The sequence below is a fragment of the Microbacterium sp. NPDC008134 genome, assembly GCF_042957055.1.
GTDB lineage: Bacteria > Actinomycetota > Actinomycetes > Actinomycetales > Microbacteriaceae > Microbacterium.
Window position 1 is genome coordinate 1,753,629 of sequence record NZ_JBIBHO010000001.1, and the last position, 57,671, is coordinate 1,811,299.

Consider the following 57,671-nt stretch of genomic DNA (forward strand, 5'->3'; position numbering starts at 1 on the left):
TCGTTCTCGGCGTCGATCACGTGCAGGGTCTTGGGGTCGCGGCGGCCGGCGTATCCGGCCTCCGCGAGCATCTCGGCGGCGGTCTCGGAGAGAGAGCCCTTGTTGGGAACGGCGATGCGCAGCATGTCTGACTTTCAGATCGAATCGGGATGGGCGGAGCGCATCACAGATGTCGATAGACGTCCTGCAGCGAGAGCCCCTTCGCGAGCATCATCACCTGCACGTGGTACAGCAACTGCGAGATCTCCTCGGCGGCTGCCTCGTCGGACTCGTACTCGGAGGCCATCCACACCTCGGCGGCCTCTTCGACGATCTTCTTGCCGATGGTGTGCACGCCGCCGTCGAGTTCGGCGACCGTCCCCGAGCCCTCGGGTCGGGTCTCGGCCTTGACGCTGAGCTCGGCGAACAGCTCGTCGAAAGTCTTCACGCTTCCAGGCTACCGGCTTCGGCGAGGCCCCTGAGCCGCGTGACGGCCGCCTCGACGTCGTCGGCCCCGTACACCGCGGAGCCTGCGACGAAGGTGTCGGCTCCCGCGGCTGCGGCGATCTCGATCGTGCGATCGGAGATCCCGCCGTCGACCTGCAGCCAGACGTCGGAGCCGCGGCGCTTCGCCTCGTCGGCGAGCCCGCGCAGCTTCGGCATCGTCTCGGGCATGAATCCCTGTCCCCCGAAACCGGGCTCCACCGTCATCACCAGGATCTGATCGAACTCGTCGAGGATCTCGTACAGGCTCTCCCCCGCCGTGCCCGGCTTGATCGCGACGCCGGCGCGCGTACCGATGTCGCGCAGACGGCGAGCGAGCGCCACCGGATCGGCGGCGGCCTCGAGGTGGAAGGTCACGCTCGCGGCCCCGAGCTCGGCGTACCCGGGAGCCCAGCGGTCGGGATCCGAGATCATCAGATGCACGTCGAGCGGGATGGGACTCGTCGCCTGGATCCGCTCCACCATCTGCGGCCCGAACGTGAGGTTCGGGACGAAGTGGTTGTCCATGACGTCGACGTGCGCGAAGTCGGCGGAGGCGATCTTCGCGAGATCCCTCTGCATGTTGACGAAATCGGCGGCGAGGATGCTCGGATTGATGCGCGGCGCGCGGGGAAGCTCCACGGTCACTCTCCCTTCGGTGCGCGCTGCAGGAGCGCGAGGAACATGGCATCGGTGCCGTGGCGGTGAGGCCAGAGCTGGACCGAACCGGATTCGGAGCGGCCGTCGGCTGCGAGATCGATCGGCGAGCGGACGATCTCGGAGACGACGGCGCGCGCATCGAGCTCGACGATGTCGTCGCGGCCGCGGAGGACCTCCTGGACGACACCCGTCGTCTCGGCGAGGTGGGGCGAGCACGTGACGTACGCGACGATTCCCCCCGGTGCGAGCGCGTCGATCGCAGCGGAGAGCAACTCCTCCTGGAGCGGCACCAGTTCGGCGACATCCGCCGGGGACTTGCGCCAGCGGGCCTCGGGCCGTCGCCGCAGCGCGCCGAGACCCGTGCAGGGCGCATCGACGAGCACACGGTCGAACTGCCCGGGGTGCGACCTGGCGAGCACACGGCCGTCTTCCTCGTGCACGGGAACGTCACCGGGAACAGGGCGGAGCGCGTTGCGCACCAGACCCGCGCGTGTCGGCACGACCTCGTTCGCTTCGAGCGTCGCACCGGTCTCGTGTGCGATCGCGCCGAGCAGGGCGGTCTTGCCGCCGGGGCCCGCGCACAGATCGAGCCATCTCTCGCCCGAGACGACCGGCTTCGCCGCCGCGAGGGCGAGCGCAACGAGCTGGGATCCCTCGTCCTGGACCCGGACCGTTCCGTGCGCATCGGTGATGATCGTGTGCGGATCGCCGCCGGGCGACCCGAAGGCGGTCGGCGCGTAGGGCCTGTGGGGTTCTGCCGGCTCGGCGAGTCCCGGAAGCGCCACCAGCGTCACATCCGGGGAGACGTTGTCGGCCTCGAGGAGATCCTCCAGCTCCGCGCCCCGGCCCTCGGCGTCGAGAGCGCGACGGAGCGCGCGGATGACCCAGACCGGATGCGCGCTGCGCAGAGACAGGCGTTCGTCGTCGGAGCGCGCGGATGCCTCGATCCTGTCCTGCCACTCGCCCGGCGTCTCACGGGAGACGCGGCGCAACACCGCGTTGGCGAAGCTCGACGCGCCCCGGCTCACCTCGGTGGCGACGATGTTCACCGACTCGTTGACGGCCGCGTGCGAGGCCACGCGCGTCGATAGCAACTGGTGCACCGCGAGACGAAGCGCGTCGAGCACCGCGGGATCGATGGTGTCGACCGGCCGGTCGGCGGCGGACGAGATGATCGCGTCGTAGGTGCCGCGTCGGCGGAGCGTGCCGTACGTCAGCTCCGTCGCCAGTGCCGCATCCTGTGGAGTGAGGCGGGCCTCGCCGATCGCGTGCGGCAGCGCGAGGTTGGCGTAGGCGTCGTCCTCCGACACGGCCCGCAGGATGCCGTACGCCACCCGTCGCGCGGGCTGTACAGACCGCGTCTGCACGCGTGCGCCGCCACCGCGTGCCGACCGCTGGGTGGCATCGGTGCGCCGGCGGGAGGGCCCTGGCTTACCCTGACGACGTCGTTTCTCGTCGCTCATGATCCTGCACGCATCCCTTCGGCATCGCGCTGTCCGCGCCACCAATCGGCGGCGTTCATGGCTCCCTTTCCCGCCGGCTGCACGCGAGTGACGGCGAGCGGGGTCGAGGCGGTGCCGATCAGCACGCTGGTCTTCGTGGCACCGATCTCTCCCGGCGCGAGAGGCGCGGCGTCGGCTGCCGGAGCCGCTTCGAGGATCTTCAGCCGCATGCCGCCGACGGTCGTATGCGCACCTGGCTCGGGCGTGACGCCGCGGAACCGGGCGAAGACGGGCTCCAGCGGGAGCGACCAGTCGAGGGCTCCGTCCTCGAGAGCGAGTTTGGGTGCAAAAGTCGGCTCACCGGTTTGGGGAATCGCGCGGGCGCTGCCGTCGGCGATCCCGGCGACCACCTGCGCCGTGAGCTCCGCGCCGTCCTCGGCGAGAGCAGCGAGTGCTTCATCCGCGGTCGCTGCTGCGGGGAGCGTGACCGCACGGCTCGCGAACACGTCGCCGGCATCGAGTTCAGCGACCAGCTGGAACACGCTGGAGCCCAGGACCGGATCGCCGGCGATCAGCGCGCGCTGCACCGGTGCCGCTCCGCGCCAAGCCGGCAGGATGGAGAAGTGCAGGTTGATCCAGCCCTCCCGCGGACCGGAGAGCAGCGGCTCGCGCACCAGACCGCCGTAGGCGACGATCACGCCGAGTTCCGGCTCGAGGGCCAGAATCCGCTCGGTCGCCTCGGCATCGAGACGTGCGGCGGCGATCACGGGGATGCCGAGCTCGACGGCGGCCTGGGCGACCGGCGACGGGGTGAGCACCCGCTTGCGCCCCAGCGGCGCATCCGGTCGCGTGACGGCACCGACGACGTCGTGCTCGGCCGCGAGACGGCGGAGCGTGGGGACTGCGGCAGCCGGTGTACCGGCGAAGACGAGGCGCATGAAAGGTTCTCCGGAAGGATCAGAGTTCTGGATCGAGGATATCGAGGCGGACGGTGAGAGTGCTCCGAGGATTCTTACCCCGACCCCGGCGGCTGGCGACGGCCTCGGCGACGACGGCGGCGCGGAGCGCTGTCACGACGCGCGTTCCTGCGCCGTAGTCGAATCGGACCAGTGCCCGCACGCGTGCGGGCACGTCGTCGGACTCCACGGGCACCGGCCCCAGCACGGCATCCGAGGGAAGCCCCAACTCACCGACGGCGGTCAGCGCACGGGAGACGGCGGCGGCCGATCCCTCGACGAGCGCGACCCGCGTGGTCGGGGGCATGTGCAGCGGTGCGCGGCTCTCGAGCTCCGAACGGGCGTACCCGCTCTGGTTCCACGTCGCCAGAGCGCGCGCGGTGGCACCGTTGACACCGACCAGGTGGATCGGCGCGCCGGGGGCAGCGAGTGCCGCGGCGTTCGACCACCACCGCAGGCACGACTCGCCGATCCGGAGGTCGGGCGATTGCAGCATCCGCGGGCCGTCGAGCAGGACGATCGCCCGATACCCGCCTTCCGCCGCAGGTTCGGCGCCGCGCGTCGCCACGACGAGAGCAGGCTTCGCATCGACCTTCTCCACGGGGTGGGCGCCGTCCGCCACGATCACGCGGACGCCGGGGAAGGCGCGACCGAGCTCATCGGCAGTGCGCTCGCTCCCTGAGGAGGCGAGACGCAGCTTCGTCGACGAGCACGTCGGGCAGGTCCACGCCCGTGCGCTCCGCCCGCACCAGCCGCACACCGGCACGGCTCCCCGGTGGCGTGCGCCCAGCGGACCGCCGCAGTGCGCGCAACGCGCCGGTGCGCGGCACTCGGCGCACACGAGCGACGGCGCGAAACCCGGTCGGGACACCTGCACGAGCACCGGTCCGTCGGCCGTCGCCTCGCGCGCGGCGAGGAAGGCCGACGACGGCATCCGTTGGGCGGTGGGCTGCTCCATCTCCTGGGGTGTACTCAGGATGACGCGGGGCAGCACGCGGCGTGTCGCGCGGATGTCTCGGAGCCATCCGAGAGCGACGAGGCGTTCGACATCGGTCGTACGGGTGTGCCCGGCGAGCAGGAGCGCAGAGCCCTCCTCACCCTGGCGGAGGAGGGCCGCATCCCGGGCGTTGACGTAGGGGGCGAGAGGCTCGCCGAGCAGCGGGTCGCCGTCGTCCCAGATCGCGACGAGGCCGGCCCTCACCGGCGCGTACACGGCCGAGCGGTTGCCGACGACGATGCAGGGCGCGTCCTCGAGTGATCGCAGGAAGGCGCGATAGCGATCCGGATTTGTCTGGCGCGAGTCATACCGCACGACCTGTTCGGGCGGGACGAGGTCGGCCAGGGCGACGAGCACTCGATCGAGGTCGCGATGATCCGGAACCACGAGGATCGACGACCGCCCGCCCGCGAGCGTTCGCACCGCGGTGGCGGCGAGCATCACGGCCCACGCGGGACGACCGTCATCAAGGCCGGGGATCGCCTCGACCGCCGCACGACCGCTGCCGTCCACGGTCTCCCCCAGCCCGTCGTACAGCGCGACGACCGTATCCGCGGATTCGACGCTCTCGCGCGAGGGGTCGTACGGTGCTGTGTCGGCGGTCCACGCCTTCTCGACGCGCACCTGCCGCTTCGGGACGACGAGACGGAGGATGTCGGATGCCGAACCCGCCGCACGATCGGCGACCGCTCGGGCGAGTCGGTGCAACCGCTCCGGCAGCACCTGCACCGGGGAGACGATGCTGTCGATCTCGGAGAGCGGCCGGTCGGCGTCGTCTTCGGTACCGACCTCGACGACGTACCCGTCGATCACCCGGCCCGCCGTTCGCAGCGGCACCTTCACGCGCACGCCGGGCAGGATCTCGGCGAGCTCGGTGGGCACCGCGTAGTCGAAGAGACGGTCGAGCTGCGGCAGCGGCGAGTCGAGCAGCACGCGCGCGATGCGCCGGCTCTCGGCGCTCATGGGAGGGGGCGTTCCGTCACAGGCCGGCAGCGCGGCGCAGTTCGGCGACCCGATCGGTGCGCTCCCACGTGAAATCGGGGAGCTCGCGCCCGAAGTGTCCGTAGGCGGCGGTCTGCGCGTAGATCGGGCGCAGCAGGTCGAGCTGCTCGATGATCGCCTGCGGACGCAGATCGAAGACTTCGTTGATCGCGCGGGTGATCACCTCGTCAGATACCTTGCCGGTGCCGAAGGTCTCGACGTACAGGCCCACCGGACGCGCGACACCGATCGCGTAGGCGACCTGCACTTCGAGCCGATCGGCCAGGCCGGCGGCGACGGCGTTCTTCGCGACCCAGCGGGTCGCGTAGGCGCCGGAGCGATCGACCTTCGACGGGTCCTTGCCGCTGAACGCGCCGCCACCGTGACGGGCGGCGCCGCCGTAGGTGTCGATGATGATCTTGCGTCCGGTCAGACCGGCGTCTCCCTTGGGGCCGCCCGTGACGAACGGGCCCGCGGGGTTGATGTAGTGCGTGACGTCGTCGAGATCGAGTCCCGTCGTCTCGAGCACCGGCGCGATCACGCGCTCGCGCACCAGCGACTGGAGCTCGTCCTGCGAGATGTCGGGGTGGTGCTGGGTCGAGACGACGACCGCGTCGACAGTCTTCGGTGTGAATCCGTCGTACCCGAGCGTGACCTGGGTCTTGCCGTCGGGACGGAGGAACGGCAGCTCGCCGCTGCGGCGGACTTCGGTGAGGCGCTCCGCGATGCGATGCGCCGTCCAGGCCGCCATGGGCATGAGCTGCGGCGTCTCGTTCGTCGCGAAGCCGAACATGATGCCCTGGTCGCCGGCGCCGAGACCGTCGAGCGGGTCGACGGAGGAACCGTCGCGGTGCTCCTGAGCGTTGTCGACGCCGTGCGCGATGTCGGTGGATTGCTCGCCGACCGAGACGCTCACGCCGCAGGAGTCGCCATCGAAACCCGTCTCACTGGACGTGTAGCCGATGCCGTTGACGACCTGGCGGACGATGGTGGGGATGTCAACGTACGCCTCGGTGCGGATCTCACCCGCGACATGGACGAGTCCCGTCGTGACGAGCGTCTCAACCGCGACACGGGAACCCTGATCCTTCGAGAGCAGGCCGTCGAGGATGCTGTCCGAGATCTGATCGCAGATCTTGTCCGGGTGCCCTTCGGTGACGGACTCGGACGTGAACAGACGCAGGGCGCTCATCGGTGGCTCCAGAAACAAGATCGCGAAGGGGAAGGGCTGATGAACCCATTGTGGCCCGCACCACCGACAGAGCGGGTGTACGGGCCACGAATATCACTCTGCGTGACGCAGGCGGAGCTTGTCCTCGTTGATCTCGTGCAGCGCGATCGTGAGCGGCTTGTCCTCGACCGAGGAGTCGACCAGCGGGCCGACGTTGTCGAAGAGGTTTCCCTCGTGCAGGTCGGAGTAGTAGTCGTTGATCTGACGCGCGCGCTTCGACGCATAGATCACAAGCTCGTACTTCGAATCGACGCGGTCGAGCAGGTTGTCGATGGGGGGATCGATGATGCCCTTGGTGTGGTGTCCGGCCATGATGAGACCTCCTGATCAGGCGACGGGATCGTCGCGAAGACGGTGCGATGGGCGCGCGAGAGCACTCAGCGCGCAGAGCTTGAAGACAATTCTACGACCTCGTCGGCCGCGGCGGCGACCGTCTCGTTCACGATGAGGTGGTCGAACTCGTTCTGGGCGGCCAACTCGACCTTCGCGGTGCGGAGTCTGCGGGCGCGTTCCTCGGGGCCCTCGGTGCCGCGTCCGACGAGCCGCTGCACGAGTTCGTCCCAGCTCGGCGGCAGCAGGAAGATGAGCGTCGCCGAGGGTTCGGCCGTCCGCACCTGGCGTGCACCCTGGAGGTCGATCTCGAGCAGAACCGTCTTCCCCTCGGCCAGTGCGGCGTCGATGGGCGCCCGCGGGGTGCCGTACCGCGAACGATTGTGCACGACCGCGTACTCCAGCAGCTCGCCCTCGGCGATGAGCCGATCGAACTCGGCGTCGTCGACGAAGTAGTAGTGAACCCCGTCGACCTCCCCCGGGCGTGGCGCGCGTGTGGTCGCCGACACCGAGAGGTGGATCTCCGGGTGGTTCTCGCGGATGTGCGCCGCGACGGTGCCCTTGCCGACCGCCGTCGGACCCGCGAGAACGAGCAGACGGCTTCGAGCCCCGCGGGGCTCCGGCACCGGGAAACGTCCGTCGAGCCACTCCGACAGCACCGCGCGCTGACGGACGCCGAGGCCGCCGAGACGCTTCACCGGCGAGATCCGGAGCTCGTCTAGGATCCGATCGCGCTTGCCCGCCCCGATCGCCGGGAGAGCCAGGAGGAAGTCGGTGATGCGCAGAGACCCCTCGACCGAATCCGCGTCCTCCGTCGCGCGGCGCAGCACCGCCTGCGGGGTCGCCACACGCGTCGTCAGGTCGCGCTTGAGCGACGCCCGTGCGCGACGGCGCTCGACCGCCTTGCGCGCTGCGGCGGCACGATCGACCTCCGGAACCACCCGGGCATCAGACATTCAGGGACTCCTCGTACTCGGCGACGCGCGCGGTCACGGCATCGGCCACTCCGTTCGGGCCGGCCTCGAGCACGCTCCGACTCTCGCTCGCGATCACGCACGACGCCATCGCACCGAATCGTGCCCGCAGATCCGCGGGGGTTGCGCCCTGCACCCCGAACCCGGGGGCGAGGATCGGAGCGGGTGGGGTGAACGCCGCGATCGCGGCATCCGTCCAGTCCACGGTCGCGCCGATCACGAAGCCGGCACTCCCCCACTCGCCGTCGGAGACGGCCACGGCGTTGCGTGCGGACACCTCGGCGATCACCTGAGCAGAAACGGTCGAGCCGTCCAGTCCCGCGGATGCCTGCAGGGACCGCGCCTGGGGGTTGCTGGTCGCCGCAAGGACGAACAGTCCCTTGTCGTGCGAGTTCGCCAGGGCGAGAGCACCGTCGAGGGCTCCGACACCGAGATACGGGTTCACCGTCAGCGCGTCGGCCTCGAGCGGCGACCCCGGAGTGAGCCAGGCGGCCGCGTACGCATCCATGGTGCTTCCGATGTCTCCGCGCTTCGCATCGGCGATCACGAGAAGACCCGCGCGCCGAGCTGCGGACAGGACGTCCTCGAGCGCCGCGAAACCGGCGGACCCGAAGCGCTCGAAGAACGAGACCTGCGGCTTCACGAAGGCGACGCGGTCGGCCACGGCATCCACGGTCCGCAGACCGAACTCGCGCACACCACGGGCGTCGTCGGTCAGACCCCATGAAGCCAGGAGCGCCGCATGGGGATCGATCCCGACGCAGAGCGGGCCGCGCGCGAGGATCCCCGCGCGCGCCCGCTCACCGAAACCTGCGCTCACACCGCGGCCTGACGGTCCAGCGCGTACTCCTGCAGGCTCTTCACATCGAAGCCCTCGTCGGCCGCGTCCATGCCGCTCACGGCAGCGCCGAGCACGGCGATGGTCGTGAACAGGGCCTTGTCGGCCGCGACGGCCGCCGCACGAATCTCGTAACCGTCGGCACGCGCCGTGCCGCCCGACGGGGTGTTCACGACGATGTCGATCGCTCCGTCGTTGATCAGGTCGACGATGTTCTGCGCACCCGACTCCTGGGTCTCGCTGAACTTCTCCACGACCTGCACCGCGATGCCGTTGCGGGAGAGGATCTCCGCCGTGCCCTCGGTCGCGACGATCGTGAAACCGAGCTGCTGCAACCGGTGCGCGGGCAGGATGACGGCCCGCTTGTCGGAATCGGCGACCGAGATGAACACGGTGCCCGAGGTGGGCATGCCGCCGTAGGCCGCGGCCTGGCTCTTCGCGAACGCCGTCGGGAAGTCCTTGTCGATGCCCATGACCTCACCGGTCGAGCGCATCTCGGGTCCGAGCACGGAATCGACGATCTTGCCGTCCTTGGTGCGGAAGCGCTTAAACGGCAGGACCGCTTCCTTCACCGCGACGGGTGAGCCGAGCGGCACGCGCGAGCCGTCGTTCTCGGGCAGCATGCCCTCGGACTTCAGGTCGGCGATCGTGGCACCGGCCATGACCCGGCTGGCGGCCTTCGCGAGCGGGATGCCGAGAGCCTTCGAGACGAACGGCACCGTGCGGCTGGCGCGCGGGTTCGCCTCGATCACGTAGAGCACGCCGGCGCTGATCGCGAACTGCACGTTCAGCAGGCCGCGCACGCCGACGCCCTGGGCGATCGCGAGGGTCGCGGTGCGTACCCGGTCGATGTCGCTGCGTCCGAGCGAGACCGGAGGCAGGGTGCAGCTCGAGTCGCCGGAGTGGATGCCGGCCTCCTCGAGGTGCTCCATCACGCCGCCGATGTACAGCTCGGTGCCGTCGAACAGGGCGTCGACGTCGATCTCGATCGCGTCATCGAGGAACCGGTCGACCAGGAGGGGCTTACCCTCCTCGATGACGACCTCGCCCGCCGTACGCACGAAGTAGTCGCGCAGGCTCTCGGTGTCGTAGACGATCTCCATGCCGCGGCCGCCGAGCACGAAGCTCGGGCGCACGAGCACCGGGTAGCCGATGTCCTCGGCGACGGCGACCGCTCCGTCGACGTCGATCGCGGTCCCGTGGCGGGGCGCCACGAGGCCGGCGTCGTCGAGGATGCCGCTGAACAGCGCGCGCTCCTCGGCGAGGTCGATCGCTGCGGGGCTGGTGCCGAGGATCGTGTATCCGGCGGCCTCGATGCCCTTCGCGAGCCCCAGCGGGGTCTGCCCGCCGAGCTGGCAGACGACACCCAGGATGGAGCCGCTCGCGGCTTCGGCGTCGAGCACCTCGAGCACGTCCTCGAGCGTGAGCGGCTCGAAGTACAGACGGTCGGAGGTGTCGTAGTCGGTCGACACGGTCTCGGGGTTGCAGTTGACCATGACGGTCTCGTACCCGGCATCCGACAGCGCGAACGACGCGTGCACGCAGGAGTAGTCGAACTCGACGCCCTGCCCGATGCGGTTCGGACCGGACCCGATGATGACGACCTTGGTGCGCTCGGACGGCTCGACCTCAGTCTCGAAGTCGTAGCTCGAGTAGTGGTACGGAGTGAGGGCGGGGAACTCCCCGGCGCACGTGTCGACCGTCTTGTAGACCGGGCGGATGCCGAGACCGTGCCGCACGCCGCGGATCTCGTTCTCGCTCTCGCCGCGGATCTCCGCGAGCTGCGCGTCGGAGAAGCCGTGCTCCTTGGCGTAGCGCAGGGTCGCGGCGTCGAGCTCGGGAGCGGTGCGCACGATCTCGGCGACCTCGTTGATGAGCACGATCTGATCGAGGAACCAGGGGTCGATCGCGGTGGCCGCGAAGGCCTGCTCGACCGTCGCGCCCTTGCGCAGCGCCTGCTGGAGCACCACGATGCGGCCGTCGGTCGGCGTCTTCGAGATCTCGAGGAGCTCGTCGACCGTGCGATCCTCCGGTCCCCAGTGGAAACTGGAGCCGCGCTTCTCGAGGGAGCGCAGCGCCTTCTGAAGGGCAGTGGCGTAGTTGCGGCCGATCGCCATCGCCTCGCCCACCGACTTCATGGTGGTCGTGAGCGTCACGTCGGCGGCCGGGAACTTCTCGAACGCGAAACGGGGCACCTTCACCACGACGTAGTCGAGTGTCGGCTCGAAGCTCGCCGGCGTCACACCGGTGATGTCGTTCGGGATCTCGTCGAGGCGGTAGCCGAGGGCGAGCTTCGCCGCGAGCTTGGCGATCGGGAAACCGGTCGCCTTCGAGGCCAGGGCGCTGGAGCGCGAGACGCGCGGGTTCATCTCGATGACGATGATGCGTCCGTTGTCGGGGTTCACCGCGAACTGGATGTTGCAGCCACCGGTGTCGACGCCGACGGCGCGGATGATGTCGATGCCGATGTCGCGCATCTTCTGGTACTCGCGGTCGGTGAGGGTGAGCGCCGGGGCGACGGTGATCGAGTCGCCCGTGTGCACGCCGACGGGATCGACGTTCTCGATGGAGCAGACGACGACCGTGTTGTCGGACGTGTCGCGCATGAGCTCGAGCTCGTACTCCTTCCAGCCGAGGATCGACTCCTCGAGGAGCACCTCGGTGGTCGGCGAGTCATGCAGGCCCGCGCCGCCGATGCGGCGGAGGTCTTCCTCGTCGAACGCGAAGCCCGATCCGAGGCCGCCCATGGTGAAGCTGGGCCGCACGACGAGCGGGTATCCGAGCTTCTCGGCGCCGGCCAGCAGTTCGTCCATCGAGTGCGCGATGACGGATGCCGCGACCTCGGCGCCCGCTTCGATCACGAGCTCCTTGAAGATCTGGCGGTCCTCGCCCTTCTTGATGGCGTCGACCTTCGCACCGATGAGCTCCACGCCGTACTTGGCGAGGATGCCTCGCTCGTCTAGCGCCATCGCGGCATTGAGGGCGGTCTGGCCGCCCAGGGTCGGGAGGATCGCGTCCGGCTTCTCCTTGGCGATGATGGTCTCGATGACCTCGGGGGTGATCGGCTCGACGTACGTGGCGTCGGCGAAGTCCGGGTCCGTCATGATCGTCGCGGGGTTGGAGTTGACGAGGATGACGCGGACGCCCTCCTCGCGGAGCACGCGGCACGCCTGGGTGCCGGAGTAGTCGAACTCGCAGGCCTGGCCGATGACGATCGGGCCGGAGCCGATGACGAGGACGGAGTTGATGTCGTCGCGCTTGGGCATTACTTGGCGTCCTTCTGGCTGGCGATGACCAGGTCGCGGAACCGGTCGAAGAGGTAGTTGGCGTCGTGCGGGCCTGCCGCGGCCTCCGGGTGGTACTGCACCGAGAAGGCGGGGATGTCGAGGGCGCGGAGTCCCTCGACCACGTTGTCGTTGAGGCCGATGTGGCTGACCTCGACCTTGCCGTAGCCGTTCGGGCTGTCGAAGAACCCGTCGAGCGGAGCATCGACAGCGAACCCGTGATTGTGCGCCGTGATCTCGACGCGACCCGTGGACTTGTCGAGCACCGGCTGATTGATGCCGCGGTGACCGAACGGGAGCTTGTACGTGCCGAGACCGAGCGCGCGGCCCAGCAGCTGGTTGCCGAAGCAGATGCCGAAGAACGGCAGCCCCTCGTCGAGCACGGAGCGCAGTAGCGCGACGTGGTCGCCGGATGCCGCGGGGTCGCCGGGGCCGTTCGAGTAGAAGACGGCGACGGGGTCGATCGCGCGGATGTCCTCGATGGTCGAGGTCTGCGGCATCACGTGCACCTCGAAGCCGCGGGCGGCGAGGTTGTCGATCGTGGCCTGCTTGACACCGAGGTCGAGGACGGCGAGGTTACCGACCCGCTCCCCCAGCGCGGTCGTGATCGTCACCGCGTCGACCGAGACCTCGGCGGACAGGTTCTGGCCGGCCATCTGCGGCGCCTCGCGCACGATGCGCAGTTGCTCCTCGGCGTCGAGCGCGGCATCCGCTCCCGAGAAGATGCCGCCGCGCATGGAGCCGGCGGAGCGGATGTGGCGAGTGATGGCTCGGGTGTCGATGCCGCTGATGCCCACGATGCCGTCCTGCACGAGGACATCGTCGAGCGAGGAGTTCGCGCGCCAGTTAGAGACGACGCGCGAGGGGTCGCGCACGATGTAGCCGGCGACCCAGATCCGGCGGGATTCAGGGTCCTCGTCGTTCATCCCGGTGTTGCCGATGTGGGGAGCGGTCTGCAGCACGATCTGGCCCGCGTACGACGGGTCGGTGATCGTCTCCTGGTAGCCGGACATGCCGGTCGAGAAGACGACCTCGCCGAGCGTGGTGCCGCGCGCGCCGTAGGCGCGGCCGGTGTGGCGGGTGCCGTCCTCCAGGACGAGGACGGCGGATTCGGGAAGAGCGGTCATTCGGTGGCTCCTGTGTCGTGAGCGGCGGGGATGAGCCGTCGCAGGTCGGAGATGAGGTTCTGGGGATCGCCGGTGGCGAGTCGCAGGTAGGAATCGACGACGGTGTCATCGTCGGCCCGCCAGTCGATCCGCACGAGTCCGCCCGGCTCGACCACCCGGTCGATCGTGACGGTCGCGCGGTCGATGTCGACCAGGCGGGAGGAAGCGAGGAACACGGTCGGTGCTCCGTCGAGGCAGAGCGCCACGCCGCGGTCCGTGATCGCGAGCTCACCGCGTGCGCGGTAGGCCAGCGGTGAGATCGCGAGGCGCTCGAGCGGCTGGTCGTGCTTGGTCGTCGAGACGTAGAGCACTTCGTGACGCGACGCGACCTCGGCGTGCTCGGGCACTCCCAGGGGAGCGACGATGTCGGAGTCGCGTCGCTGCCGTCGTCGCCAGGCCAGCAGCATCGTCAGCAGCACGAGCAGTGCCACGGCGATGGTGATGGCGATCGCGATGTCCCGTGCGCTCATGCGTTCAGGCCCTCGACGAGGGAGCCGGCGTCGACCGTCAGTCGGCCACCGTGCACCGTGTACTCCACCCGACCGGGCAGAGCGCGCCCGAGGTAGGGCGAGTTGGTGCTGCGCCCGTGCAGGTCGGTCTCGGTGAAGACTCCCTCGACCGACGCGTCGTACAGCGCGAGCTGCGCGGGCTGCCCGGCGGCGAGCGGTGTACCGTGGCCGGTGAGGCGACCGATCCGGGCGGGAGTCGCGCTCATGACGCGGGCGACGTCGTCCCACCCGAGCAGTCCGGTCTGCACCATCGACTGGTGCACGACGCGCAGAGCGCTCTCAAGCCCCACCATCCCGTTCGCCGCGGCCTGCCACTCGCAGGCCTTCGCCTCGCTCGGGTGAGGTGCGTGATCGGTGGCGACGATGTCGATCGTCCCGTCGGCAAGCCCCTCGCGCACGGCGAGCACGTCCTCCTCGCGGCGCAGCGGCGGGTTGACCTTGTAGCGGGCGTCGTATCCGCGCACCAGCTCGTCCGTGAGGAGCAGGTGGTGCGGGGTCACCTCGGCGGTGACCGCGATCCCGCGCTTCTTCGCCCACCGGATGATGTCGACGGATCCGGCCGTCGAGAGGTGGCAGACGTGCAGGCGCGAGCCGACGTGCTCGGCGAGCAGCACGTCGCGCGCGATGATCGACTCCTCCGCCACGGCCGGCCACCCGGTGAGCCCGAGCTCCGCCGAGACGGTGCCCTCGTTCATCTGGGCGCCCTCGGTCAGACGCGGATCCTGAGCGTGCTGGGCGATCACGCCGTCGAACGACTTCACGTACTCGAGGGCGCGACGCATGATGAGCGGGTCGAAGACGCAGAAGCCGTCGTCGCTGAAGACGCGCACCTGGGCACGGGAGGATGCCATTGCACCGAGTTCGGCGAGACGCTCACCCTTCTGACCGACGGTGACGGCGCCGATCGGCTGCACCGTGGCGTAGCCCGCGGCCTCGCCCAGCGCGAGCTCCTGCTCGACGACGCCGGCGGTGTCGGCGACCGGCGAGGTGTTCGGCATCGCGAACACGGCGGTGAATCCGCCGGATGCCGCGGCCCGCGTGCCGGTGAGGATGGTCTCGGATGCTTCGTAGCCCGGCTCGCGGAGGTGCGTGTGCAGGTCGACCAGACCCGGGAGCGCGACCAGACCGTCCGCGTCGATCACTCGGGCACCGGCGCGGTTGAGACCACTGCCGGTCTCGGCGATCAGGCCGTTCTCGATGATGATGTCGGCACTCTCCGTGCCGAGTAGCTTCGCGCCGGTGATGACGAGGGTCTCGCTCACAGGTCTCCCCCTCGTTCGTCGTCTCGTTCTCCTGCCAGCAGCAGGTACAGCACCGCCATGCGCACGGACACCCCGTTGGTGACCTGCTCCAGCACCGTGGAGCGTGGCGAATCGGCCGCTTCGGAGGAGATCTCCAGTCCGCGGTTCATCGGTCCGGGGTGCATCACAATGCTACCGTCCGGAAGACCCGCCACACGCCGTGCGTCGAGTCCCCACCGCCGCGAATACTCCCGCTCAGTCGGGAAATACGCGGCGTTCATGCGTTCGAGCTGGATGCGCAGCATCATGACGGCGTCCGGTTCGTCCGCAAGGGCCTCGTCGAGGTCGTAGACCACGCGGATCGGCCACAGCGACACGTTCTGCGGAACGAGCGTCGGCGGTGCCACGACGGTGACATCGGCGCCGAGCGTCGAGAGCAGCCAGACGTTCGAGCGCGCGACCCGCGAGTGCAGCACGTCACCGACGATCACCACGCGTACTCCGGAGAGATCGCGGCCACGGCTGTCGGCGCCGAACCGGCGCTTGCGGATGGTGAACGCGTCCAGCAGCGCCTGTGTGGGGTGCTCGTGCGTGCCGTCGCCGGCGTTGACGACACCGGCGGAGATCCATCCGCTCGTCGCCAGTGTCTGCGGCGCACCGGAGCCCGGGTGGCGGACGACGACGGCGTCGGCGCCGATCGCCTCGAGGGTCTGCGCCGTGTCCTTGAGGCTCTCGCCCTTCGAGACGCTGGAGCCCTTGGCTGCGAAGTTGATGACGTCGGCCGAGAGGCGTTTCGCGGCCGCCTCGAACGAGATGCGGGTGCGCGTCGAGTCCTCGAAGAAGAGGTTCACGACGGTCTTGCCGCGAAGGGTCGGGAGCTTCTTGACCTCGCGGGACTGCGTGTCGGACATGTCCTCGGCGACATCGAGGATGCGCAGAGCGGTGGCGCGGTCGAGGGTGCGGGTGTCCAGGAGGTGCCTCATTCGCCGATCGTCACCTCCTCGGCCCCGTCGTTCTCAACGAGGCGCACGTTCACCCGTTCGGTGCGCGCGGACGGGATGTTCTTGCCGACGAAATCGGGGCGGATCGGAAGCTCGCGGTGACCGCGGTCAACGAGGATCGCCAGCCGCACGACCGACGGGCGTCCGATCGACTGGATGGCGTCGAGCGCGGCGCGGATGCTGCGCCCCGAGAAGAGCACGTCGTCGACGAGCACGACGGTGCGCCCGTCGATACCGCCGGCGGGGATCTCGGTCGGATGCGGCGAACGCGTCGGATGCTTCGCGAGGTCATCGCGGAAGAGCGTGACGTCGAGCGCGCCCACGGGAACGGGGCGCTGGGCGATGTCGCTGATCAGGGCGCCGAGGCGGTGGGCGAGGGTGACGCCGCGGGTCGGGATGCCGAGCAGGACGAGGTCGTCGGCCCCTCGATTGGATTCGAGGATCTCATGCGCGATACGGGTCAGAGCCCGCGAGATATCGGCTTCGTGCAGGACGGTGCGTGCACTCATCAGCCGCTCCCTTCTCCGCCTCACAGGACGGTGTTAAAGGTTGCTTTCGTCACCAGTCTAGCGGGGTGTCAGCGCCATCCGAGCACGTCGCGCACCATCTGCTGCGAGGCTGGATTGCCGTCGTCGGGGATGCCGCGCATGGTCTCGTGCGAGAGCATCGCCCCTTCCGCCCCAGCGGCGGCGGAGATCCGCTCGATCGCTGCGGAGATGCGCGGAGCCGCCGCCGACGCGTAGGTCGGATCGCCGCGCCTGGACGTGTGCGGGAACACGACGAGTTCGGCGACGCTTCGCGATACCGGGCGCGCGGCCACGACCACGATCGTGGGCGGGATGCTCGGTTGGAGGAAGCGCGGGAGCGGGAACGGAAGGTCATCGGTCAGGAGACCCTGCCACCACCCGCGACGCGAACGCTCCTCGTTGCCGATCTCGAGGGCGATCGCGGTCCATTCCGATCCCTGCTCGTCGAGCAGCGCCGCATAGCCGTCGTCGCGCGGATCGAAACCCTCTGCCACGAGGAAGTCGCTGCCGATACGGAGAAGTCGTTCCGGGGTGGAGGTGACAACCCAGCGCGCCCCGCGGAGAAAGCCCTTCCACTGGAGTCGCGACGTGCGGGCGTCCCGCCCCCGTCCCTCGGGATGCTCCGGGAGCGTCACGCGGTCAGCTCGCCTCGGCGAGCATGTCGCCGGCGGGCTCCTCGAGCTTCGAGGAGCGGATCGGGTGACCGCTCGTCGAGAGGCAGCGCCCCGTCTTCAGGTCCCACTTCCAGTCGTGCATGCTGCAGGTGAGAATGCCGTCTCCGTCGACCGTTCCGGTGCGAGTGAGGTCCGCGCGCAGGTGCGGGCAGCGTCGCTGCACCAGCCAGTCGCCGATCTCGGCGTCCTCGGTCTGATCGGTCTGCTCCTGGTACCAGTTCTCGACGTACTCGATGCGATCGACCGAGAGGCACTTGAGGAACGTCGTCAGGAACTCGTTGAACTTGCCGCTGCGGCCCACCTGGAACTGCATCGACAGGAAGATCGAGTTCGACCAGTCGATCTCGTGATCGCGGATGTTCGTCGAGACGAGGTCGGCGGGGATCGTGTACCAGTAGACGCACTCCTCCCCCGCGTACTCCCGGACCTTGGCGCGCGGGAAGTCGACCACCATGTCGAGGTCGCCGATGCGGAAGCGGACGTTGCCGCCGACGCCGAGTCGGATGGTGCGCGACTTCTTCAGCAGCGGCTCCCACCACTCCTTGATCGCCGCGAGTATCTCCTCGGCGGGCAGCGCGGGCGCGCGTGAGGCCTCCTCGTCGCGGATCTCCTGCTGCCGACTCGCGCGCTGCTCCTCGAGGTAGTCCCACTTCTCATCGAAGATGTGGGAGATCTCGGCAGCCGTGTACAGGGTCTGCTCGGTCATGACCTCACCGGCGGCGACCGTGACGACCGTGCCGGGGACGAAGAGCTGGCCGTCGTACTGCGGCGCCAGTTCCTTCATGTGCGCGAGGAACTGCTTCTGGTCGGTGAAGATGGACTCTCCGTTGCGACCCGTTCCGTTGAAGTCGAAGAGATCGTCGCGGAGGAACATGGGCGGGCCCGCCATCGGGAAGACGTGCGGCGCGTCGACCTTCTCGATGTAGTACATCGCGCGCTTGTTCTGCGCCTCGCGCTTGAGCTGCGCGAAGCTCTGCTTCGCGTCCATCGGAAGGTCGTAGACCATCGGCCACCAGATCGCGCCGGAGACCTGGGTGAAGTACGCGTCCGGCTTGCCGAAGTGCAGCAGGCTCTCGAGGTCGAGGGGATGCGAGTCGTTCTGGTTCAGCACCGACCCGGTACCGTCGTCGACGCTCAGCGACGAGTCGCCGATCGGCCCGTCGCTGGGGGCGCGGAGCGGAGTGATCATGATCTTGAGATCGCCGCGCTCGATGATCTCGCCGGCGGGCGCATAGGTGATGTTCGTGTACCCGAGCGCCCGGATGTCCTGCTCGAGATCATCGATCGGATACTCCGGCAGCAGAACCTCGATGTCCTTGCGGATGTACCGCTCCAGCAGCTTCGGATCGAAGTGGTCGCGGTGCCGGTGCGAGATGTAGAGGAAGTCCGCCTCGCGCCCGAAGCGCTCCCAGTCGAGGGCGCGGTTGTCGGGGAACGGGAACCAGGAGCCGAAGAACGAGGGGCCGAGCACGGGGTCGCAGATGATATTCCCGCCGACCGTCTCGATGAACATCCCGGCATGGCCGAGTCCCGTGATCCGCATTGCGCTCCTCCTGGTGCATCCCGGACGCCCGTGTTCGAGCGCCCTCCTGGACGGCACCGATTCTACCCGCGCCGTGCTGTGCGTCTCCGGCGACCCGGCCGTGGATAACTCGCCGCGGGGCTACTCGTCGAAGAGGCCGCGGATGTCCTCGGCCGTGAGCGCCTGCGCGAAGAGGGCGTCGTCATCCATCACCGCGGAGAAGAGCCGGGCCTTGCGCCGCTGCAGATCGAGCACTTTCTCCTCGATCGTCCCGACCGAAATCATGCGGTAGACGAAGACCTGCGCGGACTGCCCGATCCGGTGGGTACGGTCGACGGCCTGCGCCTCGGCCGCCGGATTCCACCAGGGGTCGAGCAGAAACACGTAGTCGGCCTCGGTCAGCGTCAGGCCGAAGCCCCCGGCCTTGAGACTGATGAGGAACACCGGCTGCACACCGTCGCGGAACCCGTCGATGATCGCCTCTCTGCTCCGTGAGGAGCCGTCGAGGTGGGCGTACGGGACGCCGGCCGCGGAGAGCCGTTCGGCGGCGAGGTCGAGGAACGACGTGAACTGGCTGAACACGAGCGCCCGGTGTCCCTCCTCCTGCAATTCGGCGACGCGCTCGAGCAGGACATCGAGTTTGCGCGACCCGATCCGGCGATCGTTCGCGTCGATGAGAGCCGGAGACAGGCTCAGCATCCGCAGGAGAGTAAGGGAGCGGAACACGATGAATCGGTTGCGATCGAGATCCGGCAGCAGGCCGAGCACCTTCTGGCGCTCGCGCTGCAAGACCGCCTCGTACAGCGCTCGGTGCGCACTGCTGAGCTCGACCTCGAGTATCAGTTCCTGCTTCGGAGGGAGGTCGGAAGCCACCAATTCCTTGGTGCGCCGCAGCACCAGGGGACGGATCCGCCGACGCAGGTGCGCCAGGCGGCGCTGGCGGTACGGCCCGCCCTCCTCGTTCTCGGGGACCTTGCCCTGCTCGATCGGCTGGATGTAGCGCTCGCGGAACTTCCGCGCGGAGGGGAAGAGCCCCGGCGCGGTCAGTCGAAGGAGCGCCCAGAGCTCACTCAGGCTGTTCTCGAGCGGGGTTCCCGTCACCGCGATCGTGACGTCCGAGCGGAATCCGGAGATCGCGCGGTGCAGTTTGGTCGCGGGGTTCTTGACGAACTGCGCTTCGTCGAGAACGATCCCCGCCCACTCGACCGCGGCGAAGGCATCCGCGTCGAGACGGGCGATCGCGTAGGTCGTGACGACCACATCGGTGCCGAACGGCTCGGCGAGCCCGGACGAACGCGTCGCACCGCGCACCTGCACGGTCAGTCCGGGGGCGAATCGAGCAGCCTCGGACTTCCATGCACCGGCGACCGACGTCGGTGCGATCACGAGGAAGGGGCGACGCTCCCCCGATTCGCGAGCGTGCGCGATGAGCGTGAGGACCTGCAGGGTCTTGCCCAGCCCCATGTCGTCGGCGAGGATCCCCCCGAGCCGGTGTTCCCAGAGGAAGGCGAGCCAGTCGAACCCCTCCTTCTGGTAGGCGCGCAGTTCTGCCGTAATCCCCTGCGGCATCCGCGCGGGAGGCACGCCGGTGGAGGCGCGCAGGCCTTCGGCCGTGGCACGCCAGCTGACGGCGGGCAGAGCCTGATCGGCGAGATCCTCGAACTCCTCCCACAGATCCGTCTGGTGGCGACTGATGCGCGGCCCGGTCTCCCATTCGTCGAGTTCGGCCGCCTCCTCGAGCAGCTCCCGCAGTCGATCCAGCGCCGGATGCTGCAGCGAGAAGTAGCTGCCGTCGACGAGCAGGAGCTTCTTGCGGCCCTTCGTGAGAGCGGTGAACAGCGGCTCGAAAGGGATCAGGCGGCCGTCGATGCGAACCAGCACGCCGAGATCGAACCAGTCGGGGTCGCTGGACTCGACCGTCGAGACCGTCACCTCGGGTTCCCCCGTCAGCTCCTGATAGGTCTTGCGCCGACCCGACACTTCGACGGCGACGCCCTCGATCTCGAGCCGCGGCACAAGATGCGTGACGAACTCCGCAGCCTCGACGTCGTGGAACGCACCCGCCTGGCTGAGCGCCTCCCCCGTCGTCTGCTGCCAGACCGCGGCGACCGGCCCGAGGAGCGCGATCTCTGCCGCCCGATCGCGCACGCCGTGCGCGGAATCCTCGAAGGGCACCCGACCGAACCCGAGGTAGCCCCACTCGAAGGCGAACCTCACCGTGTCGCCCCGATGGAAGGCGAGCCGGAGGACGAGCGTCGGCAGGGGCAGCGGCGGAAGCGCGACGCGTGTACTGCGCACGTCGATTCGCCGCGCGAGCAGCGGGTAGGCCTCGCGAACGAACGCCTCTTCGTCGGCGCGCGGCACCACCAGAGCACGGGGAGCGGCGAGCAACGCGTGTACGGAATCGGTGAGGGGGATCTCGGCCAGAGCCACCCGCACCCGGTGCCCGTGCGAGGTCACGGCATAGACGCCGCTGCGGCCGATCGGTCGGACGTCGGCCGCGGCGACCGTCTCATCGTCGAGCTCGACGACGCCGGAGACTTCGAGAGCGCCCTCGTCGGTCCGCGTGATCTCCGCGCGCACCGACACTCGGTCGGCGAGGACGACGTCGACGTTCTTCTGCGTCGGGACGAGGGCAATGCCGAGGAGAGCGCCCGCCCGGAGATGGGACCACAGCAAGCGGGACTCGAGGTGGTCTACCAGCAGCCAATCGCCCGCGGTGCCAGAGAGCAGAGAATCCCGAGCGATGCTCAACAGATCCGCGAACCAGCGGGATCGCTCGCGGCCGTATCGCGCCGACGACCGCCGAACGGCATCCCACGTCGCGCCGCCCTGCACCCAGGACCCGCTGGCAGCGCTGCGCTCCAGGGGGCGGATGCCGAGGAAGATCTCCCCCGACCGCCGAGCGACGTCGCGCGGTGTCGCCGCGCGCAGGGGGCGCGCGACCCAGGGATTTCCCCCACGAGCCTCGCGATAGCGGAGCTCGACGCCCAACGCGAGCGGGGCGAGGTCCTCGTCGGATTCGTCACTCGAGCCGAGCAACGCGCGCCAACCGTCGTCCGGTCGCGACGGTTCTCGTCGCGCGGGATCGATCGGGAGCGCCATGAGCCTCATCCTCCCCCGTGCCTCCGACACTCGCCGGAGACACGGTCAGAGCGTTCAGGCCGCGCGGGACACCCGACCGAGGACACCATGCACGAACGCGCCCGAGTCGTCGGTCGAGAACTCCTTCGCGAGCTCCACCGCTTCATCGATCGCGACGGCCGTCGGCACCTCGTCGTTGTGGAGGATCTCCCAGACGGCGATGCGCAGGAGTGCGCGGTCCACCGCCGGCATCCGCTCGATCTTCCACTCACGACTGTGAGTGGTGATCTGCTCATCGATCTCGTCGCGGTGGTCGATGATCCCGTCGACGATCTCGCGGGCGTAGAGCCAGGATGCCTCGCGAGCAGGCTCGTTGGCCGCCCGCTTGGCCTCGGCCGCGAGGGAGACGGCGACATCGTCGCCGCGCACGTCGGCGGAGAACAGGATGTCGAGTGCGCGCTTGCGCGCCTTCGTCCGAGCGCTCACGCCTTACTTCTCGCGACCCAGGTACTCACCCGTACGGGTGTCGACCTTGATCTTCGTGCCGGTCTCGAGGAACAGCGGAACCTGCATCTCGTAACCGGTCTCGAGCGTGGCGGGCTTGGTGCCGGCCGAGGACCGGTCGCCCTGCAGACCGGGCTCGGTGTAGGTCACCTCGAGGATGACCGACGCGGGGAGGTCGATGTACAGCGGGTTGCCGTTGTTCAGAGCGATCGTGACCTGCTGGTTCTCGAGCAGGAAGTTCTTCGCGTCGCCGACCGTGGCTGCGCCGACGGTGAGCTGGTCGAAGTCGGTGGCGTCCATGAAGACGAAGCCGTCGCCGTCGTTGTAGAGGTAGGTGAAGTCGCGGCGATCGACGTTCTCGATGTCGATCTTCGCGCCCGCGTTGTACGTGCGGTCGACGACCTTGCCGGACACGACGTTCTTGAGCTTGGTGCGCACGAACGCACCGCCCTTGCCGGGCTTCACGTGCTGGAACTCGATGACGCTCCAGAGCTGCCCGTCGATGCTGAGGACGACGCCGTTCTTGATGTCTGCGGTAGATGCCATGCGCTGAGAGTTCCGTTCCTGTGTGGTTTTCGCGGCCGCCCTCGCAAGGCGCGGACCCGGCCGACAGTAGATTCTACGGGATGAGGGCGGTGAGCCGTCGCACGGCCTCGACGTACCCCTCCACTCCGAGCCCGATGACCCGCACGGCGGCGACGTCCTCGAGGTAGGAGTGGTGGCGGAATTCCTCCCGGGCGTGCACGTCGGAGATGTGCACCTCGGCGAACGGAAGTGCGATCCCGGTCAGGGCATCGCGCAGCGCGACGGAGGTGTGCGTGAGTCCACCGGGGTTGATCACGATCGCGGTGCAGTCCTCGCGAGCGGCCTGGATCGCATCGATCAGGACACCCTCGTGGTTGCTCTGGATCGCCCGGACCTCGTACCCCGCAGCCGCGGCAGCCTCGATCGTCAGGCGCTCGACGTCATCGAGGGTCGCCGTGCCGTAGACCTCCGGTTCACGGGTGCCGAGCAGATTGAGGTTCGGGCCGTTGACCAGCAGGATCCGCGCGCTCACGCCCCGACCTCCTGGTACGCCGCGAAGAGCAGCGATTCGTCCGGCGCCTGCAGCACGGTCGGCTTGGCGATGTCGTCGAGCAGGATGAAACGGAGCATGCCGCCACGGCTCTTCTTGTCGCGCTGCATGGTGGCGAGCAGCTGCGCCCAGGCACCCGCGCGGTACGACGTCGGCAGACCGAGCGACTCGAGCACGGTGCGGTGACGCAGAGCGGCCTCGTCGGAGAGCCGGCCGGCCAGGCGCGACAACTCGGCCGCGAAGAGCATCCCCACCGAGATCGCGGCACCGTGACGCCAGCGGTATCGTTCGGCGTGCTCGATCGCGTGGCCGAGCGTGTGACCGTAGTTGAGGATCTCGCGCTGCCCGGCCTCGCGGAAGTCCTCCGAGACGACGGTCGCCTTCATGCCGATCGCGAGTTCCACCGCGCGGCGGAACTCGGCGGAGGCGGGGTCGACCGCCCGCCCGGGGTCGGCCTCGACGATGTCGAGGATCTCCGGCGCCCAGATGAAGCCGGCCTTCACGACCTCGGCGAACCCGGCGGTGGCCTCGTTCGCGCTGAGGCTGCGCAGTTCGTCGAGATCACCGATCACCGCGCGCGGAGCCCAGAACGCCCCGACGAGGTTCTTGCCCTCGGCGGTGTTGATCCCCGTCTTACCGCCGACGGACGCGTCGACGAGACCGAGGACCGTGGTCGGCACCTGCACCACCTGGATCCCGCGCAACCAGGTCGCGGCGACGAATCCGGCGAGATCGGTGACTGCGCCCCCGCCGTACCCGATCACGGCGTCCGTGCGGGTGAAGTCGGACTGTCCCATGACCTGCCAGCAGAAGGCCGCCACCTCGACGCGCTTGCCCTGTTCGGCATCCGGGATCTCGGCGAGAAGGACGTCGCGCGGCCCGTTCTCGGTGTCGGCGAGAAGCCGGTCGCGCAGCTCCGCCGCCCTCGCCGCGAGGGTCGGGGGGTGCACCACCAGGATCTTGCGCACGGTGGGGGCCAGCGCCTCCGAGACGCGGTCGAGGATGTCCCGCCCGATCACGATGTCGTAGGCATCGTCTCCGGTGACGCTGATGGTCGTGGTGGTCATCGCTGCTCTCTCCTCCAGGTGACGATCTCGTCTGCGATCTTCTGCATCGGCCGGCCCGACGTGTCGAACGTCGCGGTGGCCACTTCCTCGTACCAGTCCCGGCGCTCCTCGAAGATGGAGATCCAGCGCTCCAGGGGATCGACCGACTCGAGCAGCGGACGCCCGGTCCCGCGGATCCGATCCGCGACGGCCTCGGCGCTCACCGTGAGGAAGACCACGGGGTGCGCGCCCAACAGAGCCCGCGTCCCGGCATCCGTCACGGCCCCGCCCCCGAGCGAGACGACACCGCCCTCCGCGAGGGCCTCGGCGACCGCGATCCGCTCCAACTCGCGGAAGCGGGCTTCACCGTGCTCGGCGAAGATCTCCGGGATCTGTCCGTGTGCGGCGACGACTCGTTTGTCGGTGTCGATGAACGGAACGCCGAGTCGGCGTGCCACGCGACGCCCCACACTCGTCTTACCCGCGGCCATGGGGCCGACGAGCACCAGCGTGAGCGGGTCAGTGCTGTTCGTCATGCGCGAGCAGCGCGGCTTCGGATGCCGGCGCCGTGCGCAGCTCCTCCGGGATCGCCGCGAGGTATCCGTCGAGGTTGCGACGCGTCTCACCGACGCTGTCGCCGCCGAACTTCTCGAGCACCGCGCGGGCGAGTTCGATCGCGACCATCGCCTCCGCCACGACGCCCGCAGCGGGCACGGCGCACACGTCGGAACGCTGGTGGTGGGCCGTCGCGTCGTCGCCGGTCGCGATGTCGATCGTGCGCAACGCGTGGGGCACTGTGGCGATCGGCTTCATGCCGGCGCGGACCCGCAGGACGGTGCCGGTCGACATACCGCCCTCGGTTCCGCCCGCGCGGTCGGAACCGCGGGTGATGCCGCCATCGGTCGCGAAGAGCTCGTCATGAGCGGCCGAGCCGCGGCGACGCGTCGTCTCGAAGCCGTCTCCGACCTCGACGCCCTTGATGGCCTGGATGCTCATCAGCGCCTGGGCGAGGCGGGCGTCGAGCCGGCGATCCCAGTGCACGTGCGAGCCGAGTCCCGGCGGGAGACCGTAGGCGAGCACCTCCACGATGCCACCGAGCGTATCGCCGTCCTTCTTCGCGTCGTCGACCTCGGCCACCATCAGCGCGGAGGTCGCGGCGTCGAAGCACCGGAGCGGATCGGCGTCGAGCGCGTCGACGTCATCGGGCGTCGGCAGCGGCGCGCCCGCGGGCACGGCCACCGGGCCGATCGAGAGGGTGTGGCTGACCAGGCGGATGCCGAGTTCGCCGAGGAACGAGCGGGCCACGGCACCCAGGGCCACGCGGGCCGCGGTCTCGCGGGCACTCGCGCGCTCGAGGATGGGGCGCGCCTCGTCGAAGTCGTACTTCTGCATACCGACGAGATCGGCGTGACCCGGGCGGGGGCGGGTGAGCGGCGCGCCGCGCCCGCGCGACTTGTCGGTGAGTTCGGTGGGCTCGGGGTTCATGACCTCGGTCCACTTCGGCCACTCGGTGTTGCCGATGCGCAGGGCGATCGGGCTGCCGAGGGTCTTCCCGTGCCGGACGCCGCCCGAGATGCTCAGCTCGTCCTGCTCGAACTTCATGCGCGAACCGCGCCCATAACCGAGTTTGCGACGCTGGAGGTCGGCCTGGATCGCCTCGGAGGAGATCGGGACACCGGAGGGAAGGCCCTCCATGATGGCGATGAGTTCGGGGCCGTGCGATTCGCCGGCCGTCAGCACGCGGAGCATTCCTCTAGTCTCCCATGCGCGGCCGCGCCCGCCGTCCGCGTTTCAGCCTCGTGTCACAGAACAGCGTCGCGTCACAGCGTGGCGCGCATCGCGGCCAGGACCGATGCCTCATCGTCGAGTACGCGCGCCGGGTCGCCGTGCAGAAACACGCGGATCTGCCGGATCGCCTGGTGGAGCAGCATCCCGAGCCCCGAGACGACGGGGGCGTCCCCCCAGCCCGTTGCCAGCGCCGAGGGCCACGGCGCGTAGGCGGCATCGAACAGTACTCCCCCGTCCGCGGCGAGAGCGCCGACGATCTCGGCGGGAAGCGTGGTGCCCGACGGGAGGGTCGCGAGCGTCAGGTCCACCGGAGTGAGGGCCGCGTCGAACGAGCCGACCGAGACCGTCATGCCGAGCTCCGCTCCGAGGTCGACCAGCGCGGCCCCGCGTTCGGGACGGCGCGCACGGACGTCTGCCCGTTCGGCACCGAGCTCAGCCGCCGCGACGAGCGCGGAGGCCGCAGTCGCGCCGGAGCCGAGGATCCGCACACTCGTCGCGGCCGCCATGCCGTCGTCGGCCAGTGCGTCGACGATCCCGCCGACATCGGTGTTGAAACCCGCTGGCCGGCCGTCGAGCAGCAGCGTGTTCACGGCCCCGGTCAGCGTGGCGTGGCGATCGTGGACCGCTGCCGCTCGGAAAGCCTGCTCCTTGAGCGGCATCGTGAGTGAGAGCCCACGCCAGGACGCGTCGAGTCCCGCCAGCGACGTCGGCAGCTCATCCGCGTTCACCTGCCGACGGTCGTACTCCCAGTCGAGCCCGAGAACCCGATAGGCCGCGGCGTGGAGCGCCGGGGACTTCGAATGCGCGATCGGATCCCCCCAGACCGCGAGGCGGTGGGGTCCGGGGGCCTCAGCAGCCGGCATCCGGATTCGCCCGGCACCACTCGCGCCACTTCTCGATCCCGGCCTGGTGCTCCTCGTACGTCTCCGAGAACTGCGTCTCGCCCGTCGACAGGTCGATCGTGACGAAGTACAGCCACTTGCCGTCCTCCGGGTGCATGGCGGCGTCGATCGCAGCGAAGCTCGGGCTCGCGATCGGCGTGATCGGCAGCCCCGTTCGCACGTAGGTGTTCCAGTCGTTGTCGTCTTCCAGCGCCTCCGCCGAGCTCGACACGACACCCTCGTGGAGCGATCCATATCCGTACTGCGCGGTCGAGTCCATCTGCAGCTTCATGTCGATGTCGAGACGGTTCTCGATCACGCGGCTCACCTTGGCGAAGTCGGCGGTGCGACCCTCGCGCTGGATGATCGACGCGATCGTGAGGATGCGCTCGGCGTCTGCATCGGGAACACCGGCCTCGGTCAACGCCTCCCGCGTGCGATCGACCATGCGCTGGATCACCTGCGTCGCGGTGACCTCGGGGTCGAAGGTGTACACGGCCGGGAACAGCCAGCCCTCGAGGCTGGGAGCGTCGACCCCGTAGGCGGAGGGATCGGCGACTGCGGCCTCGAAGTCCTCCACCGGGAGACCGAGCGATTCGGCCATCGCCGGAAGAGACGACTCGATCGTGCCGCCCTCGGACACCGACGCTGTGTTCTCGAGCTTGTTGTCTTCGTTGCGCAGCGCCTCGAGGGCTGCCGCGGCGGTCATCTTCTCCTGCAGGCGGTACACGCCCGGGTAGAAGGTCACTGCGATGTTCTCATCGATCAGGTAGTCGTAGAAGACGTCCTCGGTCTTCGTCACGCCGGCCTCGAAGAGCGCGGTCGAGACCGGTCGCCCGGTGTCGCCGTCCTTGATGGTGACGAAGGCCTCGCCCGAGGCCATCCCGTCCTCGTAGTCCTTCGGCTCACCCCAGCCCATGATGTCGTTGATCTGCTCGCCGTAGGTGTTCATCGCCCAGGCGCCCGCGGCGGCGATGCCACCGATGATCACCAGGATGATGAGAAGTGCGATCAAGCAGCCGCGCCGACGCTTCTTCTTCGGCGCACGGGCGAGGGCACGATCGTCGTCGGGAGCGACGAACAGCGCATCGAGGCCACCCCCGATCGGTGCTTCCGGTCGAGCGGGGTTCGCGGACGGTGCGGCGACGGATGCCGGTTCCGCCACGGATGCCGGCGCCGCGACAGCTGCGGGCTCGATGCGGGTCGGCTCGATCCGGACGTCCTCGGCAGACGGACCCACGGGTTCCGGCACCGGCGCCGGTGCGGGCTCTGCGGCAGGGACCGGCGCGCCGATCGGATCCACGGCATCAGGAACGACGACGGGCGTCGTCTCCGGCGCAGCCTCACCGCGACGTGCGGCCTCGCGGGCGGCGCGGCGCGAACCGGGCGCCGGAGCGCTGTAGTCGGGTGTGGGATGCTGCTGCGTCGGCTCCGGGAGGTTCGCGAACAAATCGCCGAGGGGCTCGTTCGCATCGGGCGCGGAGGACGCGCCATCGCGTTCGGACATGTTCAAGGATGCTCCTCGTCGGACGGGACAGCGGCACCGGCCGGGTTTCCGGTGCTCTTCTCCATGTCGATCGCCTGCTGCAGCAACACCACCGCGGCGACCTGATCCACAATGCTACGAGAGTTCTTCTGATTTCGACCTGAAGATCGCAGTGCCGCGTGCGCGGAGACCGTGCTGAGACGCTCATCGACGAGCCGCACCGGAACCCCGGTGCGGGCGAGAAGAGCAGCGGCGAAGTCCCGCGCGTCCACAGTCGACGCGGTGTCCGATCCCCGCATGTTCACCGGGAGGCCGACGACGAACTCCATCGGCTCGTACTCGGACGCGAGCTCGACGAGTCGATCGATCGACGCGTCCGATCGCGGAACGGTCTCGACGGGCACGGCGAGCATCCCGTCGGGATCGCACCGCGCCACGCCGACCCGGGCGCGCCCGACATCGATGCCGAGGCGCACCCCGCGTCGGAAACCGGTCACGCTGCCTGCAGCTCCTGGGCGACGGCGTCGAGCGCGGCGGGCAGAGCCGCAGCATCCGTTCCGCCGCCCTGGGCGACATCGTCACGCCCGCCGCCGCCGCCACCGAGCACACCGGCAGCGCGCTTCGCGAGCGCCCCCGCCTTCGCGCCCGCGCTACGTGCCGCGTCGTTGGTGGCGATCACGACGACCGGGCGTCCGTTCACGACGGCGCCGAGAGCGACGACCGCGGCGTCGGAGCCGAGGCGGTCGCGGACACCGAGCACGAGCTCGCGCAGATCATCCGCCGAGGCCAGGTCGCCGAGCGAGTCCGTCGCGACGTGGAACGCGCCGATCCGGCGCGCGGCGTCGGCGATCGCGGGGACCTGTCCTGCGCGTTCCTTGGCCTCGAACTGCGCGATGCGCTTCTCTGCCGCCTTGAGATTCGCGGCGAGGTCGGCGATGCGTTCCGGGAGCTGATCGCGCGGCGTCTTGAGGGAGCTGGTGAGCTGCGAGACGATCGCGCGCTCGGCCGCGAGCTCGCGGAACGCGTCGACACCGACGAGGGCTTCGATACGACGGTTGGATGCTCCCACCGACGACTCGCCGACGAGATTCACGAGACCGATCTCGGCACTGGAGCTCACGTGGGTTCCGGCGCACAGCTCGCGCGACCACGGACCGCCGATGTCGACCATGCGCACGACGTCACCGTACTTCTCGCCGAACAGCGCCATGGCCCCCGCTTCCTTCGCCTCGTCGAGCGAGACGATACGGGTGGTGACCTCCAGCGCGTCGTGGACGGCTCGGTTTGTGATCTCCTCGATCTCGGTGCGCGTGTCGTTCGACAGCGCCTGCGACCAGGCGAAGTCGAAGCGCATGTAGCCGGCACGGTTCAGCGATCCCGCCTGGGTGGCGGTCGGGCCGAGCGTGTCGCGCAGGGCCGCATGCACGAGGTGCGTGGCCGAGTGCGCCTGGCGTGCCGCGCGCCGGTTCGCCGCGTCGACCACCGTCGTGGCGGCATCGTCGACCGCGACGCTTCCGGTGCTCACCTGCACCGTGTGGCTGATGAGCCCCGGTACCGGACGCTGCACGTCGAGGACCTCGAGCTCGAAGCCCGGGCCGACGATCGTGCCCTTGTCGGCGACCTGTCCACCGGACTCCGCGTAGAGAGTCGTCTCGGCGAGGATCACCTCGGCGATCTGACCCTCGGAGGCGCTGCGCACCGGCTGGCCGTCGACGAGGATGCCCAGGATACGGGACTGCACCTCGAGCTCGGTGTAGCCGTCGAAGCCCGTCTCACCGAGCGCGCGCAGCTCCCGGTAGACGGACACGTCGGCGAGCTGGCGCTTGCGGTTGCGGGCATCCGCCTTCGCGCGATCGCGCTGCTCGCGCATCAGGGTGTCGAACGCACCGCGGTCGACCTCGAGTCCCGCTTCCTCGGCGACCTCGAGCGTGAGATCGATCGGGAAGCCGTACGTGTCGTGCAGGAGGAAGGCCTCGGAGCCGCTCAGCGCCTTCTTCCCCTCCTTCTTGGTCTCGTCGAGCGCCAGATCGAGGATCGTCGATCCCTGCGCGAGGGTGCGACGGAAGGTCTCCTCTTCCGCGAACGCCGATGCCGACAGGGTCGACCAGTCGCGCTCCAGCTCGGGGTACGACGACTTCATCGCATCGCGCGAGGTGGCGAAGAGTTCGGGGAAGACGGGCTCGTCGACACCGAGCAGGCGCATCGCGCGGACGGTGCGACGCATGAGGCGACGCAGGATGTAGCCGCGCCCCTCATTGGACGGGCGGACGCCGTCGGAGAGCAGCATGAGCGAGGAGCGCACGTGGTCGGCGATGACGCGGAAGCGCACGTCGTCCTCGTGGACCTTGCCGTAGGTACGGCCCGAGAGCTCCACCGCGCGGTCGAGCACGGGGCGCACCTGATCGATCTCGTACATGTTCTCGACGCCCTGCTTGAGGAACGCGACGCGCTCGAGGCCCATGCCCGTGTCGATGTTCTTCTGCGGGAGCTCACCCACGATGTCGAACTCGGTCTTGCCTTGGATGTTCTCGATGAAGTCCTGCATGAAGACGAGGTTCCAGATCTCGAGGAACCTCGAATCGTCGGCGGCGGGACCGCCGTCCTTGCCGTACGCCGGACCGCGGTCGAAGAAGATCTCCGAGTCAGGGCCGCCGGGGCCGGGCTGCCCCGTGTTCCAGTAGTTGTCCGCGCGCCCGAGGCGCTGGATGCGCTCCGGCTTCAGCCCGATGATGTCGCGCCAGATCGACTCGGCCTCGTCATCGGTCTCGTAGACCGTGACCCACAGGTCCTTCTCGTCGAAGGCGAAACCGCCGTCGGCTTCGCTGCTGGTGAGGAGCTCCCACGCGTAGCGGATCGCCCCCTCCTTGAAGTAATCACCGAACGACCAGTTGCCGAGCATCTGGAAGAACGTCCCGTGACGGGCGGTCTTGCCGACTTCCTCGATGTCGTTCGTGCGGATGCACTTCTGCAGGTCGGCGATCCGCGGGTGCGGCGACGGCACGACGCCCGTGAGGTACGGCACGAAGGGCACCATGCCCGCCACCGTGAACATCAGCGAGGGGTCGTCGCTGACGAGCGAGGCGGAGGGGACGATGACGTGGTCGTTCTTCTCGAAGAAGTCGAGATAGCGCTGCGCGATTTCCGCAGATTTCATAAGGGTGCCCGGGTGTCCTAGTTCGGAGGTGAGAAGTGCCGCGCGGTTGCGCGAGGGGTCAGTGGTCTTCCGGCTCGGTGAGCCGGGCCTCCTGCGCGCGATACGCATCGCCGATGAGAGCGGTGAAGCCGTTGATCCTGGCGTCGACCTCGGCGAGGATGTCGTGCCCGCGAGGGTCCTTGTTCATGAAATGCGCAGCGACGAATCCGCCGATCACGCCGATCAGGAACCACAGCATGTTCTTCATGTCGTCATCCTTGCCTAGACCCGCGAAGGCGCGGTGTCTCCATCGTATGCAAAAACGACGAGAGGCGTCGGGTCACCCCGACGCCTCTCGTTTCGAGCGCTGGAATCAGCGCCCAGGGGGCTCAGCGAGCCGCGTAGTACTCGACGACGAGCTGCACTTCACAGGTCACGGGGACCTCGGCGCGCTTCGGACGACGGACCAGGCGGGCCTGGAGCTTGTCGAGCTCGACCTCGAGGTAGCCCGGAACGGGGGGCAGGACCTCGGCGTGTCCGCCGGCCGCTGCCACCTGGAAGGGCTCGGTGCCCTCGCTCTTGGCCTTGACGTGGATGAGCTGTCCGGCCTTCACGCGGAAGGACGGACGGTCGACGAGCTGGCCGTCGACGAGGATGTGACGGTGCACGACGAGCTGGCGGGCCTGCGCCGTCGTACGGGCGAAGCCGGCGCGCAGAACGAGAGCGTCGAGACGCATCTCGAGCAGCTCGACCAGGTTCTCACCGGTCAGACCCTCCTGGCGGCGGGCCTCGTTGAAGGTGTTGCGCATCTGCTTCTCGCGGATGCCGTACTGCTCGCGCAGACGCTGCTTCTCACGCAGACGGACGGCGTAGTCGCTGTCTGCCTTGCGCTTGGTGCGGCCGTGCTCACCCGGAGCGTAGGGACGCTTCTCGAGGTAGCGGGCGGCCTTCGGGGTGAGCGGGATGCCGAGGGCACGGCTCAGACGGACCTTGCGGCGGTCCTGGGACTTCGTGGTCACGAAGCTGTCCTTCCGATGACGTGGTCGCGTCTCTCGCGACTCACGGACGTATCACCGCGTTCTGCCTCGGGGCGCACGCCGGGGCGCCGTCGAGGTGTGGTGTGAACGAGGAGATGCCCGAAAACTCGGTTTCGAGCCGCTCAAGTCTATCAGAGGCGTCCGGCGTCCTGCGGGGCGCCGGTTCCGGAGACCTCTTCCAACGGTTCCGCGGCGCGATTCGGACCGGGCCCGCCGACGGTGAGCCAGGTGATGGAGAGGGCGATGGCCGCCAGCGCAGCGGCGGTTCCGGGCGTGAGGTACCCCTGGGTCAGCACCCACCCGACGGCCAGCACGAGCAGCACCGTGGCCGCGATCGCCGCGGGCAGTGGCATGGATCGCGGCCGCTCCCGCGGCCATACCCGCTCGATCCGCGGAACGATCGCGCAGAGCACGGCGAGCACCACCACGATCGCGAGGATCCACGGGATGCGCGTGAGCCACCAGGTGGGCGTGAGCACCGTCGGGAACGGCAGCCCCAGCGCCTGTTGCGCCCCGATCACGACCGCCATGGCGACCGTGTGCCACAGGTAGATGACCATGCCGTACATCCCGAGAGCTCCGATGGCCACGAGTGCGGGACGCAGACGCATGAGTCTGCGGATCGCGGGCTGGAGCAGCGTGAACAGGTACACCTGAGCGAGCCCGAGCAGCAGCAGGAGCACGGTCGGAGGGTTGAGGTTGGCGATCATGTCGGGGTCGTAGCCCAGTCCGAAGACGGCGACGCACATCAGGCCGTAGGCGATGACGGCGAGAAGCAGGAGCACCCACCGCGGCCGGCGGGAGTACCACTGATCCCGCACGCCGAAGCCGAGCTGCTGCACGAAGAGCCAGACGAAGAGCCAGTTGAGAGCACCGATCGACGGACCGCCGAAGCGCGACACCAGATCGACGATCACCACCAGGGCGGCCAGGGCGAGGTACGTGGTCCAGGCCGCACGACGGTGCAGCCACGCCATCAGCGGCACGAACGAGGTGCAGATCGCATAGACCGCGATGAACCAGAGCGGCTCGGCGAGCCGGAACGCGAAGGTGCGCAGGAACTCGGGATCGGCCCCGCAGAGCGCCATCACGGCGAGAGCGAGGAGTACGCCGAGCATGGCGAGGAACACCGGACGTGCGAGCCGTAGCGCGCGAACACGGATGTACTCCCCCGCCGTCTCCCCGCGCTTCTCGAGCCGTCGCCAAGTCGTGATGCCGGCGAATCCCCCGGCGATGAAGAAGGTCGGCATGATCATCCCCACCCAGGTGATCCACGCCAGCGGCGTCCACTCCGCGAGGGCGTTGAAAGCGCGGGGCGGATCGCCTTCGATCCCCATCTGGAGCGCGTGCAGCACGACGACCACCGGGAGGCAGATCGCACGGACGAAGTCGATCGAGAGATCGCGATCGGGCGGAATGCGAAGAGGGGAACGCGTCACCCGCACACTGTAGAGGGTCGAGCCGCTCGCGTACCGTCGGAGATCGCTCAGCGCGCGTCGAGGATGCGACGGATGCGCTCCAGCCGTGCCGACACGTCGCGCTCGGCGCCCAGGGTCTTGGGCGCGTAGTACCGGCGACCCTGCAGCTCGTCGGGGAGGTACTGCTGCGCGACGATGCCGAATTCGCTGTCGTGCGGATACTCGTACCCTCGTCCGTGCCCGAGCCGCTTCGCCCCCGGGTAGTGGGCGTCCCGGAGATGCAGCGGCACACGGCCGAACCCGCCCTTGCGGATGTCTGCGATGGCGGCGTCTATGCCCGCGTATGCGGCATTCGACTTCGCCGTCGTCGCGAGGTAGACGGTCGCCTCGGCGAGCGGGATACGCCCCTCCGGCATACCGATGAATGCGACGGCGTCGGCCGCGGCCACGGCGATCACCAACGCCTGAGGATCGGCGAGACCGACGTCTTCCGACGCGGATATCACGAGGCGGCGGGCGATGAAGCGGGGGTCCTCGCCCGCCTCGATCATCCGTGCGAGGTAGTGCAGCGCGGCGTCGGGATCGGATCCCCGAATCGACTTGATGAACGCGCTGATGACGTCGTAGTGCTCATCGCCCTGACGGTCGTATCGCAACAGCGCGCGATCGACGGCCTGCGCGATGTCGTCTGCAGAGATCTCCGGGACGACGGATGCCTCGGCATCCGTCCTCTCGACGTCCTCTCCGTCATCGCCCTCGGATTCGTCGCCCTCGGATTCGTCGCCCACGTCCCCGGGGCGTCCGTGCGAGAGTGCGACGGCGGCCCCGGCCTCGAGGCCGGTGAGCGCCCGTCTCGCATCGCCGGAGGCGAGGCGGATGAGTGCGGCACGCGCCTCGTCTCCGAGCGTCACGGCGCCGTGCAGACCGCGCGCGTCGGTCACGGCGCGATCGATCAGCAGTCCGATGTCATCGTCGGTGAGCGGCTGCAGAGTGAGCAGGAGCGAACGCGAGAGCAACGGGGAGATCACCGAGAACGACGGGTTCTCGGTCGTCGCGGCGATCAGGATCACCCAACCGTTCTCGACGCCCGGCAGGAGCGCGTCCTGTTGCGCCTTCGTGAAGCGGTGGATCTCGTCGAGGAAGAGGATCGTCGTCTGACCGTAGAGATCGCGCTGAGTGATCGCCTCCTGCATGACCTCGCGTACGTCCTTCACGCCCGCCGTGATCGCGGAGAGCTCGACGAACCGACGACCGGACGAGCGCGCGATCGCCTGCGCGAGTGTCGTCTTCCCGGTGCCGGGAGGGCCCCAGAGGATGATCGAGACCGCGCCGGGAGACGACGCTTCCGGGTCGGCAAGGGCGACGATCGGCGAACCCGCGCGGAGCAGGTGCCGTTGACCGGCCACCTCGTCGAGCGAGACGGGTCGCATGCGCACGGCGAGCGGCGTCTGCCCCGAGAGCAGTGCGGCGGCAGGGGTCATCCCTCCAGGCTAATGCGGTCCACCGACACCGGCGACGATAAGCTCTGTGTCGACGTCGCCCCGCGGCGTCGACGAGAGGAGACGTCCATGGCGGCACGCGGTTCGAAGAGCGCGCAGGAGCGCACCCAGGCGGAGCGCGCGCGGGTCTATGCGGCGCGCACGGCCCAGCACCAGGAGAAGATCCGTCGGCGCGTCCGCGACAACGTGATCGCCGGTGTGGGTGGAGCGGTCCTCGTCCTCGCCGCGATCGCGAGCCAGGTGGCGCACGCGCAGGTCACGGCGCCGGAGCCCACGCCTTCGCCCTCCTCGTCCGTCGAGCCGACCGCTCCGGTGGAGACCCCCGCTCCGACGGAGACGCCCGCCCCCGAAGAAGACCCCGCGGAGTGATCCGCCCCCGCTCCGACGCGGAGCGGAACGTCACCGCATCGCATCGTCGCGGCGTACTAGGCTGAGGATCGTCCTTTCCGCCTCCCGCGGCCAACCGCGCAAGGAGAACACTGTGTCTGCCAACGAGTCCTCGAAGCCGACTCCCCCCGTCCCCGCTCCCCCGGCGAAGCCCCTGCCGCGCAAGCTGCCCACTCCCGCGGCTGCCGTCCCGGCCGCCCCGACAGCCCCCATCTCCAGCGAAGCCGCGAAGTGGGGCCGCGTCAGCGATGACGGAACGGTCGAGGTCCGCGAGGGTGAGACGTGGCGCGTCGTCGGCCAGTACCCCGACGGCACTCCCGACGAGGCGCTCGCCTACTTCGTGCGCAAGTACGAGGACATCGCCTTCAAGGTCCAGACCCTCGAGCAGCGCCACCAGGCCGGTGGCGCGACCGCCGGCGATCTGGTCAAGCAGGCGGGTCACCTCGTCGACGAGGCCACGGATGCCGCGGCCGTCGGCGACCTCGCCGGCCTTCTCGAGCGTCTGAACACGCTGACCGCTTCGCTCTCCGAGGCGACCGCCGAAGAGCAGCAGCGCGCCAAGGAGCTCCTCGACCAGGCCATCGCCGAGCGCACGGCGCTCGTCGAGCGTGCCGAGGCGATCGCCGCCCGCGACCTCTCGAAGGTGCAGTGGAAGCAGGTCACCGCCGAGCTCGGCGAGCTCTTCGACGCCTGGCAGGCTCAGCAGCAGAACGGACCTCGCCTCTCGAAGGGCGTGTCGCAGCAACTGTGGAAGAGATTCCGCGATGCGCGCTCGACGGTCGACAAGCACCGCCGCGCGTTCTACTCGGAGCTCGACGACCAGCACAAGGTCGCGCGCGACGCGAAGACCCGTCTGATCGAGCGCGCCGAGGCCCTCGCACCGCGCGGCACCGACGGCATCCCCGCCTACCGCACCCTCCTCGACGAATGGAAGGCCGCCGGACGCGCCGGGCGCAAGGCCGACGACGCCCTCTGGGCTCGGTTCAAGGCCGCCGGCGACGCGCTCTACGCCGCACGTGCCGAGCAGTCCGCCGCCGAAGAGGCCGAGTCCGCACCCAAGATCGAGGCGCGCCAGGCGCTCCTCGAAGAGGCCAAGGCCGTCGCCGATGAGTCCAACATCAAGCGCGCCCGCGCCCTGCTCACCGGCATCCAGCGGCAGTGGGACGAGATCGGTCGCATCTTCCCCCGCGACAAGGAGCGTGCGCTCGACGACAAGCTCCGCGTCATCGAACAGGCCCTCAAGGCCCGCGAAGAGGTCGACTGGAAGAAGAACAACCCCGAGACCAAAGCGCGTGCGAACGACATGAGCTCGCAGCTCCTCGAGGCCATCGAGAAGCTCGAGTCCGAGCTCGCCACGGCCGAGAAGTCCGGCGACAAGAAGGCGATCAAGGAAGCATCCGACGCCCTCGAAGCACGCCGCGCCTGGCTGAGCGCCCTCGGCGGCTGACGAGTTCTCCACAGCTCGTACCGGAGCTCTCCGGAAGCGGGATGCCCCTGGGCCACACTGGCCTGGTGCATCCCGCTTTCCTGTATCTCCCCGGCGACCGGCTGACGCTGACCGAACTCACTGCCGCCCGCCTGGACGGCGACGTCGTCGACATCGGCGACGCGTACATCCCCGCCGATCTGATCGAGGGCGCTGACGTCCGCGCCGCGTCGATCGCCGCGATCGTTCCCTCCGGCACCGCAGTATGCGGTCCGAGCGCCGTCTGGGTCCACGGCGCTTGCGACGAGGCACCGAACCCCCACCATCTCCGACGCGCCGTGACGAGACGCATCCGCGCGGTGCAGAGCCCGCGTGTGCGATACCACGACACCCCCCTGCCGTCAGAGGACGTCCTGGTCATCGGAGGCATCCCCGTCACGAGTCCGCAACGCACGCTCGTGGACCTGGCGCTCAGGAGCCACCGCGAACCCGAACTGGATCGGTGGGCGCGCATGCTCGCCGCGCACGACCCGGGGCTCATCGTCATCGCACGCGAGCGGGTCCGCGCGCTCCAGCGCGTTCCGGGGTCGCGGCGCGCCGCGGAAATGCTCGAGGGGCTCGAGGTCAGGAAGACGTGACGCGGTAGACGTCGTACACCGCGTCGATTCGGCGCACGGCGTTCAGCACACGGTCGAGATGCACGGCATCGCCCATCTCGAACACGAATCGGCTGATCGCCAGTCGGTCGTCATTGGTGTTGACCGTGGCCGACAGGATGTTGACGTGGTGCTCGCTGAGCACCCGCGTGACGTCGGACAGCAGGCCCGAGCGATCGAGCGCCTCCACCTGGATCTGCACGCGGAACACGCTCTTGGTCGTCGGAGCCCACGACACCTCGACGAAGCGGTCCTGCTCCCCGCTCAGCGCCTTGACGTTCACGCAGTCGCTGCGGTGCACCGAGACGCCGCTCCCGCGCGTCACGAACCCGACGATCGGGTCACCCGGCACCGGGGTGCAGCATTTCGCGAGCTTCACGAGGATGTCGGCGGCACCGCGGACGAGAACACCCGAGTCCCCCGCACGAGGCTCGCGCGTGGGAATGCTGCCCGGCAGATCGATGGCACCGGTCGTGGTGTCGTTCGCGGCGACATTGGCCGTGACCTTCTCGAGCACCGACTGGGTCGAGATGTGCCCCTCGCCCACCGCCGCGTACAGCGCCGAGACGTCCTCGTAGCGCAGCTGCTGGGCGACCTCCGCGAACGAATCCTGACTCATCAGACGCTGCAGCGGCAGGTTCTGCCGACGCATCGCTCGAGCGATCGCCTCCTTGCCCTGCTCGATCGCCTCCTCGCGCCGCTCCTTGGTGAACCAGCCGCGGATCTTGTTGCGCGCGCGAGTGCTCTTGACGAACCCGAGCCAATCCTGGCTGGGGCCGGCATCCGGGTTCTTCGAGGTGAAGACCTCGACGACGTCGCCGCTCTTCAGCTCGGACTCCAGTGGCACCAGACGACCGTTCACCTTCGCGCCCATCGTGCGATGGCCGATCTCGGTGTGCACCGCGTAGGCGAAGTCCACGGGGGACGCACCTGCGGGCAGACCGACGACGCGCCCCTTCGGCGTGAAGACGTACACCTCCTTCGCGCCGATCTCGAAGCGCAGCGAATCGAGGAACTCCCCCGGATCCGCGGTCTCGGCCTGCCAGTCGGAGATGTGCGCGAGCCAGGCCATATCGGTGTCGGATGCCCGCACCTCGGCCTTGCCGCCGTTCATCCGCTCCTTGTACATCCAGTGCGCCGCGACGCCGTACTCGGCCTGCTGGTGCATCTCGTGCGTGCGGATCTGGATCTCGACCGTGCGTCCCGCCGGACCGATCACGGTCGTGTGCAGCGACTGGTAGAGATTGAACTTGGGCGTCGCGATGTAGTCCTTGAATCGCCCGGGGAGCGGCGTCCAGCGGGCGTGGATCGCACCCAGCACCGCGTAGCAGTCACGCACGGAGGCGACGAGCACGCGGATGCCGATCAGATCGTAGATGTCGTCGAACTCACGTCCGCGCACGACCATCTTCTGATAGACGGAGTAGAGCTGTTTCGGCCGGCCGGAGACCTTGCCGCGGATGCGCAGATCGCGGAGATCCTCGTCGATCTCCTCCACGACCTGGCTCAGGTACTTCTCGCGCTGCGGTGTGCGCTGCGCGATGAGGCTGTGGATCTCGTTGTAGATCTTGGGGTGCAGCACCGCGAACGAGAGATCCTCGAGCTCGGACTTGATCGCCTGGATACCGAGCCGATTGGCCAGGGGCGCGTAGATCTCGAGCGTCTCCTTGGCCTTCTTCGCCGCCTTCTCCGGTGGGACGAACCCCCAGGTCCGTGCATTGTGCAGGCGGTCGGCGAGCTTGATCAGGAGGACGCGGATGTCCTTCGACATCGCCACGATCATCTTGCGGACGGTTTCGGCCTGGGCGCTCTCGCCGTACTTGACCTTGTCGAGTTTCGTGACGCCATCGACGAGCATCGCCACCTCGTCGCCGAACTCGGCGGTGAGGTCGGTGAGCGCGTAGCCGGTGTCCTCGACGGTGTCGTGCAGGAGCGCCGCGGCGATCGCACGGGGTCCGAGACCGAGTTCCGCGAGGATCTGCGCGACCGCGAGCGGATGCGTGATGTACGGCTCGCCGCTCTGACGCTGCTGGCCGGTGTGCTTGTCCTTGGCCACGGCGTAGGCGCGCTCGATGACCGAGAAGTCGCCACGGGGGTGATTGGCCCGGACGGTGCGGATCAGGTTGTCGAGGTCGTTGACCCTGGACGCGCGCGAGAAGATGCGGGGAACCAGACGCCGCAGGCTCGATCCCTGCGCCGGCGACTGTGCTTCCGCCATCCGCTCACCTCCGAATCAGAACATCAGACAATCCTACGTCCGTCCGGCGGGAGCGGATCCCGCCGGACGGAGACGTCAGGCTTCGACCGTCGCGCGCTGGCGCGCTTCGCGGATCCGGGCGTCGCGCTCGCGGATCTGCGGCTCGTTCTCGCGGAAGAGCGAGTAGAGCGGAGCGGCGACGAACAGGGTCGAGTACGTCGCCACCAGGATGCCGACGAAGATCGACAGCGAGATGTCGGTGAGCGTCTCGGCGCCGAGCCACAGCGATCCGATGAAGAGGATCGCTCCGACCGGGAGAGCGGCGACCACCGAGGTGTTGATCGAGCGCACGAGCGTCTGGTTGACCGCGAGGTTGACCGACTCCCCGAACAGGCGCGCAGACTTCTCGCCGTCCTCGGTCGTGTTCTCTCGGATCTTGTCGAAAACGACGGTCGTATCGTAGAGCGAATACGCCAGGATCGTGAGGAATCCGATCACCGCCGCCGGCGAGATCTCGAACCCGGCCAGCGCGTAGACGCCGACGGTGATCACGAGCACGTCGAGCAGGCCGAGGATCGCGGCGGCCGACATCTTCCAGGTGCGGAAGTAGATCGCCAGGATCAGGAAGGTGAGTGCCAGGAAGATCGCGAGTCCCCATAGGGACTGGCGGGTGACGCTCTCGCCCCAGGCGGGACCGATGAACGACGACGTCACCTCCGCGGTATCGACGCCGTATGCGTCGGCCAGTGCCGCGGTGACCTGCTGCGTCTCGTCGGCCGTCATCTGGTCGGTCTGCACGCGGATGTCGGAGCCGTTCACGACGACGACCTTGGTCGCCGACTCGGGAACGACCGACTTGACCGCGTCGGTGGCGATCTGCTGATCGGTGCTGTCGGGAGCGGCCACCGTGAACTGCGACCCACCGGTGAACTCGATCGAGAACTGGATGGGGCGGATCAGCGGCACCAGAGCGGAGCCCACGACCAGGATGATCGCGATGATGAACCACAGACGGCGCCGTCCGACGAACGGGAAAGAGGTCTTGCCCGTGTACAGGTTGTTGCCGAACTCATTCATGGAAGGCATCAGGCGTCTCCCTCACTTCCGGCCTTGGTGGGTCTGTCACCCGAGAGAGCCTCCGCGCGCTTGCGCTCGGCGATGGTCTGTCGACGCTCCGCTTCACCGCGCGAGCGCGAGTTGCGCGCACCACGACCGGCGGATGCCGTCGCGACCTCGCGGAACTGCGAGCGGTTGCGATAGACCGCGCCGAGGGCCTCGGGGTCGAGACCCGAGAGTTTGTGTCCGCCACCGAAGAAGCGGGTGCGGGCGAGCAGCTGCATGACCGGGTGCGTGAAGATCACGAAGATGAACACGTCAATGATCGTCGTGAGTCCGAGCGTGAAGGCGAACCCCTTCACCGTGGAGTCGGCGAGGATGTAGAGCACGAGAGCGGCGAGGACGTTGATCGACTTCGAGATGTAGATCGTCCGCTTGGCGCGGCCCCAGCCGTCTTCGACCGCCGAGGTGATCGACTTCCCATCGCGCAGCTCATCTCGGATTCTCTCGAAGTAGACGATGAACGAGTCGGCCGTGAATCCGATCGAGACGATCAGACCCGCGACGCCGGCGAGCGAGAGACGGAAGCCGAGACGCCACGCCAGGATGCAGATCACGATGTACGTCAGTACACCCATCACCGCGATCGACGCGATGATCACCGTCCCGAGCGCGCGGTAGGAGAAGAGCGAATAGATCGCGACGAGGATGAGTCCGATGAGACCGGCGATCAGTCCGATCTGCAACTGCTGGGTTCCGAGCGTCGCGGAGACCGTGTCGGAGCTCTGCACGGTGAAGCTCAGCGGCAGGGCACCGTACTTCAGCTGGTCGGCGAGGGTGGTCGCTGATTCCTGGGTGAAGCTTCCCGAGATGCTCGGGCGACCGTCGAGGATCACACCGTTCATCCGCGGTGCGGAGATCACGACGCCATCGAGGACGAAGGCGAACTGATCGCGCGGCGAGAGGTTGTCGATGCGGTTCTGGTTGAGGCGCGTGCTGACCTTGCCGAACTTGTCGGCCCCGTCGGGGTTCATCGTCAGCTGCACGAGCCAGGCGCCCGACTGCGGGTCGCGACCGCTGGCCGCGTCGTCGATCGCCGTTCCGTCGAGCTCGGTCGGGCCGAGGAGGTACTTCGCCTGACCGAACTCGTCGCAGGCGATCATCGGCTGGTCGCTCGGGACGTTGGTCGGGTTCTCAGGGTTCGCGCAGTCGTAGGCGAGGAACTCGGCCTGAAGCTTGGGCGTCAACCAGTTGAGGTCGCTGCCGTCGGTCGGCTCGACCGTGGGGGTCGCCTCCAGCGAGTCATCCGGGGCGGGGTACGGCGTCTCATTGCCGTCTTCGCCGACGAACGACGTGGTCGCCGCCGTCGTCGCCAGGACCGCACGGAACTCGAGCTGCGCGCTGCTGGTGATCCGCTCGCGGGTCTGCTCGTCGGCGACACCCGGGATCTGGACGACGATGTTCTGGCCGCCCTCGGTGGTGATGTCGGCCTCGGCGACACCGGAGGCGTCGACGCGCTGGCGGATGATCGAGGCCGCCTGGTTCAGCTGCTCCGACGAGGGCGCCGCGCCGTCCTCGGTCTCCGCCTGCAGGACGATCTGCGTGCCGCCCTGGAGGTCGAGCGCGAGTTCCGGAGTCCAGGAGCTCTTTCCGAAGACGTACACGCCGGCCGCGTTGATGCCGAAGAGAACCCCCGTCACGAGGAGCAGGCCGAGAAGGACCCGCCAGGCGTGACGGACAGGAGAGGATGAAGCCACGTGAGTTCAGCTTTCTGAGAGGCCGGATTCCGGGGTGCGGACGAACGCCGCGAGCTTACTTTTCGTCAGCGTCGCGGTCGAGGCGCGCGCGCGTCTCTTCCGGGGTCTCGGCGACCGGAGCATCCGCCTCGACGACGGTGTCGTCGTCCGCGAGCTCGGCGTCGTCCGCGACGATGTCCTTCGGCTCGACGATCCGGAGGATCGCCTGGCTGTGCACCTCGATCACGACACCGGGAGCGACCTCGACGGATGCCGGGTGGTCGAGGTCTTCGGGGTCGTACGACACGATCGTGCCGTAGATGCCGCCCTGCAGGAGCACGCGGACGCCGGGAACCGTCTTCGTCGCCTTCTCCTCCTGCTCGGCCTTCATCTGCTTCTGACGCTTGCGCGTGTTGAAGATCATGAAGACGAGGAGGACGGCCAGAAGACCGAACAGGATGATTTCCATGGGGCGGAGCGCCTTTCTGAGGTGCATGCACCATCAAGGGGCGCACAGAAGTTTCGGGGGAAGTCTTCTGTGATTATAGGTCATCGAAGCGAAGCGCTCCGTCGGGGTGAGCGATGCCGAGATGGGCGTAGGCCTCGGGCATGGCGACCCGACCTCGCGGCGTGCGTCCGAGGAAACCGATGCGAACCAGATACGGCTCGACCACGCTCTCGACGGTCTCCGCCTCTTCGCCGACGGCAACCGCGAGCGTGCTGAGCCCGACCGGACCCCCGCGGAACCGTCGCACGAGCGCGTCGAGCACGGCGCGATCCAGGCGGTCGAGGCCGATGGGGTCGACGTCGTACAGTTCGAGTGCAGCACGGACATCGGCGATCGTCGCTTCTCCCCCGCCGTGCACGAGCGCGTAGTCGCGCACACGTCGGAGAAGCCGGTTCGCGATGCGGGGCGTGCCCCGCGAACGGCGTGCGATCTCGGCGAGCGAGTCGGACGGGAGATCGACACCCAGCACCGCGGCGGATCGCGCGATCACCCGTTCGAGTTCGCCCTCTTCGTAGAACTCCAGATGGCCGGTGAATCCGAATCGATCGCGCAGCGGATTCGGCAGCAGACCCGATCGGGTCGTCGCGCCCACGAGGGTGAACGGCGCGAGCTCGAGCGGGATGCTGGTTGCTCCCGCTCCCTTGCCGACCATGATGTCGATGCGGAAGTCCTCCATCGCGAGGTAGAGCATCTCCTCCGCGGAGCGCGCCATGCGGTGGATCTCGTCGATGAAGAGCACCTCGCCCGGCACCAGGCTCGACAGCAGAGCGGCGAGGTCGCCGGCGTGCTGGATCGCGGGCCCGCTCGACAGACGCAGCGGACGCTCGCTCTCGTGGGCGACGATCATCGCGAGCGTCGTCTTGCCGAGCCCGGGCGGGCCGGCGAGCAGGATGTGATCGGCCGGACGGCTCTGGATGCGGGCAGCTTCGAGAAGGAGCTGGAGCTGTCCCCGCACTTTCTGCTGCCCGACGAACTCCCCGAGGCTCGTCGGGCGCAGGGCGCCCTCGATGGCGAGTTCGGTCTCGTCGACGGGCTCGGAGGCGTCGAGTTCGTCAGCCACGTGCCGGTCCCAGCAGGGCGAGAGTGCGACGCAAGAGAGGTGCGACGGCCGCCCGCTCGGCGTCGGATGCCTCGGCGGCGGTCTGCGCGGCGGCCTCTGCGGCCACCTTCTCCGACCACCCCAGTCCGACCAGAGCGGCAGCCACCTGACCGACGATGTCGACGGCGCCGGTCGGCGTCGGTGCGGCCACGATCGTCGGCTGCACCTTTCCGGCGAGCTGCACGACGATGAGCTTCGCGGTCTTCGGGCCGATTCCCGAGACGCGGCGGAAGGGCGCGTCGTCCTCGTCGTTCACCGCCTCCGCGATCTGGTCGACGGTCAGGTGCGAGAGGACCCCGAGTGCGGACTTCGGTCCCACCCCGGTCACGCTGATGAGCAGCCCGAAGACCTCGAGTTCCTCGCGCTCGGCGAATCCGAACAGCGAGAGCGCGTCCTCCCGCACGATCAGACTCGTGTGCAGGCGCAGCTGCTCCCCCATGGTCGCGGTGTGCGCGACGTCGGCCGGCACGGCGACGGAGAACCCGACGCCGCCCACCTCGACGACGACCTGATCGGAGGTCGAGTGCAGCACGGTGCCGTGCAGGGAGGAGATCATCCCCCCAGCCTAGGCGCCGCGTCGTACGTATGTTCGAGCGACACGCTCCGCATCCGCCCAGGCGCGCTGAGCCGGGGTGAGTGCACCCGGGGCTGCGGCTGCCCCGGCACCGCCTCGGCGCCACGCATGGCAGAGCGCGATCGCCAGAGCATCCGCGGCATCCGCCGGCTGCGGAGGTGCGTCGAGGCGGAGGATGCGGGCGATCATCGCCTGCACCTGCCGCTTGTCGGCCGAGCCGTAGCCGGTGACCGCCGCCTTGACCTCGCTCGGCGTGTGGGTCTCGGCGGGAAGACCTGCTTCTGCGGCGAGCAGCAGCGCGACGCCGCTGGCCTGGGCCGTGCCCATCACCGTGTGCGTGTTCTGCTGAGCGAACACCCGCTCGACCGCGACCGCCTGCGGCGAATGCACGGCGATGACCTCGCGGATGCCGGCGGCGACGGTCGCGAGACGCTCACCGATCGGCGCATCGGGCGCAGAACGGATCACCCCGACGTGCACGAGCGTGCCGCGACGAGAGCCGTCGACGTCGACGATGCCCACACCGCATCGGGTGAGGCCAGGATCGATCCCGAGCACGCGCAGCGAGGAGGAGGTCACTCCCCCAGGCTATGCGGCACCGTCGACGTCGGACGCGTGGCGCGCCTAGCTGTCGTCGTTCTCGAGCTCGGCCTGCACCTCGGACGAGAGGTCGAAGTTGCTGAAGACGTTCTGGACGTCTTCGCTGTCTTCGAGCGCATCGATGAGACGGAAGATCTTGCGCGCGGTGTCGGCGTCGATCTCGACCTTGAGGTTCGGCACGAACTCGACGTCGGCCGACTCGTAGTCGATGCCCGCGTCCTGCAACGCACTGCGCACGGTCACGAGATCGGTCGCCTCGGTGATGATCTCGAAGCCCTCGGCGTGCGGCTCGATCTCCTCGGCACCCGCCTCGAGCGCCGCCATCATGACGTCGTCCTCGGTGGTCCCCTCGGAGCCCACCACGATCACGCCCTTGCGCGAGAAGTTGTAGGCGACGCTTCCCGGATCGGCGAGCGTTCCCCCGTTGCGGCTCAGGGCCGTACGCACCTCGGCGGCCGCACGGTTCTTGTTGTCGGTCAGACACTCGATCATGAGCGCCACGCCGTTCGGGCCGTATCCCTCGTACATGATCGAGGTGTACTCGACGGCCTCGCCGCCGATGCCGGCCCCGCGCTTGACCGCGCGGTCGATGTTGTCCTTCGGGACGGAGGTCTTCTTCGCCTTCTGCACCGCGTCGAACAGCGTCGGGTTGCCGGCGAGATCCGCGCCGCCGAGCTTGGCCGCGACCTCGATGTTCTTGATGAGCTTGGCCCACGACTTGGCACGGCGTGCGTCGATGACGGCCTTCTTGTGCTTCGTGGTGGCCCACTTGGAATGCCCGGACATAAGTCTCCACTCGTCGTATCCGCCCGTGGGCATTGCCCAGGGCATCGTCCAGTCTAACGAATCGTGCACCGGCACCTGCGACCGTCGGCCGCCGGCGTCACATCCTCTCGCCCAGCCGCTCGGGGCGGGAACTACCGAGCGGAGTCCGGCAGCGCGACCTTGGGGCGGGCCCAGGAGCGCCCGCGGGTGTCCTTGAGGATGTCGTACTCGACGTCGACGTGCGGCTCGATCGCGCTGTACTTGTCGTTCGGCGCGCCGATGACCAGCTGGAATCCGAGCCCTCGCCACGCACCGATCGCCCGCTTGGTGAAGTGCGCGTCCGCCTTGATGAGCGCCTCATCCATGAAGACCGGGGCGTAGCGCGGCCGCGTCGCGCCGGCATCCCCGAGCTGGTAGCGAAGTGCTGCGCCGACGATGAACGCCACGAGTTCCTGCGACTCGCCGCCGGACTTCTCGCCGATGTGGTCGTAGAGCGCGATGTGCTCCCCCGTGTCGGCCCGCACGCGCTCCGCGCTGACCCGCACGTGATTGCGCACGTCGATGAGTTCGGCGAAGTCCGGAGCACTGCGTCGCATGCGGCCGATCAGACGGCTCATCCGGCGGTAGACGGCGTCGCGCTGTTCGTCGGTGGACGCGGCGTCGATGAGCCCGCGCACCTCCCGCAGCTCTCGGCGGAATCGCTTGCGCGCCTCGGACTGGTTCTCCCGTGGGGTGATCCGCAGGCGGTGGTCGTCATCGTAGAACGGGAGGTCCTCCATGATGCGATTGATCGGCTCGATCCGATCCTTGATCTCGCGCACCGAGCGAGCGAGCGACGAATCGAGGCTCGTCAGGTCGTTCCCCGACAGCTTGAGCAGGCTGTCGCGCCACTCCGCTTCGAGCTCGTGCAGACCGTTGGTCTGGAGGGCGTCGAGAATGCCCTCGAACTCGGTGACCGACGCGTCGGGGTCGGGAAGGATCGTGAGGGTGTCCCACCGTTCCAGGAACGCGGTCATCAGCCGGCGCATCGCCTCTCGCTGCTCGGCATGCGCCTCCGCTGCCGCGCTGCGGTCCTCATCCAGTCGGATCGCGGCCGTGCGCATCCCCGCGACGAGGTGCGCGAGGCGCTGCGAAGCGGTGACGTCGACGGCCGAATCCGGACCGAGGAAACGCGCGTCGAGGAAGACGGAGTGCCGCTCCTCGAGGGCCGTTCCTTCCGCATCCGCCGCGTCGATGGTCCGCTGGCACTCGTCGACCTGATCGGTCACCTCGACCCAGCGATCCTGCGCAGCGGCGAGATCGCCGTCGATCCGTGAGCGTTCATCGCGGAGCCGCGACGCCCTGGCCTTGAGATCGTCCGCCCGCTGTCGGAGCTCCGCGATCTGCGGGTTCGCGTCGGTGACCTCGGTCTCGATCGCCAGCCACCGATCCCGCTCGGCGCTGACGGATTCGACGTCGATCTGATCCCAGGTGAGATCCTCGATCTTCGCGTGCAGTTTCGCGCGATCGCCGATGAGGTCGAGCGCCTCCTCGGCCGTCTGAGTCGCGGAGGCCGCCGCGTCGTGCTTCTGCTCCAACCGGACGATGCGTTCGTCGAGTTCCTGGAGTCGTCGGTCGTTGGTGAAACCCAGGAGGTTGGTGCGACCGTGACCGCCGTGCGATCCGCGGCTTCCGTGCGAGACCTGGCCGGTGATCGTGAGCGCTTTGGTGTGCGACGCGAGTTCCGCCGTGGAATCGACGCACACGAACCCGAAGCGATCCTGCAGGCGCTGCTGGAGCCACCCGGTGAACGGCGTCGAGAGGTAGTCGAGACGCGCGGGCAATGTGCGGTCGTCGGTCAGGCGGAGTTCCGCGAGACCGGTGTGAACGCCTTCGTACGTGATGCGTTCGGGCGTGCGCACGGAGTCGATGGCTCGACGGAACGCGGCGAGATGGGCGACGTCGAGCAGCAGCGTGCGGGCGAACCCGCCCAGGGCGAGGTTGAACGCCTCCCGCCACGGCTCGAACTCGGTGCGCACCTCGATGAGTTCTCCGACGAACGGCAGATCGGAGGGTGCGAGTCCGGCGGCCTCCGCGAGGAGGGTTCTGGTCTCATCCAGATGCGGCGGGATGCTGCCCCGCACGCGGTGCGCGCTCTCCCTCTCCGCACGAGCCGTGCCCAGCTCCGCGGAGAGCACGCGGCGAGCGGACTCGGCATCCGCGAAGGTCGCACGGGCCGCGCGCTGAGCGCCGTCCGGAACGGACCTGCGGACGTCGCCGAGGAGCTGCTCGAACTGCGCTAACGTCGTGATCTCAGCGCCGAGATCGGCGGTCACCGCGTCGAAACGCTCGCGCTCCCGTTGCACCTCCGTGAGACGGCGTTCAACCACCCGGAGTTCGCGCTGCGCCGTCTCGAGCCGGTCGCCGCCGGACTGCCGGAGGATTTCGAGCACCGCTTCCCGTTCGTCATCCGCCGCGTCGATGAGCGCGCGCTTCTCCCGGGTGGCGAGTTGCAGACCGTGCGTGCGATCGCGGAGCTCGCCCTCGACCTCCCGGAGCAGATCGAGACGGCGCTCCGCGCTCCAGAAGGCGGCGCGGGACGACGAGTCGGAGAACACTCCGACCTCGTCGATAACCCGCACCCGCTCGGCTGCATCGGAGATGCGCCGGGAGATCTCACGGATGGGTTCGAGTGCCGCGACCTGTTGCTTCGCCACCAGCATGCGGGTGCGCGTGCTCTCGAGCTCGTCGAAATGCGCCACCACCGCATCCGCCATGGCCATGGTCTCCGGCTCCTCGAGCACGAGCTTCTTGTAGAGATCGTCGACCGTCGTGATCTGCTGACCCGCCTGGATTCGCGCGAGCAGGCTGATCGCCTTCGCGCCCGATCCCGCCGCACCGATTCCGAGGACGGCGTGCAATCGTGCCGAGAACTCGCGATCCGTCGCCAGTGTGTCCAGCCCCACGCTGCGGGCAGCGGCATCCGACAGGCGCTGACCCGCAGCGCGTTCGAGCTCGCCGAGATCGAACCCGTCGTCGACGGTGGCACGCAGTCGGACGGTGTCATCGAGGGTCCGGGCATCCGCAGGGATGTACCAGGCCCGGAGCGCGGTGAATCGAGTGCCGTCGTGATCGCGCCAGGTCATGGCGATCGCACTCCAGGTGTCCTCGCCGTCGCCGCGCAGCACACGGAGCTTCGTCCCGTCATCGGTGCGGGACTCGTCGATCTTGCCGCGCCCGTAGGAGAGGATGTTCCGCTGCTCGTCGCCGCGCGGGCGTCCGGTCACGCCGCCGTTGGACGCGCCGTTGAAGGGCGTGGTGTGGGGCATCATCAGCGCGATGTAGCCGTCCATCAACGTCGACTTGCCCGAGCCGGACCCACCGCACAGGAGCGTCGCATCCGGGGAGAACCGCACTCGGTGAGGTCCCGCGTCGTAACCGCCCCAGTTGATCAGTTGGAGCTCTTCGGCCACCCACTGCTGCCCCCGCGAACTCGCCGGGATCAGGCCGAACAGCGTATCCACCATCGTCATCGCTCGATCGCTCCCTGTCCGCGCAACCACTCGCGCAACTCCCTCAGCGTCTCCGCGCTGAGCACCACCTCGACGAGGGCGCTGATCCGATAGCGCCCGCTCGTCTCCTCCTGCACGATGCCCTCGCGATCGAGCCGCTCCATCGCGCTGCGGATCGCCTTCTGCTGCCGGGCGGTGCTCCCGTCGATGTCGGCGAAGTAGCTGAGCACGGTCTGCTCGACGTCTTCGATGTCGATGCGCACCGAGGACTCCCCTGCTCCGGATTCGCGCTGGTAGACGGTGCGCAGGTGCACGAGCACGAGAGTCTCGGCCCGCGAATACGGAGCGTCCTTGAGGAGGACGGGCATGTCGATCTCGTCGGACCGCAACTGCTGCTTGTAAGCGAACCCCCGTGCATGGTCGATGACGAGGCGCACGTAGAGGTCGTTCAATCGCGACTCGATGACCTGCTGGTGATCGAGGAGCAGCCCCCACTCCCGTCGGCTCTTCTCAGCCGAGATGAAACGGCGTTGCAGAAGGTGCACGAGCACCCGTCTGATCTGCGGGTCGAGCGTGCCGCGATCACCGGGGAAGTGCTCCTCGAGATCGTCCTCCATCGCCGTCGGGGTGATGAACGGCTCGCCCTCGGCCGCGACGGCCACGTCCGCGTCACTCATCTGTCTCCTCCTTCGTCGTGCGCGCGGTCACCGCGCCGAACGCGAATCTCCGCGTGGTGCCGTCCGGCCGGAGCGCCTCGACCACCGACACTCCGTCGCCGTCGCTCATGCCGTTGCGGTGCGCGATCTCCAGCAGGCCGAGAAGATCGACCGGACGCCGCGTCGCGTCGGGTGCGTCCTGGAACGCGGCGGCGAGGTCGAATCCATCGCCGAGCCCGGCGACGAGATCCTCGAGTTCCGCGTATCGCGGGCCGCCCCACTCGCGGGTGTCGTGATCCACGAAGTCGACGTCTTCGGGATCGGTCAGAGGCGAGGGGGCGCGCGGCGGGCGGATGTCACTCACCGTCTGCCGGAGGTGCCCGAGATCGATCAGCGGCATGCTGCGCACCGGCTCGGCGACGCTGCCCGGTCCCGACCACGAGTGCAGGCCGGCGATGACGTCCCGGAGGAGGTCGTCGATCTGTCGATCGCGCAGTGGATCGTGCGTCCGTACCTGACCGGTGATCACGTGCGAAGCGCGCCGCTGCGCGGCCAGGACCTCCTCGACACCGAACTCCACCCGCCGACCGATGGCGTCGAGCTCCGCGCGCTGATCCCGGTCGAGAGCACGCGCGAACGGCTGCGCGAGCAGGCCGCGGAGTTGCTCGGTCAGCGCGTCGATGCGATCGGGGTCGCCGATCAATCGGAGTGCACCGGCGAACGCCCGACCTTCCGACGTCGACTGCATCACGTCCTGCGCGCGCTGGAGGTACTCGCGGAGCACCTCACCGGTCGGCCGTTCGTCGCGTCGCAGGTGAGCGACGACATCGCGCTGCATGGCCTTGAGCGACTCGGCGACACGAGTGAAGTCCGCCGGCAGCTCGCGCGCGAGGTGGAGGACGTTCTCGGCCTCCTCCAACAGCTCATCGTCATCGTGCGGATCGGCGCGGCCGGATTCGTCGATGCGAGCGATCTCGGCATCGATCACCCCGCGTTCCGCTCGCAACCGGGCGAGCCGGCGAATGGGGTCCGCTTCGGCGATGTCGGACAGGTGCTCGACCGCGTCGAGCAGCGTACGTACGCGCGAGTTGGAGACACGGGTACGACCGCCGCCGGTGCGGCCGGCGATCTCGAGCGCTTCGACCGCATGCGCCGACAGCCGGTAGACCTCGACATCGTCGTCGATCTGCTGGACGAGCCAGCCGAGGCGCACCCAGCTCCGGCACACGTCGCGCCCGCCCCCGGCGGGCAGCTTGCGGTCCTCGTCGTCGTATCCGGCGCCGCGCAACTCGTCCAGCACCTCGGCGAGCTCGGCGTGCGCGTCGGCGATCGGCACCGCCGAGCGATCCGCCGTGAAGAGGAGCGTCAGCGAAGCGACGACGAACGGAGCGAATCGGCCGTGCAGGAGATCGAGCGTCGGAGTGCTGAAGGCGACGACCGCTCGGGCGTAGGCGGCCTCGGCCCTGGATCCAGTCACCGATCGAGCGTAGCCCGAACGCGTCGTTCCGTCGTCGCACGCACACGCCGGGCGGGTCGCGCGGTCAGCGTCCTCGTTCGTCCGCGCGGATTCGCACCCGTTCGAGAAGCAGCTCGTGGAAGCGGCTATCCCCGTCGACTTCGGGATGGAAGCTCGTGCCGAGCAACGCCCCCTGCCGCACCGCGACGATCCGTCCGTCTTCCAGGGCGGCGAGCACCTCGACGCCCGCCCCGACGCGCTCCACGATCGGAGCACGGATGAACGTGGCGCGCACCATCGGCGCGCCGAGCACCGGCGCGTCCAGCTCCGTCTCGAAGGACTCCACCTGGCGGCCGAAAGCATTGCGACGCACCGTGACGTCCATACCTCCGAACGACTCCTGCCCCTCGATGCCGTCGGCGATCTCGTCCGCGAGCAGGATGAGTCCCGCGCACGTGCCGTAGACCGGAAGGCCGTCGGTGATCGCGGAACGGATCGGTTCCTGCATCCCGAAGACTCGCGACAGCTTGTCGATCACGCTCGATTCGCCGCCCGGCAGGACGAGGCCGTCGACCGCCGCGAGTTCCTCGGGGCGCCGAACCAGCACGACCTCCGCGCCGAGGTGCGCGAGCAAAGCGGCGTGCTCGCGCACGTCGCCCTGCAGCGCGAGCACACCGACGGACGGACTACCAGCCACGCTCGGAGAGGCGGTGCGGCGCGGGGAGGTCGGACACATTGATGCCCACCATCGCCTCACCGAGACCGCGGGAGACATCGGCGATCACCTTCGGGTCGTCGTGGAACGTGGTGGCCTTCACGATCGCGGCCGCGCGCTGGGCGGGGTTGCCGGACTTGAAGATGCCGGAACCGACGAAGACCCCGTCGGCGCCCATCTGCATCATCATCGCGGCATCCGCGGGCGTCGCCACACCTCCGGCGACGAAGAGCACGACCGGGAGCTTGCCCGTCTCGGCGACCTCGACGACGAGGTCGTACGGTGCCTGCAGCTCCTTCGCGGCGACGTAGAGCTCATCCTTGGTCATCGATCGCAGCACGTTGATCTCGCTCGTGATCTTGCGGATGTGCTTCGTCGCCTCCGAGACGTCCCCGGTGCCGGCCTCGCCCTTCGAGCGGATCATCGCCGCACCTTCGTTGATGCGGCGCAGCGCCTCGCCGAGGTTGGTCGCCCCGCACACGAACGGCACGGTGAAGCCGAACTTGTCGATGTGGTTGACGTAGTCAGCCGGAGAGAGGACCTCCGACTCGTCGATGTAGTCGACGCCGAGCTCCTGGAGGATCTGCGCCTCGACGAAGTGGCCGATGCGCGCCTTCGCCATCACGGGGATCGAGACCGCGTCGATGATGCTGTCGATCATGTCGGGGTCGCTCATGCGCGAGACCCCGCCCTGAGCGCGGATGTCGGCGGGAACGCGCTCGAGCGCCATGACGGCGACGGCACCGGCGTCCTCGGCGATCTTCGCCTGTTCGGCGGTGACGACGTCCATGATGACGCCGCCTTTGAGCATCTCGGCGAGACCCCGCTTGACGCGCGCGGATCCGGTGGTTGCCTGGTCGTTCATCGCATTCCTCTCGGCTGAGCCAATCGCTCTATTGATCTATGTCAAACCGTAGCATCGTCTCGGACGTTCTAGAATCGAGATCGAGGACCTATGAGCGCCCAGATCACCGGAACGACCGCAGCGGACATCGCCGACAGCGTGCGCGCCCTGCGCGAGCGCGGCAAACTCCGCCCCGGCGACTCGCTTCCGCCGGTCCGAGAACTTGCCGCCACGCTGGGCGTGAACCGCAACACGGCGGTGGCTGCCTACCGCCAGCTCGCTCAGGCAGGGCTGGTCGTCTCGCGCGGACGCGCCGGCACCACGATCGCCGGTGTTGAAGCGGTGGCGCAGGAGGGCTACGCCGCCGACACCGTCCTCCGCGATGTCGGCACCGGCAACCCCGAACCACGGCTCATCCCCGACCCGTCCCCCGCCCTCGCTCGCGTCGCCGGCCGCCCAGTGCTGTACGGAGAACCCGTGATCGATCGCGGACTCGACGCATGGGCACGCGAATGGATCACCGCCGACCTCGATCAGACCGATTTCCGCGTCACGGTCACCAGCGGCGCGGTCGACGCGGTCGAACGACTCCTCGCCCAGGCGCTCATGCGCGATGACGCGGTCGCGCTCGAGGATCCCTGCTTCCTCGCCAGCATCCACACGGTGCGCCTCGGCGGTTACCGCGCCATCCCCGTCCCCGTCGACGCGGAGGGTATGACGGTCGACGGCCTCCGCGCGGCGCTCGACGCCGGCATCCGCGCGATCATCTGCACCCCGCGCGCGCAGAACCCGACGGGCACCAGCCTCACAGCCGCGCGCGCCGCCGAACTCCGCGCGGTGCTGGCCGACCACCCCTACGTACTGATCATCGAGGACGACCACTTCTCGATGCTCTCGCAGCGCCCCTACGAGACGTTGATCGGACCGGACCACCGGCGGTTCGCCCTCGTGCGATCGGTGTCGAAGTTCCTCGGCCCCGACATGTGCCTGGCGCTCGCGGCCACCGACCCGGAGACCGCCGAGCGCCTGTCGATGCGCCTCAGCCCGGGAACGACCTGGGTGAGCCACCTGCTCCAACGACTCACGCACGCCCAGCTGACCGATCCGGCGGCGCTCGAGACGATCGGCGCCGCAGCCGCGCACTATGCCGAGCGCAACGCCGCCTTCGCCGCACGGCTGCGCGCCCGCGGATTCGACGTCCCCGACTCCGACGGCCTCAGCCTCTGGGTCGAGCTCCCCCGCCCCGCCCGCACCGTCGCCGAGCAGCTCATGCGGCGAGGATGGCTCGCCCGAACAGGTGAAGAGTTCGCCCTCGACGACAGGGCAGAGCCGTCGCGGCATCTGCGCCTCACCGTCCACGATCTGTCCGACGCGGATGCCGAGGCCTTCGTCACCGACCTCGTCGCGGCCTCCCGATGACCACCCGCAGCGGGGAAACCCCCGCCCTGAATGAAAGGATCGGGAGATGAAGATCCTCTCCATCCAGTCCGCCGTCGCGTACGGTCACGTCGGCAACTCCGCCGCAGTGTTCCCGCTGCAGCGCATCGGCGTCGAGGTCCTCCCGGTCTACACCGTGAACTTCTCGAACCACACCGGCTACGGCGCCTGGCGCGGTCCGATGATCGATCCCGGCGAGGTGCGCGAAGTGATCACCGGCATCCAGGAACGGGGCGTCTTCGGACGCATCGACGCGGTACTCAGCGGATACCAGGGCGGCGAGGGCATCGGCGACGTGATCATCGACGCCGTCGCCCGGGTCAAGGCCGAGAATCCGGATGCTGTCTACGCCTGCGACCCCGTGATGGGCAACGCCAAGTCCGGGTGCTTCGTGGCCCCCGCGATCCCCGTGCTGCTCCGGGAGAAGGTCGTGCCCGTGGCCGACATCATCACCCCGAACCAGTTCGAGCTCGGATTCCTCACCGAGACGGAACCCGACACGCTCGAATCCACACTGGCGTCGGTCGACCTCGCGCGCGCGATGGGCCCGCGCACGGTGCTGGTCACCAGCGTCGAACGACCGGATCGCGAAGAGGGGACGATCGAGATGCTCGCGGTCGACGATGAGGGCGCGTGGATCGTGCAGACCCCGCACCTTCCGATGAAGGCGAACGGTTCGGGAGACGTCACCGCCGCTCTCTTCACGGCGCACTACGTCGAGACGGGCAGCGCGCAGACCGCGCTCGAGCGCACCGCGTCGAGTGTGTACGACCTGCTGAAGGCCACGCTCGACTCCGGGGAACGCGAGCTGCAGCTCGTCGAGGCCCAGGAGTTCTACGCGCACCCGCGCATGCAGTTCACCGCGCGCCGGGTGCGCTGAGCTCAGGACTTCGGCCACGCGGTGGCGACGGCCTCCCGCACCTCGCCGAGGAGCTGCGGGAGCGCTTTCGTCTTCGCGATGATCGGGAAGAAGTTCGCGTCGGAGCGCCACCGCGGAACCACGTGCTGATGCAGGTGTCCGTCGACACCGGCGCCGGCGACGGCGCCCTGGTTCATCCCGATGTTGAACCCGTCGCACCGCGACACCTCGGTGAGAACGCGCATCGCGGTCTGCGTGAGCGCGCCGATCTCGGCGACCTCCTCGGGCGTGGCCTGATCGTAGGTCGCGATATGGCGGTACGGGCAGACGAGCAGGTGTCCCGAGTTGTAGGGGAACAGGTTCAGCAGCACGTAGGCGGTCTCGCCACGCGCGACGATCAGCCGCTCGGCATCCGGATGCTTCGGGGCCTCGCAGAACGGGCACTCCTCGCGCAGCGGCTCGGGCCCCGCCTGGATGTACGCCATCCGGTGCGGGGTCCAGAGCCGCTGGAACTCGTCGGGGACGCCCGCGAGCGTCCCGACGCCTTCCTCGATCTCAGACACCGGCCGGCCCCTGAGCGAGCGCAACGAGACGAAGGGTCACGGCAGGTCCCCCGCCGTCTGCACGAGCGTGTGATCGGCGATCGCGGTGCGGATGCGGGCGACGGCATCCGCGATCGGAACGCCGTTCTCCTGGGTGCCGTCACGGTAGCGGAACGAGACCGTGCCTGCGGCGCGGTCCTGCTCGCCCGCAATGAGCAGCAGCGGAACCTTGCCGGTCGTGTGGGTGCGGATCTTCTTCTGCATCCGGTCGTCGGAGGTGTCGAGCTCCGCACGCACTCCCGAGTCGCGGAGGGTCGTGATGACCTCCCCGAGGTAGTCGGCGTAGTCCTCAGCCACGGGGATGCCGACGACCTGGACGGGCGAGAGCCACACCGGGAAGTCACCGGCGTAGTGCTCGAGCAGGATCGCGAAGAAGCGCTCGATCGATCCGAAGAGCGCACGGTGGATCATGATCGGACGCTTCTTCTGACCGTCCTTGTCCATGAACTCGAGGTCGAAGCGTTCAGGCAGGTTCGGGTCGACCTGCACGGTCGAGAGCTGCCAGGTGCGACCGATCGCGTCGCGGGTCTTGAGATCGATCTTCGGACCGTAGAAAGCCGCTTCGCCGGGGACCTCGGTGAGCTTGAGGCCAGAGGCGACGGCGACGCGACGCAGCGCGTCGGTCGACGACTCCCAGAACTCGTCCGAACCGATCCACTTCGACTTCTCGTCGTCCTTCATCGACAGCTCGAGCTCGAAATCGGTGAGGCCGAAGTCGCGCAGCATCGACAGGATGAAGTCGAGGACCTTCGCGACCTCGCCTTCGAGCTGGTCGGGCGTGACGAAGAGGTGCGAGTCGTCCTGGGTGAATCCGCGCACGCGCGTGAGACCGTGCAGCGCTCCCGAGAGCTCGTTGCGGTA

The 57,671-nt window shown here is 68.8% G+C and carries 53 protein-coding genes (2 of these 53 cut by a window edge); 5 read left to right on the forward strand and 48 right to left on the reverse strand.

Annotation, left to right across the window (positions count from 1 at the left end):
* The 33 genes from hisG to ACFY9N_RS08460 all read right to left on the reverse strand — a co-directional run.
* Positions 1-125, reverse strand: the 5' portion of a protein-coding gene (gene hisG, locus ACFY9N_RS08300; RefSeq protein WP_391477979.1) for an ATP phosphoribosyltransferase. It extends 715 nt beyond the left edge of the window; 125 of the gene's 840 nt are visible here — the first part of the coding sequence; it begins with the start codon at positions 123-125; its stop codon lies beyond the left edge, outside the window.
* Positions 126-163: 38 nt separating this feature from the next.
* Positions 164-427, reverse strand: a complete 264-nt coding sequence (locus ACFY9N_RS08305; protein WP_017202142.1) for a phosphoribosyl-ATP diphosphatase — start codon at positions 425-427, stop codon at positions 164-166.
* Entirely contained in the window at positions 424-1,104 is a 681-nt protein-coding gene (rpe, locus tag ACFY9N_RS08310; RefSeq protein ID WP_391477980.1) for a ribulose-phosphate 3-epimerase, read from the reverse strand. The genes ACFY9N_RS08305 and rpe overlap by 4 nt, the downstream gene beginning before the upstream one ends.
* Positions 1,105-1,106: 2 nt before the next feature.
* Positions 1,107-2,585 carry an RsmB/NOP family class I SAM-dependent RNA methyltransferase gene (locus ACFY9N_RS08315; RefSeq protein WP_391477981.1) on the reverse strand — a complete coding sequence of 493 codons (1,479 nt, stop codon included), beginning with the start codon at positions 2,583-2,585 and terminating at the stop codon, positions 1,107-1,109.
* A complete protein-coding gene (gene fmt, locus ACFY9N_RS08320; RefSeq protein WP_391477982.1) occupies positions 2,582-3,502 on the reverse strand; it encodes a methionyl-tRNA formyltransferase in 921 nt (306 codons plus the stop codon). Before fmt ends, ACFY9N_RS08315 begins: the two co-directional genes overlap by 4 nt.
* Before the next feature lie 19 nt (positions 3,503-3,521).
* A complete protein-coding gene (locus ACFY9N_RS08325; protein ID WP_391477983.1) occupies positions 3,522-5,480 on the reverse strand; it encodes a primosomal protein N' in 1,959 nt (652 codons plus the stop codon).
* A gap of 16 nt (positions 5,481-5,496) precedes the next feature.
* Positions 5,497-6,690: a methionine adenosyltransferase gene (metK, locus tag ACFY9N_RS08330; protein ID WP_391477985.1), complete on the reverse strand. Its 1,194-nt coding sequence runs from the start codon at positions 6,688-6,690 to the stop codon at positions 5,497-5,499.
* A 93-nt stretch (positions 6,691-6,783) separates the two neighbouring features.
* Complete coding sequence (gene rpoZ / locus ACFY9N_RS08335; RefSeq protein WP_247622455.1) at positions 6,784-7,041, reverse strand: DNA-directed RNA polymerase subunit omega; 258 nt, start codon at positions 7,039-7,041, stop codon at positions 6,784-6,786.
* Between the two features lie 65 nt (positions 7,042-7,106).
* Positions 7,107-8,015 carry a guanylate kinase gene (gene gmk / locus ACFY9N_RS08340; RefSeq protein WP_391477986.1) on the reverse strand — a complete coding sequence of 303 codons (909 nt, stop codon included), beginning with the start codon at positions 8,013-8,015 and terminating at the stop codon, positions 7,107-7,109.
* A complete protein-coding gene (gene pyrF / locus ACFY9N_RS08345; RefSeq protein WP_391477987.1) occupies positions 8,008-8,853 on the reverse strand; it encodes an orotidine-5'-phosphate decarboxylase in 846 nt (281 codons plus the stop codon). The genes gmk and pyrF overlap by 8 nt, the downstream gene beginning before the upstream one ends.
* Positions 8,850-12,137 (reverse strand): carbamoyl-phosphate synthase large subunit, encoded by a 3,288-nt coding sequence (gene carB / locus ACFY9N_RS08350; protein WP_391477988.1) that lies wholly within the window; start codon positions 12,135-12,137, stop codon positions 8,850-8,852. The genes pyrF and carB overlap by 4 nt, the downstream gene beginning before the upstream one ends.
* Positions 12,137-13,282: a glutamine-hydrolyzing carbamoyl-phosphate synthase small subunit gene (gene carA / locus ACFY9N_RS08355; RefSeq protein ID WP_391477990.1), complete on the reverse strand. Its 1,146-nt coding sequence runs from the start codon at positions 13,280-13,282 to the stop codon at positions 12,137-12,139. The genes carB and carA overlap by 1 nt, the downstream gene beginning before the upstream one ends.
* Complete coding sequence (locus ACFY9N_RS08360; protein ID WP_391477991.1) at positions 13,279-13,791, reverse strand: hypothetical protein; 513 nt, start codon at positions 13,789-13,791, stop codon at positions 13,279-13,281. Before ACFY9N_RS08360 ends, carA begins: the two co-directional genes overlap by 4 nt.
* Positions 13,788-15,092 carry a dihydroorotase gene (locus ACFY9N_RS08365; RefSeq protein ID WP_391477992.1) on the reverse strand — a complete coding sequence of 435 codons (1,305 nt, stop codon included), beginning with the start codon at positions 15,090-15,092 and terminating at the stop codon, positions 13,788-13,790. The genes ACFY9N_RS08360 and ACFY9N_RS08365 overlap by 4 nt, the downstream gene beginning before the upstream one ends.
* Positions 15,089-16,054, reverse strand: coding sequence for an aspartate carbamoyltransferase catalytic subunit (locus ACFY9N_RS08370; RefSeq protein WP_391477994.1), 966 nt, complete (start codon positions 16,052-16,054; stop codon positions 15,089-15,091). The genes ACFY9N_RS08365 and ACFY9N_RS08370 overlap by 4 nt, the downstream gene beginning before the upstream one ends.
* Positions 16,051-16,581, reverse strand: coding sequence for a bifunctional pyr operon transcriptional regulator/uracil phosphoribosyltransferase PyrR (pyrR, locus tag ACFY9N_RS08375; RefSeq protein ID WP_391477995.1), 531 nt, complete (start codon positions 16,579-16,581; stop codon positions 16,051-16,053). Before pyrR ends, ACFY9N_RS08370 begins: the two co-directional genes overlap by 4 nt.
* Before the next feature lie 68 nt (positions 16,582-16,649).
* Entirely contained in the window at positions 16,650-17,093 is a 444-nt protein-coding gene (locus tag ACFY9N_RS08380; RefSeq protein ID WP_391477997.1) for a hypothetical protein, read from the reverse strand.
* A gap of 145 nt (positions 17,094-17,238) precedes the next feature.
* Complete coding sequence (locus tag ACFY9N_RS08385) at positions 17,239-18,816, reverse strand: Rieske 2Fe-2S domain-containing protein (protein ID WP_391477998.1); 1,578 nt, start codon at positions 18,814-18,816, stop codon at positions 17,239-17,241.
* 120 nt (positions 18,817-18,936) lie between these two features.
* Positions 18,937-21,900: an SNF2-related protein gene (locus tag ACFY9N_RS08390; protein ID WP_391478000.1), complete on the reverse strand. Its 2,964-nt coding sequence runs from the start codon at positions 21,898-21,900 to the stop codon at positions 18,937-18,939.
* A gap of 54 nt (positions 21,901-21,954) precedes the next feature.
* Positions 21,955-22,365 carry a transcription antitermination factor NusB gene (gene nusB, locus ACFY9N_RS08395; RefSeq protein WP_391478002.1) on the reverse strand — a complete coding sequence of 137 codons (411 nt, stop codon included), beginning with the start codon at positions 22,363-22,365 and terminating at the stop codon, positions 21,955-21,957.
* A gap of 3 nt (positions 22,366-22,368) precedes the next feature.
* Positions 22,369-22,929 (reverse strand): elongation factor P, encoded by a 561-nt coding sequence (gene efp / locus ACFY9N_RS08400; RefSeq protein WP_247622442.1) that lies wholly within the window; start codon positions 22,927-22,929, stop codon positions 22,369-22,371.
* A 73-nt stretch (positions 22,930-23,002) separates the two neighbouring features.
* Positions 23,003-23,440 (reverse strand): type II 3-dehydroquinate dehydratase, encoded by a 438-nt coding sequence (gene aroQ, locus ACFY9N_RS08405; RefSeq protein WP_391478004.1) that lies wholly within the window; start codon positions 23,438-23,440, stop codon positions 23,003-23,005.
* Positions 23,437-24,525, reverse strand: a complete 1,089-nt coding sequence (gene aroB, locus ACFY9N_RS08410) for a 3-dehydroquinate synthase (protein WP_391478006.1) — start codon at positions 24,523-24,525, stop codon at positions 23,437-23,439. The genes aroQ and aroB overlap by 4 nt, the downstream gene beginning before the upstream one ends.
* Positions 24,522-25,040, reverse strand: coding sequence for a shikimate kinase (locus ACFY9N_RS08415; RefSeq protein ID WP_391478007.1), 519 nt, complete (start codon positions 25,038-25,040; stop codon positions 24,522-24,524). The genes aroB and ACFY9N_RS08415 overlap by 4 nt, the downstream gene beginning before the upstream one ends.
* Positions 25,024-26,253, reverse strand: coding sequence for a chorismate synthase (gene aroC, locus ACFY9N_RS08420; RefSeq protein WP_391478008.1), 1,230 nt, complete (start codon positions 26,251-26,253; stop codon positions 25,024-25,026). Before aroC ends, ACFY9N_RS08415 begins: the two co-directional genes overlap by 17 nt.
* 71 nt (positions 26,254-26,324) lie before the next feature.
* Positions 26,325-27,155 (reverse strand): shikimate dehydrogenase family protein, encoded by an 831-nt coding sequence (locus ACFY9N_RS08425; RefSeq protein WP_391478009.1) that lies wholly within the window; start codon positions 27,153-27,155, stop codon positions 26,325-26,327.
* The gene (mltG, locus tag ACFY9N_RS08430) at positions 27,142-28,680 is read right to left on the reverse strand and encodes an endolytic transglycosylase MltG (RefSeq protein WP_391478011.1); all 1,539 of its coding nucleotides are present in this window, start codon (positions 28,678-28,680) and stop codon (positions 27,142-27,144) included. The genes ACFY9N_RS08425 and mltG overlap by 14 nt, the downstream gene beginning before the upstream one ends.
* A gap of 2 nt (positions 28,681-28,682) precedes the next feature.
* Positions 28,683-29,156 (reverse strand): Holliday junction resolvase RuvX, encoded by a 474-nt coding sequence (ruvX, locus tag ACFY9N_RS08435; RefSeq protein ID WP_391478012.1) that lies wholly within the window; start codon positions 29,154-29,156, stop codon positions 28,683-28,685.
* Positions 29,153-31,813 (reverse strand): alanine--tRNA ligase, encoded by a 2,661-nt coding sequence (gene alaS / locus ACFY9N_RS08440; RefSeq protein WP_391478014.1) that lies wholly within the window; start codon positions 31,811-31,813, stop codon positions 29,153-29,155. The genes ruvX and alaS overlap by 4 nt, the downstream gene beginning before the upstream one ends.
* Positions 31,814-31,871: 58 nt before the next feature.
* On the reverse strand, positions 31,872-32,060 hold the full coding sequence (locus ACFY9N_RS08445; protein WP_391478016.1) for a hypothetical protein: 189 nt from the start codon (positions 32,058-32,060) through the stop codon (positions 31,872-31,874).
* 121 nt (positions 32,061-32,181) lie between these two features.
* Positions 32,182-32,811 carry a 30S ribosomal protein S4 gene (gene rpsD, locus ACFY9N_RS08450; RefSeq protein WP_391478017.1) on the reverse strand — a complete coding sequence of 210 codons (630 nt, stop codon included), beginning with the start codon at positions 32,809-32,811 and terminating at the stop codon, positions 32,182-32,184.
* Positions 32,812-32,960: 149 nt separating this feature from the next.
* Positions 32,961-34,268 carry an acyltransferase gene (locus tag ACFY9N_RS08455; RefSeq protein ID WP_391478019.1) on the reverse strand — a complete coding sequence of 436 codons (1,308 nt, stop codon included), beginning with the start codon at positions 34,266-34,268 and terminating at the stop codon, positions 32,961-32,963.
* A 47-nt stretch (positions 34,269-34,315) separates the two neighbouring features.
* On the reverse strand, positions 34,316-35,728 hold the full coding sequence (locus ACFY9N_RS08460; protein WP_391478021.1) for a replication-associated recombination protein A: 1,413 nt from the start codon (positions 35,726-35,728) through the stop codon (positions 34,316-34,318).
* 87 nt (positions 35,729-35,815) lie between these two features.
* Between ACFY9N_RS08460 and ACFY9N_RS08465 the strand changes: the two genes are divergently transcribed.
* The 3 genes from ACFY9N_RS08465 to ACFY9N_RS08475 all read left to right on the forward strand — a co-directional run bounded on the left by ACFY9N_RS08465 (position 35,816) and on the right by ACFY9N_RS08475 (position 38,197).
* Entirely contained in the window at positions 35,816-36,115 is a 300-nt protein-coding gene (locus ACFY9N_RS08465; RefSeq protein WP_391478022.1) for a hypothetical protein, read from the forward strand.
* 112 nt (positions 36,116-36,227) lie between these two features.
* Entirely contained in the window at positions 36,228-37,580 is a 1,353-nt protein-coding gene (locus ACFY9N_RS08470) for a DUF349 domain-containing protein (RefSeq protein WP_391478024.1), read from the forward strand.
* 65 nt (positions 37,581-37,645) lie between these two features.
* The gene (locus tag ACFY9N_RS08475; RefSeq protein WP_391478025.1) at positions 37,646-38,197 is read left to right on the forward strand and encodes a type IV toxin-antitoxin system AbiEi family antitoxin; all 552 of its coding nucleotides are present in this window, start codon (positions 37,646-37,648) and stop codon (positions 38,195-38,197) included.
* On the opposite strand, the gene ACFY9N_RS08480 is transcribed toward ACFY9N_RS08475, so the two are convergent.
* The 13 genes from ACFY9N_RS08480 to pdxS all read right to left on the reverse strand — a co-directional run bounded on the left by ACFY9N_RS08480 (position 38,184) and on the right by pdxS (position 53,933).
* Complete coding sequence (locus ACFY9N_RS08480) at positions 38,184-40,433, reverse strand: RelA/SpoT family protein (protein WP_391478027.1); 2,250 nt, start codon at positions 40,431-40,433, stop codon at positions 38,184-38,186. The two genes, ACFY9N_RS08475 and ACFY9N_RS08480, sit on opposite strands and share 14 nt — an antisense overlap.
* Before the next feature lie 75 nt (positions 40,434-40,508).
* Positions 40,509-41,498 carry a protein translocase subunit SecF gene (secF, locus tag ACFY9N_RS08485; protein ID WP_391478028.1) on the reverse strand — a complete coding sequence of 330 codons (990 nt, stop codon included), beginning with the start codon at positions 41,496-41,498 and terminating at the stop codon, positions 40,509-40,511.
* Entirely contained in the window at positions 41,498-43,225 is a 1,728-nt protein-coding gene (gene secD / locus ACFY9N_RS08490) for a protein translocase subunit SecD (protein WP_391478030.1), read from the reverse strand. The genes secF and secD overlap by 1 nt, the downstream gene beginning before the upstream one ends.
* Before the next feature lie 55 nt (positions 43,226-43,280).
* Entirely contained in the window at positions 43,281-43,673 is a 393-nt protein-coding gene (gene yajC / locus ACFY9N_RS08495) for a preprotein translocase subunit YajC (RefSeq protein WP_391478031.1), read from the reverse strand.
* Between the two features lie 73 nt (positions 43,674-43,746).
* Positions 43,747-44,772 carry a Holliday junction branch migration DNA helicase RuvB gene (gene ruvB / locus ACFY9N_RS08500; RefSeq protein ID WP_391478032.1) on the reverse strand — a complete coding sequence of 342 codons (1,026 nt, stop codon included), beginning with the start codon at positions 44,770-44,772 and terminating at the stop codon, positions 43,747-43,749.
* Positions 44,765-45,367 (reverse strand): Holliday junction branch migration protein RuvA, encoded by a 603-nt coding sequence (ruvA, locus tag ACFY9N_RS08505; RefSeq protein ID WP_391478033.1) that lies wholly within the window; start codon positions 45,365-45,367, stop codon positions 44,765-44,767. The genes ruvB and ruvA overlap by 8 nt, the downstream gene beginning before the upstream one ends.
* A 9-nt stretch (positions 45,368-45,376) precedes the next feature.
* Positions 45,377-45,964, reverse strand: a complete 588-nt coding sequence (gene ruvC, locus ACFY9N_RS08510; protein ID WP_391478034.1) for a crossover junction endodeoxyribonuclease RuvC — start codon at positions 45,962-45,964, stop codon at positions 45,377-45,379.
* 45 nt (positions 45,965-46,009) lie between these two features.
* Positions 46,010-46,771 carry a YebC/PmpR family DNA-binding transcriptional regulator gene (locus tag ACFY9N_RS08515; RefSeq protein WP_391478472.1) on the reverse strand — a complete coding sequence of 254 codons (762 nt, stop codon included), beginning with the start codon at positions 46,769-46,771 and terminating at the stop codon, positions 46,010-46,012.
* Between the two features lie 131 nt (positions 46,772-46,902).
* Positions 46,903-50,262, reverse strand: a complete 3,360-nt coding sequence (locus ACFY9N_RS08520) for an ATP-binding protein (protein WP_391478035.1) — start codon at positions 50,260-50,262, stop codon at positions 46,903-46,905.
* Positions 50,259-50,918, reverse strand: a complete 660-nt coding sequence (locus ACFY9N_RS08525; RefSeq protein WP_391478037.1) for a DUF4194 domain-containing protein — start codon at positions 50,916-50,918, stop codon at positions 50,259-50,261. The genes ACFY9N_RS08520 and ACFY9N_RS08525 overlap by 4 nt, the downstream gene beginning before the upstream one ends.
* Complete coding sequence (locus tag ACFY9N_RS08530; RefSeq protein ID WP_391478038.1) at positions 50,911-52,374, reverse strand: DUF3375 domain-containing protein; 1,464 nt, start codon at positions 52,372-52,374, stop codon at positions 50,911-50,913. Before ACFY9N_RS08530 ends, ACFY9N_RS08525 begins: the two co-directional genes overlap by 8 nt.
* A gap of 64 nt (positions 52,375-52,438) precedes the next feature.
* A complete protein-coding gene (gene pdxT / locus ACFY9N_RS08535; protein WP_391478039.1) occupies positions 52,439-53,089 on the reverse strand; it encodes a pyridoxal 5'-phosphate synthase glutaminase subunit PdxT in 651 nt (216 codons plus the stop codon).
* The gene (gene pdxS / locus ACFY9N_RS08540) at positions 53,040-53,933 is read right to left on the reverse strand and encodes a pyridoxal 5'-phosphate synthase lyase subunit PdxS (protein ID WP_391478041.1); all 894 of its coding nucleotides are present in this window, start codon (positions 53,931-53,933) and stop codon (positions 53,040-53,042) included. Before pdxS ends, pdxT begins: the two co-directional genes overlap by 50 nt.
* 90 nt (positions 53,934-54,023) lie before the next feature.
* Here pdxS and ACFY9N_RS08545 point away from each other — a divergent pair, with 90 nt between their 5' ends.
* Both ACFY9N_RS08545 and pdxY read left to right on the forward strand, forming a co-directional pair.
* Positions 54,024-55,331 carry an aminotransferase class I/II-fold pyridoxal phosphate-dependent enzyme gene (locus ACFY9N_RS08545; RefSeq protein ID WP_391478042.1) on the forward strand — a complete coding sequence of 436 codons (1,308 nt, stop codon included), beginning with the start codon at positions 54,024-54,026 and terminating at the stop codon, positions 55,329-55,331.
* A gap of 46 nt (positions 55,332-55,377) precedes the next feature.
* The gene (gene pdxY, locus ACFY9N_RS08550; protein WP_391478044.1) at positions 55,378-56,229 is read left to right on the forward strand and encodes a pyridoxal kinase PdxY; all 852 of its coding nucleotides are present in this window, start codon (positions 55,378-55,380) and stop codon (positions 56,227-56,229) included.
* Positions 56,230-56,231: 2 nt separating this feature from the next.
* Here the strand turns inward: pdxY and ACFY9N_RS08555 are convergent, their stop codons facing one another.
* Both ACFY9N_RS08555 and thrS read right to left on the reverse strand, forming a co-directional pair.
* A complete protein-coding gene (locus ACFY9N_RS08555) occupies positions 56,232-56,771 on the reverse strand; it encodes an HIT family protein (RefSeq protein ID WP_391478045.1) in 540 nt (179 codons plus the stop codon).
* Between the two features lie 36 nt (positions 56,772-56,807).
* Positions 56,808-57,671: the 3' portion of a threonine--tRNA ligase gene (thrS, locus tag ACFY9N_RS08560; RefSeq protein WP_391478473.1), read on the reverse strand. It continues 1,083 nt past the right edge of the window; only the last 864 of its 1,947 coding nucleotides appear in the window; the start codon falls outside the window, past its right edge; it ends in the stop codon at positions 56,808-56,810.

Coding starts and splice junctions, on each gene's coding strand:
- ACFY9N_RS08315 (WP_391477981.1), bottom strand. CDS start 2,585: ATGAGCGACGAGAAACGACGTCGTCAGGGTAAGCCAGGGCCCTCCCGC.
- fmt (WP_391477982.1), bottom strand. CDS start 3,502: ATGCGCCTCGTCTTCGCCGGTACACCGGCTGCCGCAGTCCCCACGCTC.
- ACFY9N_RS08325 (WP_391477983.1), bottom strand. CDS start 5,480: ATGAGCGCCGAGAGCCGGCGCATCGCGCGCGTGCTGCTCGACTCGCCG.
- metK (WP_391477985.1), bottom strand. CDS start 6,690: ATGAGCGCCCTGCGTCTGTTCACGTCCGAGTCCGTCACCGAAGGGCAC.
- rpoZ (WP_247622455.1), bottom strand. CDS start 7,041: ATGGCCGGACACCACACCAAGGGCATCATCGATCCCCCCATCGACAAC.
- gmk (WP_391477986.1), bottom strand. CDS start 8,015: ATGTCTGATGCCCGGGTGGTTCCGGAGGTCGATCGTGCCGCCGCAGCG.
- carB (WP_391477988.1), bottom strand. CDS start 12,137: ATGCCCAAGCGCGACGACATCAACTCCGTCCTCGTCATCGGCTCCGGC.
- carA (WP_391477990.1), bottom strand. CDS start 13,282: ATGACCGCTCTTCCCGAATCCGCCGTCCTCGTCCTGGAGGACGGCACC.
- ACFY9N_RS08360 (WP_391477991.1), bottom strand. CDS start 13,791: ATGAGCGCACGGGACATCGCGATCGCCATCACCATCGCCGTGGCACTG.
- ACFY9N_RS08370 (WP_391477994.1), bottom strand. CDS start 16,054: ATGAGGCACCTCCTGGACACCCGCACCCTCGACCGCGCCACCGCTCTG.
- pyrR (WP_391477995.1), bottom strand. CDS start 16,581: ATGAGTGCACGCACCGTCCTGCACGAAGCCGATATCTCGCGGGCTCTG.
- ACFY9N_RS08385 (WP_391477998.1), bottom strand. CDS start 18,816: ATGCGGATCACGGGACTCGGCCATGCCGGGATGTTCATCGAGACGGTC.
- ACFY9N_RS08390 (WP_391478000.1), bottom strand. CDS start 21,900: ATGGCGCTCCCGATCGATCCCGCGCGACGAGAACCGTCGCGACCGGAC.
- efp (WP_247622442.1), bottom strand. CDS start 22,929: ATGGCATCTACCGCAGACATCAAGAACGGCGTCGTCCTCAGCATCGAC.
- aroB (WP_391478006.1), bottom strand. CDS start 24,525: ATGACCACCACGACCATCAGCGTCACCGGAGACGATGCCTACGACATC.
- ACFY9N_RS08415 (WP_391478007.1), bottom strand. CDS start 25,040: ATGACGAACAGCACTGACCCGCTCACGCTGGTGCTCGTCGGCCCCATG.
- aroC (WP_391478008.1), bottom strand. CDS start 26,253: ATGCTCCGCGTGCTGACGGCCGGCGAATCGCACGGCCCCGAACTCATC.
- ACFY9N_RS08425 (WP_391478009.1), bottom strand. CDS start 27,155: ATGCCGGCTGCTGAGGCCCCCGGACCCCACCGCCTCGCGGTCTGGGGG.
- mltG (WP_391478011.1), bottom strand. CDS start 28,680: ATGTCCGAACGCGATGGCGCGTCCTCCGCGCCCGATGCGAACGAGCCC.
- alaS (WP_391478014.1), bottom strand. CDS start 31,813: ATGAAATCTGCGGAAATCGCGCAGCGCTATCTCGACTTCTTCGAGAAG.
- ACFY9N_RS08445 (WP_391478016.1), bottom strand. CDS start 32,060: ATGAAGAACATGCTGTGGTTCCTGATCGGCGTGATCGGCGGATTCGTC.
- ACFY9N_RS08460 (WP_391478021.1), bottom strand. CDS start 35,728: ATGACCCCTGCCGCCGCACTGCTCTCGGGGCAGACGCCGCTCGCCGTG.
- ACFY9N_RS08465 (WP_391478022.1), top strand. CDS start 35,816: ATGGCGGCACGCGGTTCGAAGAGCGCGCAGGAGCGCACCCAGGCGGAG.
- ACFY9N_RS08480 (WP_391478027.1), bottom strand. CDS start 40,433: ATGGCGGAAGCACAGTCGCCGGCGCAGGGATCGAGCCTGCGGCGTCTG.
- secF (WP_391478028.1), bottom strand. CDS start 41,498: ATGCCTTCCATGAATGAGTTCGGCAACAACCTGTACACGGGCAAGACC.
- yajC (WP_391478031.1), bottom strand. CDS start 43,673: ATGGAAATCATCCTGTTCGGTCTTCTGGCCGTCCTCCTCGTCTTCATG.
- ruvA (WP_391478033.1), bottom strand. CDS start 45,367: ATGATCTCCTCCCTGCACGGCACCGTGCTGCACTCGACCTCCGATCAG.
- ACFY9N_RS08515 (WP_391478472.1), bottom strand. CDS start 46,771: ATGTCCGGGCATTCCAAGTGGGCCACCACGAAGCACAAGAAGGCCGTC.
- ACFY9N_RS08520 (WP_391478035.1), bottom strand. CDS start 50,262: ATGACGATGGTGGATACGCTGTTCGGCCTGATCCCGGCGAGTTCGCGG.
- ACFY9N_RS08525 (WP_391478037.1), bottom strand. CDS start 50,918: ATGAGTGACGCGGACGTGGCCGTCGCGGCCGAGGGCGAGCCGTTCATC.
- pdxT (WP_391478039.1), bottom strand. CDS start 53,089: ATGTGTCCGACCTCCCCGCGCCGCACCGCCTCTCCGAGCGTGGCTGGT.
- pdxS (WP_391478041.1), bottom strand. CDS start 53,933: ATGAACGACCAGGCAACCACCGGATCCGCGCGCGTCAAGCGGGGTCTC.
- ACFY9N_RS08545 (WP_391478042.1), top strand. CDS start 54,024: ATGAGCGCCCAGATCACCGGAACGACCGCAGCGGACATCGCCGACAGC.
- pdxY (WP_391478044.1), top strand. CDS start 55,378: ATGAAGATCCTCTCCATCCAGTCCGCCGTCGCGTACGGTCACGTCGGC.